The following is a 57,671-nucleotide window of genomic DNA, read 5'->3' as shown; positions in this document are numbered from 1 at the left end:
ATCCGCGCAGCGACAAGCTCAACCTGACGGTGGGAATCTATCAGGACGCGCATGGCGAGACGCCGGTGCTGCAGGCGGTCAAGCGCGCCGAGCGGCAATTGGTCGAGACCCAGAAGACCAAGTCCTACCTCGCGTTGACCGGCGATGCCGAGTATTGCGCCGTGCTGGGCCGCGCGCTGATAGGCGCGGCTCATGACGCCACCTGGGTCTCAGCGCAGACCGCCGGCGGCGCGGTGGCGCTGCGGGTGATGGCGGATCTTCTGGCGCAGATGCCGGCCAGGCCCACGGTCTGGATGCAGCGCCCGACCTACGGCAATTACGTCCCGATCCTCAGCGCCGCGGGCGCACGCTTTGCCGATGTGCCCTATTACGATCCGCTCCGTCGCGAGATCACCTTCGAACAGATGCTCGACGGGCTCTCTGCGGCGCGGCCGGGCGACGTCTTCCTGATGCAAGGGGTCTGTCACAACCCGACCGGGGCCGACATGACGCCCGAGCAGATCGAGGCGCTGCTGGATGCGCTTGAGGCGCGCGGACTCGTGCCGTGGCTAGATCTCGCCTATCTCGGCTTTGCCGGCAGCTTCGAGGAGGATTGCGCCACGGCCCGCCTCATCGCCGAGCGCTTCGAGGAATGCATCCTCTGCATCACCCTGTCGAAGTCCTTCGGCATCTACCGCGACCGCGCCGGGGCGCTCTTCGTGAAGACCCGCAGCGCCGACCGGGCGCGGGTGCACCGCGCGGTGACGGCCATCGTGCGCTCGAGCGCCTCGCACGCGCCGGATCACGGGCCGTCGGTGGTGCGCACCATCCTGCAGGATCCGGAGCTGACGGCGATGTGGCTCGGCGAGCTCGACGCGATGCGCGCCCGCGTGGCGCAGGTGCGCACCGCGCTGGTGCAGGCCGAGCACGACATCTTCGGCACCGGGGAGCTCGCCTATCTTGGGCAACAGGCGGGGATGTTCTCGCTGCTGCCACTGACTGACGCGCAGGAGGCGGCGCTGACCCGCGAGTACGGCATTCACGTGGTCAAGGGCGGCCGGGTCAACGTGGCGCGGCTCGGGCCGGGCGACATCCCGTGGCTGGTGAAGGCAGTGCACGCGGTGATGGCGCCGGTGGCCTGAGCCGTCTCAGGGGCCGCTCGCCGGATCTCCCCTCGCCGGTCTCGCGCTCGGACTTGCACATCCCGCCCGGACCGCCAGGTGCCCTCGGCATCAGCGTCGGACCCCTGCGGCTCCGATGAGGGCGCGGCCTGCGCGGGCTGCGCGCCGGGGAGAGCGCTGGATCAGGCGCGCGACCCGTCAGGCTGCTGCCCCGAGGCGTCTGGCGCGGCGGTGGCGGGGTCCGGGAAGCGCACGGTGAAGGTGGTTCCCGCGCCTTCCGCGGTCTCGAAGGCGATCGCGCCGAGATGTTGGTCGGTGATCGCCTTCACGATGCTCAGCCCGAGCCCGCTGCCTTCATCCACCCGGTAGCTCGGCGCGCGGGAAAACCGCTCGAAGAGCGTCGGCTGAAGCGCGACAGGGATGCCGGCGCCTTCGTCGCGGACCCAGAAGCCCAAACCGTCCTCGGTCAGGCCGACAGAAACCACGCCGTCCTCGGGCGACGCCTTGATCGCGTTCGAGATCAGGTTGGACGCGAGGCGCTGGATGCGCTCGGCGTGCAGAGACAGCGCGGGGGCGGGCCCGGCAGGCGCCAGAGACAGCCGCACCCGGCGCTCTTCCGCATAGGGCTCGATGGCTTCGATCGCGCGTTCGAGGATCGGTCTCAGCGGGATCGCATCGAAATCCGCGCGGCCGGCATCCGAGCGCAGCTTCTCGAGATCGAGAATGTCGCTCGTCATGCGCTCGATGGCGGTGGCGTTGCGTAATGCGATCGCGAGGAGCTTTTGGCTGCCCTCGGGCAGCTCCGTCTCGCGCGCGCCGAGCAGCCGAAGCGCACCCTGCAGCGCCGCGAGCGGGTTCTTCAGCTCGTGGCTGACCGTCGCGATCAGCGTGTCCTTGGCGCGCTCGAAGCGCTTTTCCTCGGTGACGTCGCGGATCACGCCGAGATAGCCGAGATGCTCCCCCGCCTCGGTGCGCACATCCGCCGAGGACACCGCACCCTCGAAGACCGAGCCGTCGGCCCGCCGGCAGGACAGCGCGAATCGGTCGCGTTGATAGTGAGAGCCGGGATTGAAGTTCTTCTTGCCCATGGCCTCGTAGTCGTCGAGCGCCTCGTAGAGCACCGCCGTCTGCCGCCCGAGAAGCTGGCCCGGGGTGTAGCCGAAGAGCTCTTCGACCGCCGGGTTGACGATCGAGACGCGGCGATCCGGATCGGCCACGATCACGGCCTCGGGCACCGCGTCGATCACCGCCGCGAACAGGCTTCGCTGGGCACGCAGCTGCCGCCGCTCCTCGCGCCCGCGCAATTCGTTGCCGAGCCAGCGTGCGAGGAAGCCGACAAATTCCCGCTCCTGATCGGAAAACGGCCGCATGCGCGGCTCGGGGCTGGAGAAGTTGAGCGTGCCGTGGCGCGAAGCGCCCTGAAACACCGGCGCCCCTATATAGCTTTCGAGCCCGAAATTCAGGTAGCAGGGATGGTCCGAGATATGCTCCTGGCCGGCATGGTAGAAGGCGGTGACCTCATTGGCCTGTAGCGTGTGCAGGCAATAGGTGCCGTCGACGTCGAAGCGCGTTCCCGGTGCCGGCGCCCAGTCGGGCCCGTGGACGAAGCTGCAGGTGTAGGTCCGATCTTCGATTGCACTGACGATGCCAAGCTCGAGCCCGAGCGCGGCGCTGCCAAGCTCGAGCAGGCGGCCGACCTTGTCGCAGAAGGGAAGGTCCGGTTCGACCGCAAGGAGGTAAAGCCGGCGCAGGGCCTCGTCGAAGCCCTGGAAGGCAGGTCGGTCAGCGGTCATCTTCTGGCATCTCTTCGTGTCGAGCTCAGGATAGGTTTAGGGCGCGCTAACAAATTCTCTAGTTACCTACCCAAGCAAATGCACGGCTCGGTTGCCAAAGTAAACTCCTGAGTCCAAACGCTTCTTGAAACCGCGCCCTCACGCCCGAGTGCGGCCCCGACATCTTCGCCGCTCGCGCGATGCGGTGTCGGTCGCCGGTTCCGCTGCTTTTCGAAGCCTTTCGGCAGGCGTGATCCGGCCCGGTGCTCCGCGCGCCACAGGCCCGCGCAAGGGGCCTGTGGCGCGGTTGCCGAGCGCGCTCGGCGCTCAGGGGCGCAGCATGATCTTGCCGGCCCGGCCGGGCGTCAGCGCCGCTTTCATCGCGTCGGCGCTGCGCGACAGGGAGTAGCTGCCACCGGTCTCGAGCGGCAGCTCGCCGCGCGCGGCCAGCTCGACCAGTTCGCCGATCAGGCGGCGGCGGGTGTCGAGCGCCATCTCCTGGCTGACCCGCGCTCCCCAGAAGCCCTTCACCGTGATGTGCTTGGTGATGAGATCGCTCGAGGACAGCGCCAGCGGCGCGCCGGTCGCGGTGCCGAAAACCACCAGCTCGCCATCGGTGCCCAGCAGGTCGACGAGGCTCGCCGCCATCTCGCCGCCGACCGAGTCGATGGCCGAGACCGCGCCGGCCTCGCCGATCAGGGCGCGCGCCTTGGACTTCCAGTCGGGATCTGCGGTCGAGAGCACGTTGGTCATGCCGGTCTTGAGCAGCTCGTTGGCGGCCTCGTCGCGGCGCACGAGGTTGAGCAGGTGGATGCCGCGCGCTCTGGCGAGCCCGGACATGATCTTGCCGACCGCACCGTTGGCGGCGGTCTGGATCAGCCATTGGCCTTCACCGACCTTCAGCGTCTCGAGCAGCGACAGCGCGCTGAACGGCATCGCCACGAGCTGGGCGCCGGCGGTGTCGGGAATGGCCTCGGGCAGCGGCAGCAGCGCGGAGGCGGGGGCGGTGAAATACTCCGCCCAGGCGCCGTGCACCCCGGCCGCGGCGACGCGCTTGCCAAGCAGCTCGGGATCGACGCCCTCGCCAAGCGCCTCGACGATGCCAAGCGCCTCGGAGCCGCCGATGGCGCCGGGCAGCGGCGGCTTGTAGCCGTAGCTGCCGCGGATCGTCCACAGATCGTGATTGTGGATCGGCGACAGCACCATGCGGATCAGCGCCTCGCCCGGCCCGGGCTCGGGGCGCTCGATCTCGCGCGCGTCAAGAACATCGGCGGGCTCGCCGAAGGTGTCGTGGATGGCAGCGAACATGCTGGTCTTTCCTTTCAGTCGGTGGGGTCTGCCCCGGTGGGGGCAAGCTGGGCAGAGGTCTCCTCGCGCGCCATGCGCAGGGGCGCATCGCTCCGCGCGAGCTTGGCGAGCACCGCGGCGCCGAGCCAACGGGCATAGAGCATCCGGGCGGTGGCGTCGGGATCGCCGACTCGGGCCACGCTGCCATCCTCCGCGCCGTCGCGCAGCAGGCGGGCGATGCGCGCCACGAGTGCGTCGACGCCGCGGTCGAGGATCTCGCGCATCGGCTCCGAGAGATCGGCGATCTCGGCGCCGAGCTTCACCACGAGGCATTCGCCGGCGATGCCTGCGTGCCCGGCCTCGGCCAGCCAAGCATCCCAGAACCGCGCGAGCTTGTCGCCGGCGCTGCCAGGGCTGTCGATGAGGGCATCGAAGCGCTCGAGATAGCCCGCGACGTAATCCTCAAGCAGGGCCGCGCCGAAGGCCTCCTTGGAGGCGAAGTAGTAGTAGAACGACCCCTTCGGCACGCCGCTCTCGGCGAGGATGCGGGACAGCCCCACCCCCGAGAACCCGTGGCGCAGCAGCAGGCCGCGTCCGGCGTCGAGAATGCGTTTCCGCGTGAGATCCGATTTGCTTTCCTCTGTCATGAACGGCGAGATAGGAGATAATAGACCGGTCGTCTAGTAACCCTCGCAAAGCTGTGACCGGCCTCGAATCCGGGCGGGACCGCGGCCCCGCGACATGGCGGGGCCGCGCCGCGCGTCACTCATAGGCGCCGGCGGAGTAGGTCAGCTCGTAGCTGTGGCTGTAAAGCTCGAAGACGATGCCGAACGGATCTTCGACATAGACCATGCGGTAGGGCTTCTTGCCGGGGAAATACTCGCGCACCGGCATGCGCTGGCGGCCGCCGGCTTCGACGATGCGCCGGGTCAACCCTTCGACATCGGGATCCTGCACCGCGAAGTGGAAGGTGCCGTGACGCTTGTGCTCGAGCTTGTCCTCCGGGGCATAATTCCCCGGAAACTCGAAGATCTCGATGCCGATGCCGTCGGCTGTCGCCAGATGCGCAATCCGCAGCGAGCCCCAGCCGGGGCCGAAGACGTCGGTGCACATGACGCCGATGGCGCTGTCATCCTCGACCGCCTCGGAGGGCGCCATGACGACGTAGAAGCCGAGCACCTCCGAGTAGAATTTGACCGCGGCGTCGAGGTCGGGAACCGAAAGCCCGATATGCGAGAAGGTGCGGGGGGTCTGTTGCATTGGCTGTCTCCTTGCTTGGCTGTGTGCCCCGGAGGTAGACATCCCGCGCCCGCATGTGAAATTATCATATGGGATACCAATGATAATTGTTTGTAATATAAATGCTGAACGCCACCTGGCTCGAGACCTTCACCACGCTGTGCGAGGCCGGCCATTTCACCCGCGCCGCGGAGCGGCTCAACATGACCCAGCCCGGCGTTTCGCAGCATCTCAGGAAGCTCGAGGATCAGGTCGGCCAGCCGCTGATCGCGCGCGAGGGCAAGCGCTTCACCCTGACCGCCGCCGGAGATGCGGTCTTTGCGCTCGGTCTGTCGCGACGCGGCGAGGAGGCGCGGCTGCGCGAGGCGATCGAGACCGATGACCGGGATGCCGGCGCGCTCTCTATCGGCTGTTCCGGCAGCTTTGCCATGCTGCTCTCGCCGCTGCTGCTGGACTGGATGGCGCGGGCCCCGGCGCTGCTGGTGCGGCTGGTCGCGGCGCCGCAGGGCGAGATCCGCGCCGGCCTACTCGAAGGGCGCTTCGATCTTGGCGTGCTGGGCGCCGCTCCCGGCCACGCGCGGCTTGAGGCGCGCTATCTCGGGCGCGAGGAGTTGTGCCTGGTGCTGCCGAAGGAGGCGCCGGACCGGATGCCGGATCTCGCGGACCTGGAGGCGCGCGGCTTCATCGCGCATCCGGACGGCTTTGCCTATGCCGACGAGTTGCTGGGGCTGAACTTTCCAGACGCCTATCCCGGTGCCGACCGGCTGCGCCTGCGGGGGTTTCTCAACCAGATCGGGCAGATTCCGGCGCCGGTCGCAAAGGGGATCGGCTACACGCTGCTGCCGCGCAGCGGGGTCGAGGCCTTTGCCGGCAAGCAGGATCTGCGTGTGGCGCCGATGGCGCAGCGCCGCTGGCATGAGCTCTGGCTGGTCAACCGCAAGGGGCGGGTTGCGACGGCGCGCGCGGCTCATGCCGCAAGCCTGATCCGCGAGGCGGCACAGCGACTCTAGCGTACGAGATGCAACGCTATCTCTGGGACGGCTTGGCGATGGGTCAGCCTGCGGATGACGCCGCCTGCGGTCGGCGCAGCTGGCCCAGTTCGTCGGCGAGATCGGCGCAGAGCAGGCGCATGCGCTCGGGATCGTGCTCGCGCTGCGCCTGGATCTTGAGGCCGAAGATATAGGTCTGCAGCCGCCGCGCGATGCGGTCGGGATCGCTTCCCGGCGGCAGCTCTCCCATCGCTTGCGCCCGCCGCAGGGCCCCGGCCAGCAGGCCCTCCACGGTATCGAGATGCCCCAGCACGACGGCGCGCAGCTCGGCCTCGCCGGGCACTTCGAGCAGCGACTTCACCAGCATGCAGGCGGTCGACGGGCGATCACCGGGGCGCAGCTCGGCGAGGCTGCGCAGGTGGCTTTGCAGCGCCTCGATCGGCGAGTCCGCACGCGCCAACAGGGTCTCGAGATCGTGGGCCATGCGCGCGCCGTAGCGATCGAGCGTGGCGCGAAACAGCGCCTCCTTGCTCCGGAACGCGCCGTAGATTGAGCCGGGGCGCATCTGCAGCGCCTGCTCGAGATCCTTCAGCGAGGTCGCGTGATAGCCCTTGACCCAGAACAGGGTCATCGCCGCGTCGAGCGCGGCCTCGCGGTCATAGGAAGCGGTGCGTGCCATGCCGGGACCATAGGCATTTGCGGGGGCGAAAAGAAGGGGGGGAGGGATTCTTGAGCGATCACTCTAATATTACTTGAGCGATTGCTCAAAAATGGTCAGGTTCGGCGCATCGCACCTCAGACCCACGGAAAGGGCCAGATCTCATGACCAAGTTCGAACGCTTCGACGACAGCAACGCGCCGGCTGACTCGCTACCGCTGATCGAGAAATCCAAGAAGGCTTTCGGCCGCCTGCCGGGGCTGCATTCGGTGATGGCGGGCTCGCCGCCGCTGCTCGACGGTTACCAGACGCTGCACCGGCTCTTCGCCGAGGAGACGGCCTTTGATGCTGAAGAGAAGACCGTCGTCTGGCAGACCATCAACGTCTACCACGAGTGCCATTACTGCGTGCCGGCCCATACCGGCATCGCCAAGATGATGGGCGTGAGCGACGGCATCTCCGACGCGCTGCGCGACGAGACCCCGCTGCCCAGCGACAAGCTCGAGGCGCTACGGAGCTTCACGCTGGCGATGCTGGAGACCCGTGGCAACCCGGGCGAAGACGCATTCGGGGCGTTCTACGCGGCGGGCTACGGCGAGCGGCAGGTGCTCGATATCATCCTCGGGCTCGCCCAGAAGGTGATGAGCAACTACACCAACCACGTGGCCCAGACGCCGGTGGACGCGCCGATGCAGAAATTCGCCTGGACCCCGAAGGCGCAGCGCTGATCGCGGGACGGTCTCAAGGGAGGCACCCGGATCACTGGGTGCCTCTCGCCGCGCCTGGGCGCGAGCCACCTTGCACAGCTGAGCGCGCTACGGCGCCGCACCACGGCCTCAGACTGGATCGCCCCCAGCCTGAGCGCTTGCTTGCAAAACGCGCCAATCCCGCGACTCGGCCGAAAAACGCGGCGCCTTGCGAGAGTACCGGATCGCCGAGGCCGGGCCGTCCGGCGAAAGCGGGCCCGCGCGAGCAATCAAAACCGACGCCCGCCGGCTCGCGGCGATTCAGGCCGAGCCCGGACGTCCGGCCCCCGATGACCTGTCAACGCAGCGGCGCGACCCCGTCTCCAGGCCGATCTCGACGGCTGGCGTCCGAGGCTGAAGCGGGCGCGCATACGCCCCCGGCGCCGCTTATACCGCCGCCGCCAGCCAAGGCATCACACTGCCTTCGACTGGTTGACCCGTGCCGACAGGGCCGCGTGATCCTCGACCCGCTCCGAGTAGCGGTCCACCAGCTGATCGCGGATGTCGCGGGTCAGCAGGGTGAACTTCACCAGCTCCTCCATCACGTCGACGATGCGGTTGTAGTAGGGCGAGGGCTTCATCCGGCCGTCTTCGTCGAACTCGTCCCAGGCCTTGGCGACGGAGGATTGGTTGGGGATGGTCAGCAGCCGCATCCAGCGCCCGAGGATGCGCAGCTGGTTGACCGTGTTGAACGATTGCGAACCGCCGCAGACCTGCATCACCGCCAGTGTCTTGCCCTGCGTCGGCCGCACCGAGCCCAGCGACAGGGGGATCCAGTCGATCTGGCTCTTCATGATCCCGGTCATCGCGCCGTGGCGTTCGGGCGAAGACCAGACCATGCCCTCGCACCAGCTCACAAGGTCGCGCAGCTCGGCCACCTTGGGGTGATCGGTCGGGGCGCTGTCCGGCGCGGGCAGGTCGCGCGGATCGAAGAGCCTTACCTCGGCACCGAAGCGGGTAAGGATGCGCGCAGCCTCCTCGGCGGCAAAGCGCGAGAAGCTGCGCTCGCGCAGCGATCCGTAGAGGATCAGGATGCGCGGGGGATGGCTGCTGCGCCCGGTGGGGAAGAGAGCGTCGGGGTCTATGGGCGCGAAGGCGGCGTCGGTGATCTGCGGCGTGTCGGTCATGTCGGTTCCCTTGGGGCGAGGCTTCTCGGGAGGCTCAGGTGGCGGGAAAGCGGGCGCGGGTGCGGTTGGCGAAGGCCACGAGCGACAGCATCACCGGCACCTCGACCAAAACCCCCACCACGGTGGCCAGCGCCGCGCCCGAGTTCAGTCCGAAGAGGCTGATGGCGACGGCGACCGCCAGCTCGAAGAAGTTCGACGTGCCGATCATGGCGCAGGGCGCGGCGATCCGGTGCGGCACTTTCAGCAGCCATGCTGCGCCATAGGCCAGCGCGAAGATGCCGTAGCTCTGGATCAGGATCGGCACCGCGATCAGGGCGATCACCAGCGGCCTTGCGAGGATGACCTCGCCCTGCAGGCCGAAGAGGATGGCTACGGTGGCAATGAGGCCGATCATCGACAGCGGCTTGATGCGGGCGGTGAAATCCGCGATGGCGGCCTCGGACCCGAGCGCGCGGCGCGTCAGCAGCCCCGCCACCAGCGGCAGCACCACGTAGAGCACCGTGGCCAGCACCAGCGTGTCCCAGGGCACCGCGATTTCGGTCACCCCGAGGAGCAGCGCCACGATGGGCGCGAAGGCCACCACCATGATGAGATCGTTCACCGAGACCTGAACCAGCGTATAGGTGGCATCGCCCCGCGTGAGCTGGCTCCAGACGAAGACCATGGCAGTGCAGGGCGCCGCGCCGAGCAGGATCAGCCCGGCGATGTATTGCGCCGCATCTTCCGGGGCGATCCAGGGCGCAAAGAGATGCTCGAAGAACAGCACCGCGAGCAGGGCCATGGTGAAGGGCTTGATCAGCCAGTTGACGACCAACGTCACCAGGAGACCCTTCGGCTGCCGCGCGACCCCGGCCACGGCACCGAAATCGACGCTGACCATCATCGGGTAGACCATCGCCCAGATCAGCACCGCCACCACGAGGTTGATCGAGGCGAGCTCGGCCGCCGCGATGGCGTTGACCAGCCCGGGCAGCGCCGTGCCGATCGCGATGCCCGCCACCATCGCAAGCGCAACCCAGAGGGTCAGGAGGCGCTCGAAGCGGCCCATCGGGGCGGGGGCGGTCGTGTCGGACATGGGGACTCCGGGTTGGCATGAATTTGTCATTTCGCGTATTCGCGAATTGATTGACGGATAGGTCAGAGGGGCCTCGCTTGTCAACATTCCTCATTTCGCGTAATGACGAATTATGGAACAGACCGCCGCCATCGACGCCTTCAGCGCGCTTGCCCATGACACCCGGCTCAGGATCTTCCGGCTGCTCGTGCAGCGCGGCCCTGCGGGCACACCGGCGATGGAGATCGGGCGGCTTCTGGACATCAAGCCCTCGACCCTCTCAGGGCACCTGGCGGCGCTGAAGCGCGCCGGGCTGGTCAGCAGCGAACGCCAGCATCGGGAGATCCAGTACGCGCCGCGGCTCGACGCGGTGAACGGGCTGGTGCGGTTCCTGCTCGAGGATTGCTGCGGCGGCGACTCCAGCGCCTGCGCCGGGATCGGTCTGCCGGGCTAGGGCCCGCATGGGGCGCAGCGCGCAGCGACCGACTGCGCCGCCGAATTTCCCGCACGACCCGCCGCGCCGATCATCACGATACCACCGGCCCAAACCTCGCCCACGCGAGGCGCTCCCCTAAGGCAAGGCGCCGTTCCCGGCAACGGCCGTGCTCCCGACCACTGCGTTCGAGCGGCGACGAGACGCTGCGACGGCGGGACGTCCGGGTCCTGAAAACGCGGATCGGCACCTGGTCCAATCGCTCAAGATCCCCCTCTAGCGCCATCGCCGTGCAAGGCCCCGACGATCCACCCGGGCGCGGTCAGCCGGCCCTCGCGAAAAGCCGCAGGGATCCCGCGTCCAGACCGATGGGCCGGGCGCCGCAGCCGCACCAAAGCGCAGGGCTCAGCCCGGATCGATCACCGTGAAGCGCAGGACGAACACGCCGCCCGGAACCACCCTCTCCAGCGCGCTTGGCAACTGATCGGTGGTGAAGGTGATCCGCCCCTCGTCACCGTCCCGCACCTCGGGGGACAGCTCGAGGTCGAAGACCAGAAGCGACTCCGTGCCCGCGATGCGGTTGGGGGAATAGACCATCGTCCGGCCGCGATAGGCGACGTTCTCGCTCTCCTCGGCGCGGAAGCTCCATATGGCCGGGTTGCCGGGCAGCTGCACCTGCAGCGGATAGCCCTTGCGGATCAGCTGCACCCGGCCCTCCGCATCGGGCCGGTTCTCGACATTGTGCTGCTGGGTGAAGATGTAGGGCCGCGGTGCGGCGCCGTCCTCGGGCCACGGCAGATACCGCGTCTCTGCAAAGGCGCCGGTGCCGAGGCTGGCGAGAAGGAGTGCGAGACCGAGCCGTGTCATATGGTGCAGGGCCCCGATCCCGACGGCATTGGCGTATCCGGGACCGGCGGCGGATTCGCCATGTCGGTCCCGGGCGGGTAGATGAACAGGTTCGCCATCATGCCGTTGTCCTCGTGCGGCAGGATGTGACAGTGATAGACGGTCTTTCCCGACACGTCGGGGCGAAAATAGATCCGGATCGTCAGCGCGCCCTTCGAGGGCAGCGCGATGACGTCCCACCAGGTGTCATCATTTGTCGGCTGGCCATTGATCGCCACCACCTGAAACGGGTTCACGTGGATGTGGAACGGGTGCTGGAAGACGTCCTCGTTGATCAGCGTCCACTCCTCGACCGTGCCGCCCAGCACCTTCTGGTCGATGCGGTTGAGCGCGAAGACCTTGCCGTCGAGGTAGAACTTGACCGGCACGAGGGCCCCGTCTCCGCTTGCATCCTGATCGCCGGCGGGATCGTTGCCCGAGATCTCGCCCTTGAAGCGGATCTCGCGCCGGTTGGCGATGGGCAGGTCCGGCATCTCGGGCGGCGCGACCAGCCGCGTCGGCATCGGATCCTGCCGCGGCGCGCCGCCGACCTCGACGCTGCCGATGATCCAGCCGGGGCGGGCTCCGCCGGGATGGCCCTGCTCGTAGATGTCCGCATGCAGCGCATAGCTGCCGGGGTCGCCTCCCCTCACGAGAAACTCGGCCCGGTTGCCCGGCGCCATGAGGATGCGCTTGACGGGGCGCGGGGACGCGAAGGGGATGCCGTCCTGCCCGATCTGGTAGAAATCATGGTCATCGAGATTGAGCCAGAAGAACCGGTGCGGCGCCGCGTTGAGCACGCGCCAGCGCTGCAGCTCGCCGGGCCGGATGTCGATCGTCGGGCGCAGCTGGCCGTTCATCGTCAGCAGCATGTCGGTCGGCTGGGAGGGGATCGGCGAGAAGGGCGAGAAGCCCGAATTGGGCACCATCGCCGCGCGCGGCACCTCGCCCGCAGGGTTCACCAGCAGACCGTTGAGAATGATCACCCGCTCACGCAGGTCGCGGATCTCGGGCACCGCGTCGATCTCCCCCTCGACGATGATCGCGCCGGAGAGCCCCTGCCACGCCTGGTGCGAGGTGCTGCCGTGCTTGTGCGGGTGATACCAGAACATGCCCGAGGGCTGGGGGCGGCCGGTATCGGGACCGGGAATGTCGTAGGTGTAGCGCTCCGGGGCGCAGAACGGGCGCAGCACCTGGTAGACATTGTCATGGTTCTCGCCCGGCGAGACCTGAAGCCCGTGGACATGCACGTTGGTGTAGTCGAGCTGGTCGAACATCGCCTGCTGCGCCGGGGTGGCGCCGTCGGGGATGCCGGTCGGGGTGATCAGGTTCGCCAGATCCCAGTCCACCCGGTCGCCGGGCTTCACTCGCAAGGTCGGCCCCGGCAAGGAGCCCTCGGCCATGTGCTCGAACCGGTAGGCGGGCATGTGCAGGGTCCGGTCTCCGACCCGGAAGCGCGCGTTCTGGACGATCAGCTGGGTCCGGACACGGCCATTCTCGGAGCGCAGTTCGGGCAGCGTGCGCAGCGGCTCGCCGGGCATCGCCAGCGCGCGCGAAACCGCCAGTGTCTCAGCCCCGAGCACCACGGCGGAGCCTGCCGCGACTGACCGGAGAAAGTCTCTTCGTCTCACGTCTCCCCCCGGCGCTGCGCCTCAGCCTTCGCGAATACCAACGCCCCCTATGCAGCCCAAGATTGCCGCATCGCGCAATGATTCCCTTTTGGCGGCGCCGGAGGAGTGGGCGCGCCTGCCGAGCCCGAAGCCCGGCAGGCGACGTCATCAGTTCTCCCGGCTGACCGCCGTGCCACCGTCCGGCGCGAAGGTCAGCGACGCGGCCTCCGAGCCGAAGGCAGGCCAGTCCGGGGCGCTCGGTCCGTTGGGCGTGCCGGTCTTGACGAAGGTCGAGAGGCTGCCCTTGGCCGTCTTGCTGGCGCTGCGGTCGAGCGCCGTGGCTTTCGAGCCGAACCGCTCCTCCAGCGTCCCGAAGAAGAACGGGATCTCCGACGCGTGAGCGGCCCCGGCGGTGTTGTCCGTGCGCTGCGATTCAGCCACGTAGTCATAGACATAGTGCCAGGTCGGCATGCCGTTTTCCGTCATCAGGGCGGCCAGGTCCCGCGCCCCTCTCAGCATCATCCCGTCCGGGCCGCCGAGGTCGGCGGATGTCGCGCCGATGATGATCGGGACGTCCGAGAACCGCCCGCTTTCGTAGGCGGCGATCGTGTCGACCACCGTAACGCCATCCGTCACCGGCATGTGAAAGTCCGCGGGGGTCTCATTGCGGCGCGAGAACAGCACCTCGAGGTTGAGGCCGTCGATCACCTCCTCGGCATCCAGGGCGCGGAGGGCCGCGGCGGCCTCGGGCCCGGTGCCGTCGATGCCCTTGCCCTCGGCGAAGGCCAGCGCCGCCCCAGCCGCGCTCTCGGGCGTGGCCGACATGCCGCTGCCGCCATCTCCGCCCGACTGGATCACCGCGCCAGAGGCCATGCCCTCGGTCAGCGGCGAGGTCAGGAGAATATGCACAGATCTGCCGCCGGCGCTCTCGCCGACCAGCGTGATCCGATCCGGATCGCCGCCGAAGGCCGCGATGTTCTGCTTGACCCAGGACAGCCCGGCCGCCTGGTCGAGGATGCCGAAATTGCCGCCGGCCTCCTCGTCGCTGGCGCCTTCGGTCACGGCAGGGTGGGCGAAGAAGCCGAAGCGGCCAAGGCGGTAGTTCATGCTGACCACGACCATGCCGTCCCGCGCCAGCGCTGCGCCATCATAGACCGGCGCCGAGGCGCCGCCATTGATGAAGCCGCCGCCGTGGATCCAGACCATGACGGGAAGGCTGTCGCCTTCGGCGGTGCCTTCGGGCCGCCAGACATTGAGGTAGAGGCAATCCTCGTCAGGCTCCGTGCCCAGCGGCGCGGCATCGGAGGGAAACGGCTTCTGCGCGCAGTCATGTCCGAACGCGGTGGCATCCAGGGGGCCGGACCACGCCTCCACCGGCTGCGGCGCCTTCCAGCGCAGAGGCCCGACGGGGGGCTGCGCATAGGGCAGGCCGAGAAAAACCTCCGCACCGGCGTCGGTCTTGCCCGAGATGTCGCCCGACGCGATGGATGCCGTGGGGTTCGCCATGACAGGGCCTCCCATGCCGATCAGGCCGAGGGCCAGCAGGCTGATGATATTGAAATGTTTCATGTTCTGCTCCTTGGGTATAGCGCGATGCGTCACGGGCGGAAGGCCTGGTTCGGCAGGGGAACCTCGGTGCAGAGGCGCATGGCGGTGGCGTCGGAGCCGATGCAGACCGTGTAAGGCCCCGCTGCGATCTGCCATCCGTCCTGCCAGCGTGCGAAGAGGCGGGGCTCCAGCGGGATGACGACCACGCGTGTCTCGCCCGGGTCGAGGCGGGTCTTGGCGAAGCCCGCGAGGCGGCGGTTCAGGCCCTGTCCGGAGACATAGACCTGCGTGACCTCGGCGCCTGCGACCTTGCCGGTGTTCGTCACCGCGACCTGCGCCTCAAGCGCGCGCCCCCGCCTCTCGACCCGCAGCGCGCTGTACTCGAAACTGGTGTAGGAGAGCCCGAAACCGAAGGGGAAGAGCGGCGCATGGCCCTCGCGGGCGAACCAGCGGTAGCCGGTGTCCGCCCCCTCGACATCGTAGTCGACGTGAAAGATCTCGCCGATGCGCTCCATGCCGGGATTGGAGGTCGTGGTCTCCGGGTCGCGCTGCGCCGGGTGCGGCAGCTGCGCCTCGGATGCGGGGAAGGTCACCGGGAGGCGGCCCGACGGGCAGACACGTCCCCAGAGGATGCCGGCGATGGCCTCGGCGCCACCCTGACCGGGATAGAATGCCGCGAGCACGGCACGGACCTTCGCGAGCCACGGCATCAAGACCGGGCCGCCGGTTTCGAGGATGACGACCGTCTCGGGGTTTGCCTCGGCCAGGGCCGCGATCAACGCATCCTGTTCTTCAGGCAGCGACAGTCCGGATTGATCCAGCCCCTCGGAGCGCCATTCCTCGGCGAAGACGAGCACCAGATCGGCCTCGCGAGCCGCCTTGCAGGCCGCCTGCAGATCGCGCCCGTCCTCAAAGACGACCTTGGCCGCGCCGGACTCGGCGCGCACCGCCGCCACCGGAACCGAGGGGTGGAAGATGCGCTGCACCTGCATGCCCATGATGTCTGTTCCTTGGGTGCTGAAGCTGCCGATCGGGTTGACGTTGGACGAACCGCCGCCGGAAAGCACCCCCTTGTCCGCGTGATGCCCCACCACCAGAACGCGGCTGGCCGCGCCCTTCGACAGGGGCAGAAGGCCGTCGTTCTTCAACAGGGTGATCCCGCCTTCGGCGGCGCGCTGTGCCAGCAGGCGATGGGCGGAATGGTCGATCGAGCCGCCGGGGGCGGGCGGATGATCGATCGCACCCACGGCGAAGAGGCTGCGCAGCTGGCGCGCGACCGCCTCGTCGATGCGAGCCTGCGGGATGCGCCCGTCGGCCACCGCCTCGCGCAGCGGCGCGGCAAAGAAGGGCTCGGGGTCGAGATTGGCCCCCGACTGGACGTCGAGCCCGGCGCGCATCGCCTCGGTCGAATGGGTCGCGCCCCAGTCGGCCATCACCCATCCGGGATAGCCCCAGTCGCCTTTGAGCACCGTTTTCAGGGTGAAGGTGTTCTCCGAGGCGTAATCGCCGTTGACGAGGTTGTAGCCCGGCATGATCGCACCGGGCTGGCCGATCTCGATCCCGATCTGGAAGGCCAGAAGGTCGCTCTCGCGCATCGCGGGCTCGGACAGGTCCGAGCTGACCATCACCCGTCCGGTCTCCTGCGCATTGAGAACGAAATGCTTCATGGTCGAGACGATGCCCTGCGACTGCACGCCCGCCACCGAATGGCCGGCGATCTGCCCGGTCAGCAGCGCGTCCTCGGACACGTATTCGAAGTTCCGCCCGCCGCGCGGCTCTCGCACGAGGTTGGCCCCGCCGGCGAGCTGCACGTTGAAGCCCTTGGCGCGGGCTTCACGGCCCACCATCTCGCCGGTCTGCCGCGCCATATCGATGTCGAAGCTGGCACCGAGCAGCAGCGAGGCGGGCAGGGCGGTGGCGTTGTCGCCGGGGCGCACATTGCCGAGATTGCTGATCCCGAGGCTGGCATCGGCCTGCTGCATGGCGGGGATGCCGAGCCGGTCGATGCCCGGGTAGAAGGCGGCGGAGCCGAGCGCGCCGTCGGGCTTGGGCGTATCGCCGAGCGGGATTGCCATCGGGCCGGACAGCCATGAGAACTTCTCGTCCTCGGTCATTTCGGCCACCACGAGGCGGGCGCGCGTGTCGGGATCGAGCGTGGCGTCCTGCCACGGGTATGTTTCGGGTGCCATCGTATTCTTCTGTCTTGGTCTAGGTCTGCCGCGCCGCTCGGGGCGGGCCCTGGCCCCGAGTGGAGCGGCTCCGCCACGCGGGCGCGATCTCGATGGCAAATGCCTCAGACGCCACGAAGTTTCATGAGCCTGGCTCATGGCAATCAGTCTTCGGAAGAGGCGGTCCCGCCGTGATCGCTCTCGGCTTCGATGATGCCGCGCAGCGGGGCAGGGCGGTGTGCCCTGCGGCGTGTGCCGAGGCGCTTGCGGGCGCCGGTGGGCGTCATCACCAAGACGAAGACCACCGACAGCCCGATCAGGATCGGCGCCTGCCGGCCGCTCCAAACCTCCGGCAGCGGCTTGCCGGCCAACTGGGCGCCGAAGCCCTTTGGCAGATAGGTTGGCGGCGACGCGCTGTCCCCGCAGAAGGGTGTTGGGGGGGAAGGCCGTGCGTCAGCCGCCCGGGTGGAAGCCTTTCGGGCGACGGGCCGGGCGCGCCAGCGCCGCGGTCAGCAGCGACACGGACATCACGATCAGCGGCGGCACGGCGTGGCCGTATTCGCCGTGCAGAAGCACCGTCAGCGCCGCCGCCGCCATCACCGCCGCGCCGAGCAGGCTGCCCAGGATGCGGGTGCGGGGCAGCAGGATCAGTAGCGCGGCAGCCCATTCGACCAGTCCGGTCAGCCGGTTGAAGCCGCTCGGATATCCCCAGCGGTCGTAATCGGCGACGATCTCGGGCGAGGCGAAGGTGTTGAGCGCGCCGCCGAGCAGGAAGAACCCGGCCAGCAGGCAGGCGAGGATGGCGCGCCAGGGGAAGGAAGTCATCGATGTCTCCAGTTGCGCGGCACCGGCCCCCGCGAAAGGGACCGGTGCGCGGTGCTCAGGCCAAGTTGGCTTCGGCGAACTCGTAATTCGCCAGCTTGTCGAGGAAGTTGCTCACGTAATCCGGGCGACGGTTGCGGAAATCGACGTAGTAGCTGTGCTCCCACACGTCGAGACCGAGCAGCGCGGTGCCCTCGCCGGTGGCCAGCGGGTTGACGCCATTGGGGGTCTTGGTCACCGCGAGGCCGCCATCGGCCTTCTGGATAAGCCAGGCCCAGCCCGAGCCGAATTGCGTGGTTGCGGCGGTCTTGAACGCGGCCTTGAAATCCTCGACCGAGCCGAAGGACTCGACCAGCTTCGCCTCGAGCGCGCCGGGGATGCCGCCGCCGTTCGGCGACAGGGCGTTCCAGAAATGGATGTGGTTCCAGTGCTGGCCGGCCTGGTTGAACACGCCCGCGAGCGCGTCGTCGGCATAGCTCAGCGCGATGATCTCCTCGAGCGACTTGCCCTGCAGGTCGGCATTGCCCTCGACGAACCCGTTGAGCGCGGTGACATAGGCCTGGTGGTGCTTATCGTGGTGCAGCTCGAGCGTTTCCTGGCTCATGCCACGCTCGGCAAGGGCGGCGTGGGAATAGCCAAGGGCGGGAAGTTCGAAGGTCATCGGAGGTCTCCTTGATGCGGCGACGCTTGCATGCGTCGGCCGGGGTGGCTAATAAAACAAGTAAGCGCTTTGTTTAATACCGGAGGCATTATGTCAAGCGACGACTTGGAAAAAGAACGCTGGTCGCCGCGTGCTCCCTCCGAGCGGCTTCTGATGACGCTGAAGATGCAGGGTCCGCAGAGCTCAGCCGAGATCGGCAGGCGGCACGGCATCACCGGCGAGGCGGCGCGCCAGCAGCTGGTCAAGCTGCAGGAAGACGGGCTGGTGGCCGAAGAGCGCCGCAGCGCCGGCCGCGGCCGGCCGGCGGTCTACTGGCACCTGACCGAGCAGGCGCAGGCGCGCTTTCCCGACACCCACGCCGCGCTGACCGTCGATATCCTGCGCAGCATCACCGAGGTGCTCGGGCCGGAGGCGCTCGACCGGATCATCGCCGAGCGCGAGACGGTGACGCTCGATCACTATCGCCGGGCCCTGTCGGGCTGCTCCGGCCACCGGGAACGGCTCGAGAAGCTCGCCGAGCTGCGCAGCGCCGAAGGCTACATGGCGCAGGTGGTCGAAGACGACGAGGGCTTGCGGCTCGTCGAGAACCATTGCCCGATCTGCGCGGCGGCGACCTTCTGCCAAGGCTTCTGCCGCGCCGAGAAGGCGGTGTTCCAGACCGTGCTCGGCCCGAGTGTCCGCGTTGAACGGGATGAGCATATCATCGGCGGGGGCCGGCGCTGCACCTACCTTGTCCGCGAGACCTGACCTGTTTCAGCGGAACGCGCGGTTACGGCTTGGCTTTGCCCAAGGTCTGATCCTGTCCTGACCGTCGACGAGATACTTAAGCTGTGAGCCCGTCGCGGCGCGGCGCGAGGTGGCGCAGCAGGGTGCCGTGATCGGGAAGCGCGCTCAGCATCTGCCCGGTCAGCGCCTCGGCAGGGGCCGCGCAGGGCGCCGTGCCCGCCGCAGCATTGGCCGGGCGCCAGCCCATGCCAAGCAGGATGAACTCCCATGCCGCATGGGAGAAGGGGCTGTAGCGATAGGAGAAATCCGCGAAGGAGGGCGGGCGCAGCTGCCAGAGCTCGAGCAGCTCGCGCAGCCGCTGCGAACGCAGCGCGGCCTCGGCGGCGTCGCGCCAGAAGGCGGTGTCGCGGCGCTGCGCCACGGCGTAGTGCAGCGCGAGGAAGTCGGCGAGATCGTCATGCATCTCGGCCAGCAGCGTATTGTAGCGCCGGGCCAGCGGCTGCACCGGCTGGCCGGGGGCGGCGGGAAACATCTCGACCAGCGCGCGGGCGGCGAAATCGGCGAGGAACAGCCCGGTGCTCTCCAGCGGCTCGAGAAACCCCGCCGCGAGGCCGAGCGCCACAACGTTGCCCTGCCAGGGCGCGGCGCGCCGGCCCGGGGTGAAGGGGATGACCCGGACGGGCAGTTCGGCGGCGCGCGGGCCTTCCTCGGCGCGTAGCGCGGCTTCAGCCTCGGCATCGCTCAGATGGGTGGAGGAATAGACGTAGCCGCGCCCGCGCCGCTGGCGCAGGCCGATATCCCAGCACCAGCCCGCCTCGAGCGCGCGGGCGCGGGTGAAGGGATCGGGCGTGTAGGCGGGGGCGTCCTCGGGCACCCGCATGGTCACCGCCCGGTCGCAGAGCAGGCGGTCGGCGTAGGAGACCCAGTCGCGCCCCTCCTCGGGCAGCAGAAGCCCCGCGAAGCCGGTGCAATCGACCCAGAGATCGGCGGTGATCGGCGGGCCGTGCTCGGTCTGGAGCGCGGTGACGGTCTCGCCCTCGCGCAGCACGCCGGTGACATGGGCGCACTGCCGCGTCACGCCCTTCGCGGCCAGCTCACTCGCGAGGTGGTCGGCGAATTTCTCGGCGTCGAGATGGTAGGCATAGGGCACCGGGCCGCTGAACTCGGGCGCGCCTGCCGGACGCGGCGCGCGACGATGTTCGATCAGCGCGGCCTGCGCCGAGGCGACGGTGGCGAAGGCCGGCGCGCCGGAGGACGCCAGCCAGCGCGCGGCGAAGTTACGGGGCAGGGCATGGCGGTGGAACGGGTGCAGGCAGCGGCTGCCGGGCCCGGACCAGTCGTCGAAGCGGATGCCGTGCTTGAAGCTGGCGTCACAGGCCGCGAGAAATCCGCGCTCGGACAGGCCGAAGCGGCGCAGCATGTCGCGCATGGTGGGGATCGTGGCCTCGCCCACCCCGATGCGCGGGGTCTTCGGGCTTTCTACCACGGTGATCGAGACCGGCCCGGGGCCGGTCCCGTTGAGTTGCGCCTGAAGCGTGGCGGCTGCGATCCAGCCGGCCGAGCCGCCCCCGACGACGGTGACCCGCATCAGGCGTCTTCGGAGACCGGTGCCTCGTCGGATTGAGGCGCCGCCGCCTGCGCGGCAGCGATGCGGCGCGCCATCGGCGTCAGGTTGTTGAGCGATTGCAGGTGCACGTAGCACAGCTCGAGCTCGTCGGTCTTGGCCATCTCGGCCAGAATCTCGGGGGGCAGCGCCTTGAGCTTGTCGCGGTCGATGGTGAAGAACCCGCCGAGCTGGGCCGACTGGCCGCCGGGCAGGCTGAACTGCGCCTGCGCGGGCTTCAGAAGATCATGCTCCATCAGCCGCTTGCAGAACAGCTGCGTGCGGTCGAACAGGCCCTGATACTCGCGGGTGAAGGTCAGCATCGACTCGAGGTAGCGGGTGCGCTTGCCCTCCGCATCGAACAGGCGCTCGCCCCGTCCGTCCTTGTTGAAGCCCTCGTGCTCCTCGTCGATGCAGAGCGTGAAGGTCTTGCCATCCTCGGAGCGGGCAAAGACGAAGGGATAACGGCGCAGGAAGGCGGGGATGTAGCCGCCGGTCCAGTTGCCCTCGGAATCGACGGCGTTGTTCTCGCTGGCGCGCATCCCGAGGATGACCGACGGGAAGATGTTCTTGTCGTCGCCGGCGAAGACGATCGCGCAGTCGGTGGCCGCGGGGATGAACTCGGCGGCCAGCAGCGGCACCGAGTTGACCTCCTTTGCGAAGGCATAGTTGCGCCCGGCCTCGAGCGACCAGTCGCGGTGCCGTTCGGACGAAATCGGAACCGCCCGTTCGTAGATCATCAATTGTTTCGTCACGTTGTTCCCTCCCTTTGGGTCAGGTTGCCACCCACACCTGTCTCGGTTCATGAAGGCTATCCGGTAAGCGTGAGCGAGAAAAGAAAATTTCAATCAGAAATTAACGGATGCAGCTGATCGGCCTCGTCTCCGAAGCGAGCGATATAGGCCGGGGTCAGGCCGAGGCATTCGGTCGAGCTGCAGGCGGCGCGGTGCGGGCAGCGGTGAAACTGATTGCGGTCGAACTCCTGCCAGAAGGCCGGATCGATCATCAGCAGCGGCTGCGCGTTGACCAGCGCGTCGGAAAGCTCGCCCATCAGGCATTCGGGCACGTTCTTGACCTCGACGAACCGGCCCGCCTCGCGGGCGGCGAGGATCGCCTCGCGCAGGGGCGGCATCAGCTCGGGAAAGGCGACCGCGAGGCGCTTGTCGTCGCGCTCGGCCATCGGGAAAAAGTTCCAGAATTCCATTTGCACGAGGCGTTCGAGATGGCTCAGCGCGGAGACGATCCCGGGCAGCTCGCGGTAGCACAGGCGGGTGATGACGGTGTTGGTCAGCAGCCGCACGCCCTCCTGCCGGTCGAGATATTCCATCCCCGCCAACATCTTGTCCCACGCGCCGGGCACCTGCGTGATGGCGTCGTGGCTGGCCGCGCCCGCCCCCGCGACCGAGACGAAGAACTCGTTCACCCCGGCCTCGAGCAACCGGTCGGCATAGCCGGGCCGCGCGAGATGCACGCCGTGGGTCTGGATGCGCACCCGCTCGAAGCCCGCCGCGCGGGCGGCGCGGGCAAGATCGGGAAGGTCCGCACGCAGGGTGATCTCGGAGCCGGTGAGGATCAGCCCGCGCCAGCGGCGATGCGCGCGCTGCTCCTCCAGAACCTTGTCGAAGAGCGGCGCGGGCGTCGGCTGAAGCCGGTCCATCGTGCCCTCGATCATGCAGTGCACGCATTTGAGATTGCAGCGGAATTCCATCGTCACGCTGACATAGTCGTCGTGATCGCGCAGCGACAGCCGCTCTCCCGGCGCGATGGCCTTGGGGGTGGTCACCCCGGCGCGCACGCCGGGCAGGTCGAGCGCCTGCCGTGCCGCGAGCGCGGCGTCGGGGCCGAGGCGGTCAGAGGATCCCATAGACGCTCCCCTTGGTGTAGCGCACGCCGCCCTCCGGCGCGGGCTCCCAATCGTAGCCGATATCGAAGAGCAGGTGACCGAAACGGTGCAGGTTGGCGCGGAAGAAGTCGCGGATGGGCTCTGGGTAGCCCAGCCGGTCGAGGCAGAGCAGGGTCTGTGCGGCCGGGATGCGCGAGAAATACACCCCGTCCGCGTGGCGCTTGTTGGCGACCACTACGGTCTGCGCGGTGATCTCGGGCCACAGCCAGTCTTCGAGCGCGACCGGCTGCGCCATCTGCGCGGTCTCGGCGAGTTTGGCGCGGATGGCGTCGGCCTCGCGGAGCGCGTCGAAGAAGAAGTAGAAGTTGCGCATCTCGAAGCCGGATTGCGTCAGGCCGTAGCAGATGCCCGAGGAGACGCTGCTGCCGGGATTGCCGATATAGAGGTCGATCTGGTCGATGGCGCCGCCCTGCAGCTGCTCGGCCGTGAGTTCGACGGAGAACATGAAGTAGGGCCGGTCGTCGCCGCTGAGCGGCGCGGTGATCGGCACGAGCGGACCGATGGCGCGGTGCAGGGCGAGGGTGTCGAAGCGGCGGCCCAGCCGGGCGTAATCGTAGAAATAGAACTCCCAGCTCAGCCGGCCCCCGGCGTGCTTCAGGCCCCAGACGGTGCGGAACGGGCCGTTGGCGGCGATCAGCGCGTCGCAGATCTCCCGCATCTTCGGCGGCAGCCCTGCGACGGCGAAGGAGTGGTAGAGCAGCGCCGCGCCTTGCCAGCTGTCGCGGTTCGGCAGCGCCGGCGGATCGTAGGGCCAGAGGCAGAAATCGAGGCACGGATCGGCGCGGCGCGCGCGGTAGAGGCCCGCGGGGGTCTGTCCGGCCATCACAGCGACCCCCGGACGCGATGCGCGCCGTAATAGAGCGTTGCGAAAGGCCGCCCGTCGCGGGCGGTGCCGGCGGCGACATGGCCGAGCGGGCGCTGCGCCTCCCGCTCGAGCAGCGGGACGGAGGCTCGTCCGAGCAGGCGGGCGAGGGTCTCGGCATGCTCCGCAAGGCTGGCGCGCAACGGCGTGAGGTTGAGGTCGAGCGAGCGGCGCGGGTTGCCGGGCTCGGTCACCTCGAGCAGTGTGAGGGGCTGGGGCGCGGGGATCGCGGCGAGGGTCAGCAGCGCCTCGCGCACCGGCCCCTCGGGCAGCGCGGAGGTGATCGTCGCGGCCAGCGCCGGCGCGTCGAGTGGCCCGGCATCGCGGTATTCGCTCAGGGCGTACGCGCCGTCGCCACGCCATTTCAGAGCGAGGAAAGCGAGACCGGGCTCGGGCCGGTCGCCATCGGCGAACTCGAGATAGCATTTCAGCACCGGCCCATCCGCCTCGGGCTCGTAGCCGAAATGCAGCGACGCGGCGCGGGACTGCAGCGGATCGAGCCGCGCGACGCCCTCCGCCGGAGCACCGAGATCCGCAAGCATGGCCCTCAAGCCGCGCGACGGGCCGGGGCCGAGCGCGCCGCGCGGGAAGCTCACGAGAAAGCGGCCGTCACGCAGCTCGTCGCCGATGGCCTTGACCGAGTATTCCCGGAGCAGCGGACGCTCGACCCGGGCGAGCACCTCGGAAAGCCGCGCCTCGGGGGTCATTCCGCCTCTCCCGAGACCGCCAGCAGGCTGCCGAGTCCGCGATCCGCGGCGAGCAGGTCATGCCGCATCCGTCCGTGCATCCGCTCGACCCGGCGTTGCCGGGCGCGGAAGGCCAGCGCCGCCACGCCGGGCCCGAAGGGCCGCAGCAGCCGCGCGGCGCGGCGGTTCCAGCGCGCGCCCTTGCTGCCGAGCAGCTCGTCCTCGAGCGACAGGAAGCGCTCGATCCGGCCCGGATCGCCCTGCCGGCCACAGCGGCCCTCGAGCTGGCGGTCGACGCGGCGGCTGTCGTGGCGTTCGGTCAGCAGCACGTGCAGACCGCCGAGCTCGGCCATGCCGGGGGCGAGCTTGATGTCGGTGCCGCGGCCGGCCATGTTGGTCGCCACCGTCACCGCGCCGCGCTGCCCGGCGCGCGCCACCACCGCCGCCTCGTCGGCATCCTGCACCGCGTTCAGGAGTTGGTGGGAGATGCCGGCCCGGGCAAGCTCGGCGCTGATCCGCTCCGAGGCGCCGACCGAGCGGGTGCCGATCAGCACAGGCGTTCCGCTGGCGTGCAGCTCGGCGGTGCGCGCGGCGATGGCGCGGCACTTGTCGGCCTCGCCGGCGAAGATCCGGTCGCGGCCGAAGCTGCGCCGATCGCCCTTGTGCGGCGGGATGCGGATCACCCCGAGCCCGTAGACCGAGTAGAGTTCCCAGGCCGCATCGCTGGCGGTGCCGGTCATGCCCGCAAGGCGCTGGTAGCGGCGGAACACCCGCTGGTAGCTGATCCGCGACAGGGTGGCGCGCGGCTCCGTCGGCTCGACCTCCTCCTTCAGCTCGATCATCTGGTGCAACCCCTCGGACCAGCTCCGGTCTTCCTGAATGCGGCCGGTGTTCTCGTCGACGATCTGCACCTTGCCGTCGCGCAGCACGTAATCGTTGTCGCGGTGGAAGAGGTGGATCGCCGACAGCGCCTGCACCACCGCGTGATCGCGGATCACCGCGACCCGGAACGGCCCGCTGCCATACTCGCCCATGATCTCGAGCCGCTCGGCGCCCTTGGGGGTGATCTCGATCCGGCGCTCGTTGGGATGGATGCGGTAATCCTTGCCCTCGTCGAGCTGACGTGCCGCCCGCAGCGCGCGTTGCAGGAACTCCGGGTCCTGGTTGCGCGCGACATCGGTGGTCCCTGAGATCACCAGCGGCGTGCGGGCCTCGTCGATCAGCACCGAATCCGCCTCGTCGATCAGCGCGAAATGCAGCCCGCGCATGCGCAGCACCGCGCCCGGCCCCTCGGCCGAGAGCCGCTCGACCTTGCGGCGCAGGTTGCCGGGGTTGCGGCGCAGCACCATGCGGTCGCGCAGGTAGTCGAAGGCGATCTCCTTGTTGGCGCCGAAGACGATGTCGGCGCGGTAGATCTGCGCGCGCTCGGCCTCCTGCTGGCCCGCCTGCACGACGCCGGTGGAGAGACCGAGGAAATCGTAGAGCGGGCGCATCAGGTCGCGGTCGCGCAGGGCGAGGTAGTCGTTCACGGTGATGACATGCACCGGCACGCCGGCCAGCGCCATGGTGCAACTCGCCAGAGTGGCGCAGAGCGTCTTGCCCTCGCCGGTGCGCATCTCGGCCACCGCGCCGCGCAGCATGGCGAAGGCACCGAGAAGCTGGACATCGAAATGGCGCATCCCGAGGGTGCGCTCCGCCGCCTCGCGCAGCAGCGCGAAGGCGGGGCCGAGCAGCCTCGCGTCTGGCACGCCCTGTGCCAGCGCCAGCCGCAGCGGCGCGCGCAGCGCCTCGGCGGCGGCGCGCAGCTCGGCGTCGGTCAGCGGCGCCAGCGCCGCTTCGTGGCGGGCGGTCTCGGAGATGATGGCGTCGAGCCGATGGCGGCGCAGCCCGGCGGTGCGCGCCATGCCGAGGCCGATGAGCTTGCGCCCGAGCCGGTCGAGCTGCCCCTCCTCGCTCTCGGGGCGCTCGGAATAGCCCGCGATGCGCGGCAGGGTCAGGCGCGGACCGGGGCGGGAGGCGGCGAGATCAGACATTGAAGCGCTTCAGGAACAGCTGGCGCAGCGCCCGGCCCAGACGGAAGCCGACCGGTGCGTCGCCATGATCGAAGCGCACGGTGGCGCGCTCCCCAACGAAGGGCAGGGCGCCGGGCGCGGTGGTGGCGACATCGAAGAGGAACAGGCTCTGGACGGTACGGTTGCCGTCGGGATCCTCCGGATCGAGCGCGAAGGGCCCGCCCGCTTCGGTGGAGAGCGCCGGCGACGGAAGGCGGTTGATCCCCTCGGGCGAGAGGCCGACGATCCTCGCCTCGATCTCGACGCCGGGCTGGCGTTCGAGCCGCAGGCTGACATGATCGGTGGCGCGCACCAGTTCGGCGGTCTGCTGCGGCACCGCCACCCGGTAGCGCGTGGTGCCGTCCGGCAGAAGGTAGCCCAGCACCGCGCCCTTGTGCATCAGCTGCCCGGTCAGGTCGCCGGCCTGCGGGATCAGCGCCATGCCGGCGCGCGGGGCGGTGACGGTGAGGGCCGCGGCGCGCTCGTCGTATAGCTTCAGCCGGCCCTCGAGATGCGCCACCTGCTCGCGCAGGAGCTTGGCCTGCACCTGGTCCGAGGCGGCAACGGCGGCGAGCTTGAGCCGCATCTCGGCGAGCCGCGCGGCGGCCAGCGCGCGCTCGGCATCGAGGATCGGGTCCTCCAAGCGCAGCAGCTCGGCACCGGCGCGGACACTGGCCTGCTCCACCGGGGTCTCGGCGACGAAGCCATCGGTGGCGGCGCGCAGGATCTGGTCGTCCTCGAGCCAGACCACGCCGGAGGCGAGCGTGCGGTGCGGCACCGGCAGGGCAAAGATCGCCGCGACCACGGCAGCGGCGAGCCCGCCAGAGATCGCGATGGCGCGCAGTCGGCGGCCCCGCAGCGAGCCCGCGGTGAACAGGAAGCTGAGCCCCTTCCAGAGCGGGAAGAGGAAGACGTTGGAGAGCGACCAGATCGCCAGAAGCACCCCGATGAAGAAGAATTTCGAGGCCACCAGCAGCGCGATGGTGATCGAAATGCCGACCCGGTAGAGGAAGGCGGCGATCGAGTAGAACAGGAACCAGCCGCGCTCGCCCCTGGCCGTGACCGGGGATTGCGTGTTGCGCAGGCCAAGCAGGTAGCGCTGTACAAGAAACCAGAAATACTTGTTCGACCGCTGCCCGAGATTGGGGATCTCGATGACGTCGATCAGCACGAAATAGCCGTCGAAGCGCAGCAGCGGGTTGCCGTTGAAAAACAGCGTCGAGACCCCGCCGATCAGCATGACGTTGAAGGCGAAGGCGCGCACCAGCCCCGGCTCGACATTGATCCAGACGATCATCGCGATCGCGGCAAGGGCCAGCTCGACCATGATGCCGGCCCCGCCCACCACGGCGCGGCGCCATTTCTCGGGGAAGGCGGCGGAGGCCGAGGCATCGACATAGGGCACCGGGATGAACACTAGGAACATCACCCCGATCTCGTGCACCTCGCCGCCCCAGGCCTTGGTGGCATAGGCGTGGCCAAGCTCGTGGATCGCCTTGACCAGAGGAAAGGCCAGCGCCACCAGCAGCAGGTTCTCGGCCGAGAGCACCCGGTCGATGACGCCGCCAAGCAGCTCCTCCGCGTGCAGCGCGGCCAGCGTCACCCCGGCGAGCACCAGCATCAGCCACGCAATGAAACCCCAGATCGTGAAGACCGGGCGCACCAGCGCCACGGTGCGGTCGAGCAGGGCATCGGGGTCGAAAAGCGGCAGGCGCATGGCGAGCGGGTTGCGCAGCCGCGCGATCAGCGACTTGCGCGCCTGATCGTGGTGCCGGCGTCCCATCTCGGCGATGTCGGGGGGGACGTCGCCGGTGATCAGGTCGGCGCCGTGCAGCTGCGCCAGCAGGCGGATCACCTCGGACTGGCTCGGGGGGTCATCCTCGAACCGGGCGCAGGCGGCCTCCCAGAGCGTTTGTACCGTGCGCCGCCCGTCCATCAGCGAGAGCATCAGGTTGGCCGCCGGACTCAGCCGGTGATAGCGGCCCGAATGGCTGTCCTGCACCACGAACCATGTCTGGCCGCGGAAGCGCTGGCGGTGGATCTCGACATGGCCGCGCAGCCGCGGCCGCAGCGGCGCGACGCGATACCAGTCCTGCGAAAGAAAGCTCTGCACCATCGCCGTCTACCCGATCCGCAGCCACTTCCACGCCCACAGCCGCGCCCAGTCGATCAGCGGGCGGGCCCAGATCTCGACCAGCCGCGTCTCGCCGGTGTCGATCTTGGCGATGCCCTCCATGCCGGGCTGCAATTCGGGATGCGCGCCGGTGAAGGCGGCCTCGACGCGGAAGGTGGTGGCGCCGTCGGCATATTCGGCGACCGGGGTGATCTTGGTGATCTCGAAGCCGAAGCTCTGCTCCGGCAACGCGGTCGGAACCAGCGCGCCGGCCTGGCCGGGGCGCACATCGGCGATGCGACGCTCGTCGACGTCGAGGGTCAGGCGGTAATCTCCGGGCGGCGCGATCGATAGCAGAGCATCGCCGCGCGCCACAGAGGCGCCGATGCTCTGGCTGAGATCGCCCGAGATCACCAACCCGTCGAAGGGCGCGGTGAGCCGGGTGCGTTCGAGCTGCTTGTCGATCAGCGCGATCTCGGCCTCGGCCTGCGCGATCTCGGCCCGGCGCACCTGCGTTTCGGCGCGGTCGCGGGCGGCGAGCGCGCGGTCATACTCGATCAGCTGACGCTGGCGCTCGGTCACCAGGCGCAGGCGCTCGAGCGCGAGATCACGGTCATCGAGTTGCACCAGCACCGCGCCCGCCTCGACCGGATCGCCGGCGCGGGCGAAGGCCGCGGCGATGAAGCCGTCGAAGGGCGCCGCCACGGTGCGCTGCACCCGGCCCGAGACCTGCGCCTCGGCCGAGATCCGGTCGGGCCCGGTGGCGAACCAGCCGAAGAGCCCGAGCCCGACCAGCACCAGCAGCGCCAGCTTGCGCCCGACATGGCCGGGGCCGAAGAGCCGGGTGAACTGCTGACCGAGCGCGACGCCCGCCTTGGTGATCAGCCAGCGGTCGTTGCGGCGCTTCTCGTCGAGCACCGGCGCGATCACCGTGCTGACCGCTTCGAGGATCTCGAGATCGGTCTGGGTGAAGGGCGTTTCGGCGGGGCGTTCATAGGTCACGGCACCGATGAAATGGCCCATCGCGTAAAGCGGGACGGTAAGCACATGGCCTGAATTCTGCGCGCGGGCGAGCTTTTCATGGCGATGCGCGGCGACCGGATCGGCGCTGTCCTCGGCGGGCCAGAGCACCGGGCCGCGCTGGTCGATGGCCTCGTCCATCGCCGCGCCGAGCAGACGGACCAGCGCCATCTGCTTGCCGAACTGGGCCGAGTGCGAGATCGCGGCGACCTTGGTGGAAAACACCCCGCGAAACCCGATCGAGACCCGGTCGCAGCTGAAGCGGGTGGCGAGATCGGTGGCGGCGGCGCGGGTGGCGGTGGCGATGTCCTCGCGCTCGGCCACGGCGATGACCACGTTGAGTGCCTCGATGGCGTGGTCATAGCGCTGCCGGTCGGACTGCATCGCCTCGCGCCGCACGAGATCGCGCATCCAGGCGGCGCCCCATTGCAGGCTGCGCATCGCGGCGCGCAGCTCGGCGGCATCCTCGGGCAGGATCTCGAGCCCGACCGCGCCCTGCGTGCGGCCCTCGACGGTGAGCGGTGTCGCCAGCGCGACCAGCCCGCCAGAGGGGCGGCCATCGTCGCCCACCGCGCCGCGGACCACGCCGCGATCGCTGTCGAGCGCGGCCTCGGCGGCGGCGAGCAGGATCGCCGAGGGCATCCGCGACTCGGGCCAGTTGGCCACCGCGCGCGGCCGGCCACCATCGGGATCGGCGAGGAACACCGCGGTGCCCTCGGCGCCATCGACCTGCGCCATCATCAGCGGCGCCCAGGCGCGGGCGGCCTCGTCGAGCGCCTCGGCGCGGCTGAGCCGGCGCCACGGGCCCGCCTCGCGGACGATCCGCGCCTCGGTCTGGTGCTGCGCCGAGCCGGGAATGCCCAGCCCGTCCTCCATCAGTCCTCGACCTTCAGGATGCCGTGGCGGGCCTCGTATTCACGCAGCACGCCGGTGAGGATCTGGTGCAGGCGCTTTGCGGCAAACGGGGTCATGATCATCCGGTTGGTCAGATCGACCCGTAGCGGCCCGGTATCGGTGGGGTTCCAGCTCCGGTTGGTGCCGAAGAACACCTCGACCTGCTCGCGCGTGCCCTGCACGTTCACCACGTTGGCAAAGCTGGTCTGCATCGCCTCGTCGTTCCAGACCACGGTGGAGCTGCGGCTCTCGCCGCCTTCGCTCACCGGGGGCGTGGTTCCGTTCTCGTCCTTGGCCAAATGGTCCTCCCTCCTTTGGTGCGTAAGGCGGCCCCTTGCGGGGGCCGCCATGCGTGCCGTGTGGATCCGTGCCGTTGTCAGTAGGCGGTTTGGTAATCGGTGACGAAGATCCAGTCGTCCTCGTCATCATCGGCAAGACCGCCCTCATTATCCAGCAGATCATCGATCACCCAGAGACCGCCCTTGCTATCGATGTAAGCAAACAACGCTCCGTCCTCGTCGAGCAGGGTATAGGCCGAGTCTGCCGGGGTGTCGGCGGTGGTCTTGAAGGTGACGTCCTTGACGAACTCGCCAAGCTCCGCGTCGTAGGTGTAGGAGCCCTTGCCGAGATTCTTGCTGGCCTGCGAGGCGTGGAAGGTGATCTGGATCTCCGAACTCGCGATGGCAGACTGAATCTCCGGCAGGGTGGCGCGCTCCGCCGAGACCGGGGCGGTCGGTGCCGTTGCGCTGGCCGCAGCGGGAGCGCTGCCGCCGCCGTAATCCGCGGTCTCCGAGCGGGCATCGTTGCCGTCGCCGCTGGCGGCGGTCACCCGCACGTCGCGCTGCGCCGGGCCGTTGCCGGGCTGCGGGTCGGCGGGGGCGCCGTGGGTGTCGCTCCAGTCGGGATCCGACTGGGTGACGATGCCCAGCTCGCCCTCGGGCTCGCCGAAGCGGGCCGGATCGCTGCCGGTGTCGAGCGCGCGGGTCGGATCGGCGCCGTCGCTCTCGCCCAGCAGATACCAGAACTCGATCGCGGCGGGGGCCATCAGGCGGTTGACCGTGGGCGCGCCGAAGGGACGGAACGGCACGATGAAGCTGTTGTACTCACCGGTCCAGTCATGCAGCCGGTCGCCGCCGGTATTGGCGATCAGCACATCGCGGCCGGCACCCCCGAGGGCGTAGTCCTCGTAGCTCTCGTCGGTATCGGTGTCGTCGTTGCTGCCGCCGGCGGTTTCGAGCACGTCGTCGGCATTGAGCCAATCGTCGCCATAGCCGCCATACATCCGGTCGCGCCCGGTGCCGCCGGTGATGGCGTCATTGCCGAGACCACCGAAGATCACGTCATCGCCATCCGTCGTCACGCCGTTCGAGCTGCGCGCATCGACCGGGCCTTCCGAGGCGTCGTGGTTGAGGAAGAAGGTGCCGCCGTTCGGGGTAATCTTGGCGCGCGGGTTGTTCTCGTCGTAATGCGCGAACTCCTCCACCGTGGGATCGTAGGCCAGAAGCCCGCCCGGGTTCACCGGGGTATCCCAGGAGACGATGGTGCCGTCCATCGCCTGCGGGTTCTCCGAAAGCGGCAGGGCCTCGGCGCCCGAGATGGCATCGTCACCGGCGCCGCCATGCAGGAAATCGTCGCCCCAGCCACCGAAGATGACGTCATCGGCATAGGCGGGGGTGAACTCCTTGTCCTGCGTCGCCGCGGGATCGAGGTTGAAGGGCGTCAGGTTGACCGACTTCTTCAGCTGCTGGTCCACGTTGATGATGTAGCGGAAGTTGAAGCTGTTGGGGCCGGTGATCAGGTCGTCGGTGCTGGCGAGCGCCGCGACGCCGTAGAGATCCTCGCCGTAGCTGGTGGAGTTGCGGCTGGTCATGATCCGGCCGTCGTCGCCGATGACGCCGTCGGTGCCGGTGCCGCCCGAGATCCAGTCGCTGCCCCAGCCGCCGATCAGGTCGTCGTTCTGACCGTCGCCGAACAGGGCGTCGCTGCCCATCTGGCCGTAGATGCTGTCATCTCCGGCCTCGCCGTGGATCTCGTCATCGCCGCCGTTATCCGAAAGCGCCGCAGCATCGTAATCCGGGCCGCCCTCGGTGTAGTCGATCAGCTCGACGGCGCGGACGATGATCCGCTCGCCGCCATAGGTATCGTAGTTGAAGCCGAGATAGGTGCCGCTGTCGCTGCCGTTGGTGCCGACGATGCGGTAGATGTTGCCGTTGTCACCGAGGATCACGTCGGCATCGCGGGCATGGCCGTCGATGCCATCGTCGCCGAGATCGTTGCGCGACGCCGCGGTGCCGGAGCCGCCGAAGAGCAGGTCGGCACCGTCCGGGCGCAAGCTCTCGTCACCGGCGAGCCCGGCGAAGAGGCTCGAGCTGCCGCCGATGATGTCGTCCTGACCGAGGTTGCCGAAGACCACGTCCTCGCCGCCATTGCCCTCGATGTAGTCGTCGCCATCGCGACCTTGGCCTGCGAAATCGTCGACCGAGGGAAGGGTGGTGAGCAGGGTATCGCGCGAGGCGCCCACGGCGCCGGGATCGGCGTTGCCGTCGCTGTCGAGATCGATGGAGCCGTCGCCCTGGATCACGTCATTGCCGAGCTGGCCGAAGATCACGTCGTTCTCTGCGCCGCCGGCGATGTAGTCGTCGCCATATTCGGCCGGGTCTTCGACATCGGAATGATCGAAGAGCTCGATGGCGCGCTGCTGCGTCCCGTCGGGGTTCGCCATGTGGGTCGCGGTGATCATCGCCTGCGCGTCATCGGCGCCACCGATGCCGTAGAGCAGCGTGCCGTCGAGCGCCCGCATCCGCGCGTCGACGCTGTCGCCGGTGCGGTAGATCAGGCCGTTGTCGCCGAGGATGACGTCATCATCCGCGCCGCCGTCGATGGCATCGTCGCCATCATGGGCCAGCGCGCCCTCGTTGTCGGTGTCGACGTTGTGGCCGCCGATCAGGTCGTCATCGCCTGCCTCGCCGAACAGCCAGTCGTCGCCCTGCTGGCCCATCACGAGATCCTGCCCGGCGCCCGCGAAGACGGTGTCGTTGCCGCCGAGCCGGTCGCCGCCGGTGAAGGTGGCCGAAACGTCGAAGGGCATGACCCCGAGGGTCAGGGGCAGGGCGGTCTCGTCGATATCGCCGGCGATGCGGGCGTGATCGCCCATCACCAGATCGTTGCCGACGCCCGCGAGGATGCGGTCGCCGCCGGTGCCGCCGATGATCAGGTCGTTCGAGGCGCCGGTCGAGATCACGTCGTCGCCGCCGTAGCGCCAGTCAGTCGTCTCGATTTCCTGCGCGAGATCGGTGGTGCCGTCGCCGATGTTGACCCAGGTCACCCTCCCCACGTCGCCCAGCACGATATCAGCCCCGTCGATACCGCCTGCATCGTCCGCCATGTCGGTGGTGATGGTGTCGCCGCCGGCGCCGCCGAGGATGATGTCCTCGCCGAGCCCGGTGGTCACGGTGTCGTCGCCGCCATTGGCCTCGGTCAGGGTGATGGCGCTCAGAAGCTCGAGCGGCAGCGCGCCGAGATTTGCCGCGCCGGTGCCGGTAAGCAGCTCGCCATTGTCGCCGAAGATGAGGTTGGCGCCCTGTCCGGCGTCGATGCCGTCGTCGCCGAGCCCGCCCAGCACCACGTCGCCGCCGGCGCCGGTGAGGATGGTGTCGTCGCCGCCGGAAAGTGTGGTCTGGCTGCGGATTGCCGCGATGGTCATCGCGAAGCCCGCGAGCTGCGGCGCATCAAACGCGGCCTCGGCAACGACCTCGCCGAGATCGCCGAAGACGATGTTCTCGCCGTCGCCCGCGTCGATCTCGTCATCGCCGGTGCCGGCGAGGATCACGTCGGTGCCCGCGGCGGTGGTGATGGTGTCGTTGCCGGCCACCGCCGGGGTCTCGGTGAAGATGTGGTCGATGTCGGTCTCGTCGCCGTCGAGCACCACCATGTCGACGGTGCCGTTGTCACCCACCACGATGTTGGCGCCGCCGGTGTCTGTGACGCTGTCATTGCCCGCGCCGCCCAGGACGATGTCGTTGCCGAGGCCCGAGAGGATCTCGTCATTGCCGCCGAAGGCGTCGCGGGTGGTGGTGACGCGGATCACCGCGCCGGTGGTGACGATGCGCTGGGTGCCGGCGACCTGCTCGATCACACCAAGATCGGCGATCACGATGTCGTCGCCAGCGCCCGCGTCGATGCTGTCGCTGCCCGGCAGGCGGGTGTCGGCGCTGTCGAGCGCGGGGGTGGTGACGATGTCGTCGCTGACCACGAGGTCGCGCAGCAGCAGGTCGACGGTGAAGCCGTTGTCGCCGTAGACGTGATCGGCCCCGGAGAGCGCCGAGATGTCGTCATTGCCGCTGCCGCCGGCGATGTGGTCGTCGCCCAGCGAGCCGATGATGGTGTCGTTGCCGATGCCGCCATAGATCACCAGTCCGAGCTGGCCGGCGGTGCCGATGGCCGAGGCGTCGATCAGGTCGCCGTGGTCTTCGGGGTATTCCCAGCCGTCGAACACCAGCCCGCCGCCGGTGGGCGCGCCGCCAAGATAATCGTAGCGCGCGCCGTAGGTGTCGGTGTCGCCATAGATCACCAGCAGGCTCTCGGGTCCGCCGCCGCCCAGCACTGTGATCTCGTCGGAGCCACCGCCGCCGTGGATCGCGGTGATCGGCAGGTCGACGGTATTGTCGGAGAAGGTGTTGGTGGCGAGCACCGTGAAATCGTCATCCGCGTCGCCCAGCAGCACGTCGACGATCTCGACGTTGTTCATGCTGATGCCCTGCGCGTAGCTGACGATCTCCGAGCCGTCCTGCGCGATGCTCTCGTCGAAATCGACGGTGCCGGTGCCCATGCCTAGCCCGTTGACCAGCAGCCGCTCGCTGCCGTCGGGCAGGGTGGTGGTGGTCATGTAGCCCGCCGCGCCGGTGACGTCGGTGTCGTTGAAGATGTTGACGCGGTCGTTCTGCTCGGTCTCGTCGGTGACGATCTCGAGCTCGATCGGGCCCGGATCGCTTTCGGTCGGCAGCATCACCGGCGCCAGCAGGGTGCGGTCCTCGGTCGGCGCACCCTCGATGATCAGCGGGCCGAAGACCTTGGAGGCGGTGTGCTCCTCGGCCGGGAACACCTTGGTGATGTAATCGGTCTCGGAGGGCACGTAGTCGGGATCGGCCTCGAGCGTGACCTCGACCTCTTCGTGCCAGTTGTCGGTGGTGAAGGTGATCTGCGCCGCGGTGACGGTGAAGGTGGCGCTACCGCTTTCGTCGGTGAGGCTCTTGCCCCCCGAGACGTAGAGCCGCGTGCCATCCGCCGAGACCGCGCCGATCAGCACCGCGCCGTCATTGTCGCCGCTGCCCGAGATGTCGAGCGTCTGGCCCGAGCCGAAGCCGCTGTCGGCCCAGCTCTGCCCGTCGCTGCGCTCGATGTAATCTGCGCCGTCCTCGACCTCGACGAAGCTGACCGTAAGCGTCTCGTCCGCCAGCGGGACGAGCGACACCCGCCCGCCGGGCACGATCCGGGTCTGGCCGTCGTCGAAGATCGAGATAGTGACATCCTGCGTGGGCGCCTTGGTCAGGCGCACGGTGTAGCTGTCGGTCTCGTCATAGGCATCGTCGGCGCTGTCGATCACCACCGTGTCGCCCTGCGTCTCCTGGATCAGCACGCCGGCGGTGTCGCCGTCGATGGCGGTGAGGGTGAGATCCTGCGCGCTGGCCGAGGCATAGGTCGGGCCGTCGCTGCTGACGGTGTGGGTGACGATGATGCGCTCGGCATTCTCGGCACCGTCATTGGCCGTGGCCGTGACGGTGACGCTCTGCGCGACGCTCCAGTTCGAGGCGTCGAAGGTGAACACCGTCTGGCTGAAGCTCAGGTCACCGGAGTTCGAGTTGTCGGTGAGGGTGATGGTCACCGTCTCGCCCGCCGCCGGGGCGCGGGAGAGCTTCAGCGCGTAGCTGTCGGTGATGCCCTGCGCCCCCTCGAGCACCAGCGTCTCGGAGCCGGTCTCGGTGATCTGCAGCTCGGCGAGATCGTTGTCGCGGACCTCGACCACGAGGTTCTGCACCTGCGCGGCATCGAAGGCCGGGTCGACCGACTGCACCGAGTGGCTGATGACCACGTTGCGGGTGCCCTCGGCGGCGGCATCGTCGAGCGCCTTGATGGTGACGGTCTGGGCCTGGTCCCAGTTGCTGGCATCGAAGGCCAGCACGATGTTCTCGGCGAAATCGCTGCCGTTGTCGCTCAGCAGGACGGAATCCGCCTCCTGTCCGGTGAGGGAGATGCCGGCGTCGCCGTTGGCGGCGATGGCGAAGGTCTCCTCGACCACGATCTCCGTCGCGGTGACCGAGACGATCTTGTAGACGCCATCGGCATCCCCGTCCGTGGTGCCCGAGAGACGGATCGACTGGTAGGTATCGAAGCCGTCGTCCAGGAAGCTGCCGCTGTCGCGGGTGAGCGTGCTGCCGCCCTGCGCGAAGCTGAGCGCGGTGCCCTCGGCCACGGCGGGGACCGCGAGGTTGCGGTCGGCGCTCGAGGCGCGGGTCGCCGAGACGGTGACATAGACCACGCCGGTCGGAACGTCGGTCAGGCGGATCGAATAGATATCGGTCCGCGCGCCGGCGGTCTCGCTCACCAGTGTCTCGCCCTGCGTCGCGTCGCCCGCCACCTCCTGGCTGATGAAGATGGCGCCCTGGTTGCCGTCGGCAACGGTGGTGCCGAGCCCTTCGATGAAGGTCTGGTCGTAATCGTCATCGACGCTGCTGGCCTGGTGGTTGATCAGGCCCGAGCGCCCGGCAAGATCCGCCGAGACGATCTCTTCGGTGACATCGCCGGTGACGTCGAACGTATCTGAGCCGAGACCGCCGATGACGCGGGTCACGGAGTTCGCGGAGGTCGACAGGATGAAGAAGCTGTCGTCGCCCTCGAGACCGTCGACCTCGAGCAGCTCCTCGGTATTCGACAGCGACACGTTGAGCCCGGCGCCGAACACGCCGTCCTCGGTGATGACGAAGGCGTCGTCAGCCTCGGTGCCCAGCACCACGACCTTGTCGAAGCCCGCCCCGCCGTCGATATCGAGCGGCGCGTTGATGTTGTAGCGGATCAGGTCGTCGCCGCTGCCGGCGTTGAGCTCGGTCTGGTCCTGCAGCGACGAGCTGCCATCGCTGTCGAGCAGGAAGGCCCGCACGGTGAACTCGTCATTGCCGCTCTCGCCCTCGAGCTTGAGCTGGGCGCGGTTGGCATAGACGGTGAAGCTGTCCTGGCCCTCGCCGCCGAAGGCGACGGTGGCGAAGCTGATGCCGTCCGAGAGCCAGCCGCGGGTGGTGAGCACGGCATTGATCTCGTCGCCCGGCGCGATGCCGTTCTCGGCGCTGCCGCTGTTGGGATCGTTGCCGAAGAGCTGGCCGAACTGGAAGCTGTCGTCGCCGATGCCGCCATCGAGGGTCATGATCGCGGCGTTGTCATCGGCGATGAAGCTGTCATTGCCGGCTTCGCCGAGCAGCGTCACCCGGCCGTTGATGGCACGGTCGTAGTTGATCCGCTCGACGGTCTGCGGCCGGGTCGGATCGTCGCCGCGCATCTGGTCGATATCGCCATGCAGCAGCGCGAAGAAATTGGAGCGGCTGAGGAAGACGTCGTCATCCTCGGTGCCCACAACCACCATGGTGTCCGCGTCGAGCGGTCCGCCGGTGTCGACCACGTCGATGATGTAGTCGACAAGCTCGCCGCCGACCGAGCCGTGGGTCTGCAGCAGGATCGCGTCGGAGCCGTCGCCGCCGTCGATCAGGAAGCTGTCGGTGCTGCGGTCCTGGCTGACGAGACGGACGATCTCGACGAAATCATCCTCCGAGCCGCCGAGCAGCGTGACATGGCCGGTCATCGTGGTGGCGTCGAGGAAGCGGACGGAATCCGCCCCCGCGCCGCCCTCGACGAGGATCGTGGACGCGGCGGAGAAGCCGCCGGTGAGCACCATCTGGTCATCGCCGCCGCCGAGCGCGATGGCGATGCTGCCGCCCGAGACGAAATCGCCCGAGATGTCGAGGAAATCGCGGGTTGCGCCGGTGTTGACGGTGAGCACGCTACCGGCGATGAGCAGGCCGGAGATGTCCAGACGATCCTCGCCCTCGTCGGTGCTGACGGTGAGGCCGCTGCCAGCGCTCAGGGTGCCGGAGATGTCGAGAAGGTCGATCCCGGTGCCGGTGTCGATGGTGAGCGCGCTGCCGGCGATGAGCAGGCCCGAGACGTCGAGGCCATCCTCGCCCTCGCCGGTGTTGACGGTGAGCGTGGTGCCCGAGGCCACGGTGCCGGAGACGTCGAGAAGGTCCATCCCGGCGCCGGTGTCGATGAGGGTCGCGAGGGCGGAGCTCATCGCGCCGGTGATGGTGACGCTGTCTTCGCCGCTGCCGGTGTCGATGGTGCTGTTGCCGGTCGCCTCGGTGGTGCCGGTGATGCTCACCGCATCCGTGCCGAAGCCGGTGGAGATCGCGAGGGTGCCGGCGACGACCGAGCCCGTCGCGCTGACGGTGACCGCGTCGTTCCAGGCGCCGGTGTTCAGCGCCACGGTGCCGAGGGCCTCGACGGCGCCGTCGATCAGCAGGTCGGCCCCGATACCCTCCCAGCCGGCGAGGTCAGCGTTGAGGGTGATGCTGCCGGTCTCGGCGATCAGGCTGGCGCCGGTCTGCACGTGCAGGTCATCCCCGGCGGTGAAGACGATGTTGCCGCCGGTCGAGCGGACCTCGACCCCGGCATTGATGGTGAAGGTGTCGTAGTTATCGGCTGCCGATTCCGTCGCCGTCTCGATGATGTCGCCGGCGGCGAGGATGTCGTTGGCGATGGTGATCGGGCTCGACGCGACGGTGTAGATATCGCCGCCCGATTGCTGGCCGTAGCCGGCGCCGCCGTCGATGGTCAGCAGCGTCAGAGCGCCCTGGTTGTCGACATAGGTGGAGCCGGTGGTCGAGAGCGACTGCAACGCCCCGATCTCGGTGTAGATCCAGTTGTCCGAGGTGCCGATATCGCCCTGCGCGATCAGGTAGGCGCGGCCGCCGAGCACGTTGCTGGTGTTGGGCGGCTGCACGCCGTTGTAGATGCTGCCGACCACGGCGGTGAGATAGGCGGTGGCGAGGAGCGGGTCGCTCTGCGTCACCTCGACGGTGTTGAGCCACATGTCACCGGCCTGTTCGATCAGGAAGGTGTTCTCGCGGCTGGTCACGGTGACCACGCCATCGCTGCCAGAGCGGCGGCTGTCGATGTCGAGCTCGTTGCCGAAGGCGCCGATATAGCCGAGATCGGCGGTCAGGGTGATGTTGCCCGCCGCCAGCACGTCGGCGGCGAGGCGCGAGCCGGTGTCGTTGCCGTCGGTGCTCGTCTCGGGATTGGTCGGATCGACGAGATCGACAGCGTCGAAGATCGAGAGCTGGGCGTAGAGCTCCACGTCTCCGCTGCGCGACAGCACGTTGCGGATGTTCATGTCGCCTTCCTGCTCGTAGACGATGACATCGCCCTCGGCGGTCAGGGTCAGCAGGCCGAGATCGTCGCCGAGATCGCCGCGCGCCTCGACCTCGAGCGCATTGCCCACGACACCGATCGAGCCGGTCTGTGCGGTCAGGGTGATGCTGTCGGCCTCGATATTGACGAACTCGGTGTTGTTGTGGTCGAGGATCGAGCCCTCCGCCACCAGCGTAACATCCTCGCCCGCCGAGTAGACGGTGTTGATGTTCATGTCGCCGTCGCGCTCGGTGATGTTGATGTCACCGGTGCCGCGCGCCGTCAGGGTCGCGCCGGCGGTCTGGTCGACATAGACCATGCCACCGCTGCCGATGCCGCCATCGCCGGCCTCGAGAACGAGATTGTCGGAAGTGATGTTGGTCGACGCGCTGTTGCCGCCATTGCTCAGCTCGCCCTGCGCCCTGACGCGCAGGTTGCCGTCAACCTCGAGCGTGCCGAGCTCGATGGCGTATTCCGAGCCGAGATAGCTCTCGCCGCCGGCGCTGACATCGAGCTGGCCGGTCACCACGATGTCGAGATCCTCGCGCAGCTGCACCTGCACCATGGTCAGCTCGACATATTCGTTCACGTCGAGGGTGACGCCGGTCTCGGTGATCAGCGCGGGGCCGTTCAGGGTGATCGTGGTCGCGGTGGCGGCGGTGATCTCGTAGAGCGACAGGTAGTCGTTGGCGTTCTCGGTGTCGCCAGCCAGGATCAGCTTCATCCCGGCGCGGTAGTCGGAGAAATCGCCGTCGCCGCTGACCAGCGTGATGGTGTTGCCGGAGATGTCGACGGTCATGTCGGTGAGATCGACGCCGCGCGGATCGAGCGCGAGGCCCGAGACATGCACCGCGACATTGGTTTCCGACGCCGTCAGCAGCACGCGCGAGCTGTCGAGCTGCAGCGTGGTGCCGCCATTGGTGATCGCCGTGACGGTGTAGAACGGGCCTTCCTCGGTGGCGTTGGCGCTGTTGCCCTCGACCTGGATGACCTGCCCGACGAGCACGTCGTCCCAGGTGCCCGAGCTGCGGGTGATGGTGTTGGCCGCGGCGTCGAAATCGACGGTGGCGGCGAAGCGGTCGGTGGTGAGGAAGAACAGGTCGTCGCGCTCGGCCGCCGAGAGCAGCACGCGCTCCTCAGGCGTGAGCTCGGTGTCGGGGTCGATGGCGATGGTCTCGAAGCCCTCGGTGGCGCCGATCTGGCCCGAGACGTCGAGCTCGACATTGGCGCCGATGATGTTGGCATCCTCGATCACCGTGTCGGTGTCGGTCACCGGCACCAGGAGGCCCGCGCCGATGGCGTTGATCAGCTCGTCCTCGGTCCAGATCTTGATCGAACCTTCGATCAGCTCGTTCTCTTCGTCGGTGAGTTCGTATTCCCACGCCGCGTCATAGACATCCGGATCGAGCGGGTTCGAGAGGCCGCCGGTGTAGCTGCCCCAGACCGCGTCGAGGTTGCGGTATTGCTCGGTGCGGCTGGTGCGCAGCGTGAGGATGGCGTTGGCCACGTAGGCCGGAACGTCGGCAGCGCCCTCCGAGACCGCCTGCGCCGTGTAGAACTCCTCGTAATAGGCTTCTTCGTCGGCGGTCAGCAGCAGAAGCTGATCGGCGTCGTACTCGAGGGCCGAAGGGCGGAAGGTGAGGTAGAAATCCGCCGCCGCGGCGTCGAGCGTGGCGTCGTCCCAGCCGGGATTGGCCTCGGCCAGATCGAGGCGGTATTCCTCGATCTGCGCCAGGCGGGTCTGCCAGTACTGGCGGTATTCCGAGGTCTTGGCGTTGGCCAGCGTGTCCTTGACCTCGTTGACCTTCGCAGTGGCGTTGCCGGTATAGACCTCGTCGCCGTTCTCGTCGGTCTCGTAATCGGTGAGCTTGAGGGCACCCCAGACACCGTCGCGCAGCTCGGAGACGGCGCGTTCGTCGGTCTCCTCGATCTGGTTGCCGTCGAGCAGGTCGCCGGAGAGCACGCCGACATAGACGTCGCCCTGGGCCTCGATCTTGAACAGCCGCAGGTCGCCGTCGGTCTCGACCACGTAGACCGCGCCCTGCAGCGCCGTCGCTGTGAGCAGCGATTGGTCGCGGGTGCCGGTGTCGATCTGGATGGCGCGCGCCGAGGCGCCGATATCGCCGTCCTCGGCGATCAGGTCGATGGCATCGGCGGTAATGCCGTGGCCGGTGGCGGCGGCGAGGATCGAGCCCGCCGAGGTCAGGATCGCGTCGTAGCCGCCATCCGCCGCCGAGATCGTGCCCAGCGTCAGGTCGCCGAAGGTCTCGTAGAGGTTGACGATGCCGTCGCTGGCGGTGGCGTCGATGCGCTGACCGGTGACGCCCTCGACATCCGAGAGGTTGACCCGCACGGCCTCGTACTCGGTTCCGATGGCCGAGGCGGCGAGGCCGATGGTGCGGCCGCCGATCTCGCCCGAGATCGCGCCGCCGGAATTGGTGGTGATGATCCCGGTGGTGTTGAGCTGGGTGTGGCCGTAGGCGTTGCGCAGCGGGCCGTCGACGGTGATGTCGGAGGCACCGGCATTGACGACGATGGAGCCGGCATCGTGGCCGATGAAGGTGATCCCCACCGGGCGGTCGGCCTCGATGGTGTGGGTGACGTATTCGACGCTGTCGGTGATCGTGGTGTACTGGAACCAGCTGTAATTGGTGCCGTACCAGGTCGACCAGTGGTCATAGCCGGTGCGGTTGGGCCCGTTCACATTGCCGATCACCTCGACGCTGTCATAGGTGTAGGCGTCGCCATCCTTGGCGGTGTCGAGGTAGAAGTAATTGGAGTCCGGGACAAGCTCGCCCTCGGTCTTGGTGCTGTCGGTGCGGTCGGGAGCGCGGCTGTCCGGCGCGAAGGCGTCGATGCCGAGCCAGTCGCCCTCGGTCCATTCCTCGACCAGCACCTCGCGGGTGCCCTGCGCCAGCATCCAGCCATAGCGGTAGCCGGCCACCGGATCGTAGGTGAATTCCTTGTCGGAACCCTGACCGACGAAGCCGCCGCCATTGTCGCTGATCTCGACGACGCCCTGGTCGTTGACCTGGTAGATCGTGGTGTAGGGCACGCCTCCCACGGAGGGCTTGGCCAGGTCCTTGATGATCAGCTCGCCGATGCCGCGGGTGGTGGCGTCGAGCTCCTGCACGATGATCTCGGGCGTGTAGCCGTTCGCGAACACCATGCTGTTGGTGATCTCGATATCGGGATAGCCGCCATAGACGATGATCTCGCCGTTGCGGGTGTTCATCACCCGCGCGGTGATGTCGACATAGCCGCCGCCCGGGCGCAGCGGGGTGACCAGCACCGCGCCTTGGCCGGCATTCGCCGTCGGGTCGAAATAGATCTGGAAATCGGGGTTGGTGGTCGGCAGCAGGATGGTCGTCGAGGAGCCGCTCTGGCGGTGCTCGTCGATCTTGGCGCGGGTGGTGTCGTCGAGGACGACGTGGAAATCCTCTTCGCCCGACTGGATGATGCCGTTGATGTTGAGATACTGGCTCTCGATGTAGATCCGGTCGCCGGTGATCGAGGCCTCGGTGGGCTCGACGGCGAGGAATGCGTCGATCGCGGTCTGGTCGATGGCCTCGGCGTTCAGCATGCCGGCGGTGCGGTTGACGTAATCGTCGCCGGTCAGATCCGAGGTCTTCCACTTGGAATAGGGCTCGCCGGCGAGGTGATCCTGGGTGGCGCCGGTGTCGAGGATCGTGGTTCCGTTCGACAGGATGTGCACGTCGAGGCCGTTGACCTCGGCGTTGACGATCACCGAGCCGGTGGAGGAGCCGTAGCCCGAATTGTTGTCGAGCGTGATGTCGCCGCGCAGGTTCAGGATCGGGCCCTCGATGAAGAGGTCGGGCCAGACCGCGGTATTGGTGTTGAGATCGCCATCGTTGAGCACCGCGCCGAGCGCGTCGTAATCGATGACGATGTTGATCTCGGGGACCCCGCCCGAAGGCGTGGTCGAGGCGGCGGTAAAGCTGAAGTTCGGGGCGATGGTGCTCCAGTAGCCGCCATCCTCCTCGACGACCTCTGCATTCTCGGCGGTGATCGCGGTCCCGGGATTGCTCAGCAGCGAGACGTCGACGCTGTTGAAATAGACCCCGCCATTGACCTCGGGGATCTCGGCCCCGTTGACCACCAGGTAGGCGGCGGTCTGGTTGGTGATGTTGATCGAGGCGTCGCGCGGGGTGTCGAAGGTGCCCGAGCCGTAGAGCTGGTCGGTGATGATCTCGACGAGGCCGGCCTGCGCGAAGACCGCATCGACCTCGATGACCTGCACCGTCGGCTGAAGCGGCACCAGCTCGTCCTGATCGATGTCGATGACGCCGTTGTTGTTGTTGTCGAGCCAGTTGGCCTCGCCGAAGGCCAGCATCTCCTCGAGGATGCGCTCGATCTGGCTCTGGTAGAACGCCACCAGGTCGGGGTTGACCAGATCGCCGTTATTGTCGGTGACGTTGTAGAGCGCGAGGTTCTCGCGTGCGATGTCGAGCTGGGCGGAGCGCGTGGTCTCGACCTGCTCGAGCCGCACCGTGAAGGGAATGTCCGACTCCTGGCCATTGGTCGTCAGGTTGAAGGTGCCGGCGCTGTCGGGGCCGGTGATCGAGCCGGCATCGAAGGTCCAGGTCTGCACGCCCGCGCTGGTGGTCGAGGTGCCGATAAAGCTGTTGGTCGCGCTGTCGAAGGTGATCGTCAGATCCTTGTGGCGCTGCGCGCCCGTACGGATCGTGCCGTCATTGACCACGCTGCCACGCGCCACCGCCGCGCCGAAGCCCGGCCCGAGATTGGCGTTGTTGCCGCCGAGCGCCGCGTCGATGGCATCGCCCACCGCCGAGGCCCAGTTCACGCCCTTCGCCATCACGTCGAGATTGGCGACGCCGTTCTCGTCGGCGAACAGGTTGATGTTGGCAAAGCCCTCGAGCAGGGCGCCGCTCTGCACGCTGATGGTGTTGTCGGTGATGACCACCGCGCGGGTCTCGAGATCGTCGATCGGGATCAGCGAGCCTGCGAAGTTGTCGACCCGCGCCTTCAGGCTGTGGTCGTAGATCCGGCGGTCCATGTCGGTGCCGGCGGTCAGGTAGATGTCGCGGCCGGCGGTGACGCTGCCACCGATCGTGATGAGGTTGTCGGGCGCGAGATCGATCTTGGCGTGACCGAGCGCAACGGTGCCGATACCGTAGGTCTCGGATTTCGAGTGCAGGTCGATCTCGTGCAGGCCGTTGGCCTCGAAGATCAGCTGGCCCGCGGCCTCGACCACCGCGTCGTCGCCGACCACGACCTCGGCCAGCAGCGTGTCGGCATGCAGGTCGATATAGGCGCCGGCGCCCGAGAGCGCACCGGCTGTGAACAGCGCCACGTCATCCTCGATGTCGAGCGCGTTGAACGCCTCGGCGGTGAAGCTGCCGTATGCGTCGGTGGTGGTGATCTGGCTGTGATCGTCGATGATCACGCGGGTGTTGAGCACGATGTCGATCTGCGACGAGGACAGCGCGCCGCTTGCGAGCCCGCCGGCATCGCCGTCGAGATGGTTGCCGCTCACGCCCTCCTTGATGACGGTGTTGGTCGCCGCGGCGAAGATGCTCTCGGCGGTGACGGTGGCGCCGGTGGAGTCGCCGTCATCGGTGCCGAAACGCACCACCACGTTGGCGGTCACATCGGTGTTGGCCTCGGCGCCACTGCCGGCGATCAGGCCGTAGCTGTCGGTCTTGACCAGCGCGTTGGGGCGCGAGGTGAAGGCGGCGGTGATGTTGAGCCCGCCGGGCAGCTCGTCGATCTGGCCGCCATAATAGGCGAGGATCGAGGCGTTGTTGGTCGCGACCTCGATCTCGGCGCCGTCGTTGATCTGCGCCAGCACGTCGGCATCGATGGTGGCGGTGGGCGCCGCCCCGGCGCCTGCAACCGCCCCGCCCGAGCCCGCGCGGGTGTCGGCGGTAACCTCGGCCTCGCCATCGGCGCTGATGTTGACCAGCGCGGCGGAGATATCGGCATTGTTGCCGACCAGCGCGTGCGAGCTGACATCGGCGACCGCGTTGGCGATCGAGGCCCCGATGCCCACGAGCCCGAAGGCCGCGGAGTTGGCATCGGCATATTGCGAGCTGTCGGCAACGGCCGCGACGTCGACGGCGATCAACGCGGTGATGTCGGCATTGGCGCCGATCTGCGCGGTGACGCTGTCGCCGATCCGGGTTTCGGCCAGCGTCGAGGTGGCGCCGATCAGGCCGCCGGCAGCGGCATGGGCCTCGGCCTGCGCGTTGGTGGTGTTGTTGAATTCGCCGGTGCGTGCCTCGACGCTCAGCGTATCCACGTTCATCGTGCCGCCGCCGGTGGCGGTCACGTCGCTGGCGACGTCGACATCGACGAAGTTGGCAGAAGCCGCGAAGCCCGAGGCCAGCGAGACGCCCACGGCCAGGCCGTCGGCCACGGTGCGCGAGGTGGCGCCGATCTCCACATCGGTGGCGTTGACCAGCACGCCGCTGACGCTGGCGGTGACCTCCGGCGTCACGTCGAGATCGACATAGCTGCCCGCCGCGCCGAAGGCGGCGAAGCCCAGCGAGAGCGAGGCGGTGACGGTCTCGGCCTCGACCCGCGGGCGTGCCTCGGCGGTCACGGTCAGGTCGCCCGAGAGGGTCAGGACGTCGTCGGTGCCGCTGCCCGAGACCAGCGCCTCGGTGGTCGAGCTGTTGCGCCCGCGCACCTCGGTGCCGGCGCCGGCGACGCTGAAGCCGAGCGAGATCGAGGCCGAGACGGCAGCGGCCGCGGCGGCGGCGTAGGTATCGCTGTCATCCTCGGCGTTGACCACGAGATCGGCGGCGGTGACATCGGAATTGTCGACCTGCGCGCGGATCGTGTTGTCGACGCTGTTCTCCGACAGGCCGACGGCGATCGAGACCGAGCCGCCCACGAGCCCGGCGGAGCCCGCAACGCTGGCGGCACCGACGAAGCTGTCGATGACGGAATTGTCCTGCGCATCGACGGTGACGGTGTTGCCGGTGGCCACCACGGCGCTGTCGTCGATCTCGGCGATGACGGCGTAGTCGATCTCGTTCAGCGCGTCCGAGCCGCTGCCGGCAGCGGCCCCGGCCACGGCGCCGCCCGCGATGGCGACGGAAAGCGCCACGACGGTGGCGTCGATCGTGGCGTCGTCCATGCTGGCCAGCACGTCGACATCGCCGCCGGCGGTGACCGAGCTGCCGTCGATGGCGGCGAACACGCCCGTGCTGTCGCCGTTGCCGATGCGGTTCTCGGCGAGGCTGACGCCGATCGAGGCGCCGAAGCCGCCGGCGCCGACCCCGATGGCCGCAGCGGCGGAGAGCACGATGGCGTCGATGGTGGCGTCGCTCTCGGCGCTGACCAGCACGTCGTCCTGCGCGTCGATGGTGGCATTGGTGATGCGCGCGGTGGTCGCGCCGGTGATCTCGTTCTCGGCATAGGCGCCGGCGCCGGCGAAGCTCACGCCGACCAGACCGCCGGAGACCGCAAGCGCCGCGGCGGCGGTGCCGGCGGTGATCGCGGCGGTGTTCTTCGCCTCGACGGTGACGTCGCCCACGGTGGTCTCGACGCCGTCATCGGTGTTGCGGATCTCGGCCAGTACATCGCTGCCGATGGCGTTGAAGCCGATGCCGATGCCGGCGGAGACCGCGACACCCACCATGCCGAAGCCCGCCGCGACGGCGACCGATCCGCCGAAGGCGTCGATGGTCGAGCTGTCCTCGGCCGCGACGCTCACCGCGTCGGCGCTGATGCCGGTGCCATCACCGTCAATATAGGCCTCGGTAGTCGCGTCGATGACGTTCTCGGCATAGGCGCCCGAACCCGCGACCCCCACGCCAACCTGACCGGCGGCAACCGCGGCGGCTCCGGCAAAGGTGAGGGCGCGGATCGACTGGGCGCTCTCGGCGTTGATCGTCAGATCGCCGGTGAGATCCATCGTGGTGTCGGAGGCATAGGCCGAGACCGCGCCGCTGTCGGCGACGGTGTCGCCGGTGAGGTCTCGGCCGATGAAGTTGCGAGCCACCGAGACGCCGATGCCCACGCCGACGCCCACCTGGCCCGCGGCCACGGCGGCGGAGACCGCCAGAACGGCGGCGTTGATCTCGACATCCGAGCGCGCGTCGATCACCACGTCGCCGCTGCCGGTGGTGGTGAGATCGGCACCCACGGTGGAGGCGGCGACATTGGTCTGGATGGCGTTGAGCGCCACCGCCCCGGCGCCGGCGATGCCGACCCCGACCTGACCGACGGCGACAGAGAGCGCGGCCGCGCCGGAAACCGCGTTGATGCCGGCCTTGCTTGCGAGGATCTGGCCATTCACCAGGCTGAGCGCGACGGAGCTGCCTTCCTCGTCGACGGCGGTCCAGCGCTCGCCTTCCTCGAGGGCTGCGACCTTGACGGTGCCGACCAGATCGAAGCCCTGCGCCCGGAGCGCGTCGGCCAGGCTGACCGCGAGGCTCGCATCGCCCGAGAGATCGGCGGCGTTGGCGGTGTCCTCGTCGTCCATATCCGCGACCGCGAGATCGTCGAGATCGCTGACGCTGACCGGGATCACGATATCGGCGACCGGCGCATCGATCGGCAGCTCGGGGGTCGAGGCGCTGATGATGATGCCCTGCGCCCCGCTGGTGCTAACCGCGCCATCGGCGATGGTGGCGGTGACGTCATTGGCTATGTTGTTGATCGCTATGGAAATTCCGAGCGAAACCGCGACCCCGGTCTGGCCGAAGGCGGCGGAGACGGCCATCGCCGCCGAGACCGCGTCGATGGTCGAGATGTCGTCGGCATTGACCACCACGTGGTCGGCCTGCACGTCGCTCGCGGCGCCGGCGATGCGGGCCGAGACGTCGGAGTTGATGCGGTTCTCGACCGCAGAGCCGCTGCCCGAGACCGCGACGCCGACCTGGCCGCCGGCCACTGCGACCGATCCGGCAAGGCTCGCCGCCTTGATCGCCTGGGTGCTCAGCGCATCGACGATGACGCCGTCATCGGCGGTGACATCGCTGCTGACGATGGCGGCATCGACGATGGCCGCCGCCTCGGAGAGGTTGACCAGCTCCCAGAGGTCGGTGTTGCCGTAATCCTGCGCGTTGAGGGCGAAGGGCGCGGTGTTGCCGTCTTCGTCGATGACATTGTCGGCCTGGGTCACCGTCTCCCCGATGTAGCGGTAGACGTCGCCCTTGCGGGCGCCCTGTTCGATCAGGACGGTGGTCGCATCCTGCGTCAGCTGGGTCACGCTGTCACCGGTCGTGTTGCCATAGGCGACGACGCCCTGCTCGTAGCCGATCAGGTTGCGCGACACCGCGACCCCGATCGAGGCACCGACGCCGGTCTGGCCCACGGCCACCGCGGCGGAGGCGGCGATCACAATGGCGTCGATCTCGCCCGAGGCCCCGGCGCTGACGGAGACACCGCCCAGCGTTGAGGTGACGTCGCTGCCCGAGATCAGCGCGCGGGTCTCACTGCCGATGCGGTTGGTGGCCTCGGCGCCGGCGCCGGAGACCGCGACGGCGGTCGAGCCGAAGCCCGCGGCGATCGAGGCGGCGCCCGCGAAGGCCGAGATGCTGGCGGCGTTGTCCGCCGCGACGCTCAGATCGCCGGTGCGCGCGGTCACGCCGTCGTCGGCGTCCTGGATGCGCGCGATGACGGTGCCGCCGATATCGTTCTGGGCAAGGCCGAGACCGATGGAGACGCCCACCCCGGTGCTGCCCACCGCGACCGCGACCGAGGCCGCACCCGCGAAGGCGTTGATCTCGGAACTGTTGGTTGCCGAGACGGTGATCGCGTCGCCCTGCGTGTCAACCGCGAGGGCGCCGGCATCGCCGTCGATCGCGGCGAGCACATCGACATTGATGGCGTTCTCGTTCCACACGCCCGAGCCCGAGACGGCAACGCCGGTGGAGCCCACCGACACCGCGACCGAGCCAGCGAAGGTCAGCGCGTTGATGCTCTGCGCCGCATCCGCGGTGACGAGGAGATCGCCGCCGGCATTGACGCTGCTGTCGGAGAGATAGGCCTTCACCTCGAGCGCGTCCTCGTTGCCGTAGCGATCCTGCCCGAGGAAGTTGCGCGCGATGGCGACACCGATGGAGGCGCCGACGCCGGTAGAGCCCGACACCGCCACGGCGGCGGAGGCGGCGATGACGGCGGCATTGATGGTGCTGTCGCCCTGCGCGTCGACCACCACGTCGCCGGTGGTGGCGATGGTGGCGCCGTCGATATGGGCCAGCGCGGCCGAGGTCACCACGTTCTCGGCATAGGCGCCGGCGCCGCTGACCGCGATCGAGTTGGAGGAGCTGACCGAGACCGAAACGGCAGCGGCGGCGGCGATGGCATTGATGGTGGTGCGCTCGACCACCAGGTCGCCGCCATCGAAGGCCAGCAGGAAGCTGCGGCCCGCGCCTTCTCCGTCGCCATTGCTGTCCTCGACCACGGCGAGCCACTTGCCGAAGCCCGCGCTGGAGACGCGCAACGTGTCGGTGGCGGAGATCTGGTCCTGCGGGCCGAGTTCGCCGTTCAGGGCGTCGCGCAGATCGTCGAGGATCGCGGTGTCGCCGGCGAGGTCGGAGGCATCGCGCGAAACGGTGTCATCCTCGTCATCGTCGGGCGTGCCGTTGTCGTCGTTGACCATCGCCTCTTCGGCGGCGTCGTCGAGATCATCGCCGTCGAAGCCGGGGCTGCTGACGGTGAAGCTCTCACCCGCCGAGGTCTCGGCCGAGACGATCAGCGAGACGGTGTCGAGCGGATCGACCGCGCCGGTGCCGCTCACCGAGACATCGGCATCCTCGACATAGGCCTCGGCCTGGTTGGAGATCTCGTTCATCGAGATCGCCACGCCGAAGGCGACCGAAGTGGCGTTGGACGAGGTGCCGACCCCCACCGCGACCGAGGCGGCGCCGGTGATGCTGTCGATGGTGGAGCGGTCGAAGGCCTGCACCCGGCCGGTGGCCAACTCCAGCGTGCTGCCGCCGTCGCCGCTGATATAGGCGGCGGCATCCGACGCGATGCGGTTGCGCGAGAAGCTGCCGGTGCCGCCGACCGCGAGGCCGGACTTGCCGACCGCCACCGCCACGGCGCCGGCCAGCACCAGCGAGCTGATGCTCTGCTGGGTCAGCGCCTCGATCTCGAGCGAGGCATCGGTGCCGAGCCCGGTGGTGATGCTGCTGTCATCGAGATGCGCCGAGGTCAGCGCGCCCTCGCGCACGAGGCCGACCTGCTTCCATTTCTGTGGGTCGCCGTAATCCTCGATCGAGAGATCGACGGCGGTGGCCTGATCCTCGCCGACATATTCGTAGAACCGCCCGCGATGGGCGCCCTCGGTGACCTCGACCACGTCGCCCTCGGCGAGCGGGGTGACGTCGTCGCTCTGGTGGTCGGCGGCGACGGCGCTGTCCTGCCAGCCGATCATGTTGTCGGAGACCGAGGCGCCGATCGCCACGGCGGTGCTGTCGCCGGAGAGCGAGACCGAGACCGAAGCCGCCACGGCAGCCACGGTGGCATCGATGCGCGAGACGGATTCCGCCTGGATCGAGACGGAGTCCGCCACCAGGGTGCTGTCCACGATGCTGGCCTCGGCGCCGCCGAACAGGCGGTTGACCGCGACCGCGCCGCCGACCGAGACGCCCACGGCATTGCCGTCCGCCGCGCCCGAGACGCTGGCGGCGACGGCGGCCGCGGTGGATTCGATGACCCCGTCGCGGCTGGCGATGATGGCGATCTCGCCGGTGGTGGCCTCGACGCCGCTCGACGCGATGCCCGCATCGACGGTGTTGCGCAGGGTGTTGCGCGCGATCGAGGTGGCCACAGCCACCGAGAGCGACTTGCCGGTGCCCACCGCGATGGAGGCGGAGGCGGCGATGTTCTCGGCGTGGATGAAGCTGGTGTCGCGCGCCGATACCGTGACATCGCCGGTCGCGGTCTCGACCATCGGGGCGTCGATGATCAAGGCTTCGGCGCCAGAGCTGCCGCGGTTGAGCGCCACGATGGGCGCCACGGTGATCGAGGTGTTGTCCTCGAGCGCGATCGAGGTGGCGAGCGCCGCGTTCAGGATGTCGGCGGTCAGGTCCATGTCGCTGAGAGCGGAGACCGATACGCCGGTCTCGGCGGAGACCTCGCTGCGCAGGATGCTGGCCGAGGCCATCGCCGGGGTCTCGTCGGCGGGCAGCAGGCCGAAGAGCGCGTCGATGGTGTTGAAAAGGACGTTCTGGCTGTTCACCCCGATCGAGTTGAAGGCCAGCGTGACGCCGATGCCATAGCTCTCTCCGCCGCCCTCGGCGACGGTGGTCATGTCGATGTCGCTGTCGATCTGCGCGGTGTTGGTTGCGCTGACGCTGACCGCGCCGAGCACGCTGTCGACATCGCTGTCCACGAGCGAGGCCTCGGCGGTCGAGAGCACCACGTTGGTGGCGATGAGCGCGTTGACCGCAAGCGTGGTGCCGCCCTCGCCGAAGGCGCTGCCGCCATCGGCGGCGATGTCGCCGATATTGTGCGCTTCGATGCCGGCATTCTCGGTGGCGATGATGACGATGTCGCCGGTGGCGGTGTCGACGGTGGCCTCGTCGACGCGGGCGATCACGCCGCCGCGCACGTCGTTCATGGCGACCATGCCGCCGCCCGCGGTGGCGTCGGACTCCGAGAAGTTGAGGTTGATGCCCGGCGGCAGCAGGCTCTCGATGTCGAGCGGATCGACCTTCACCCAGTCGGCATCGGCATCGTAATCGAGCGTCGAGAGATCGACATCGGTGCCGGTCTGGTTGGCTCCGAAATAGATGTAGAGCGCCTCGCGCTCGGCTTTGGTCTCGTCGTAGTCGTCGGCGATATAGACCATGTCGCCGAAGGTCACGCCGCGCTGCACGCCCGAACGGGTGGTGTATTGATACTCGTTCACCACGTTTTCGAGCGAAGTGAAGATGATCCCGAGCCCGGCGTCATTGGTGACCGTGGTGGTCACCTCGAGCGAGTTGGTGACATTTATATGGTTGCTGTCATTGGCCTCGACCCGGACGCCGGTGCCGGCGTCGATGTCATTGGCATAGCCGGTATCGTCGCCGACATTGGTCCAGAGCGTGGCTCCGAAGGTCGCGGCGGAGAGATCGATCACCGCCTCGGGGCCGCTGTACTCGTAGACCGTGCCGTCGAGGGCGATGACCCGGTCGCCGGTCTCGACCCGCTGCTCGCCGTCGCCCTGCCGGAGATTGGCCACGTCGATATAGGCCTTGGCCGCGCCGGAGACTTTGTTGGTCGCAACGATGGCGCCCACGGCGGTGCCGCTGGCATTCTCGAGCGCTGCGGCGGCCGAGGTGGCCTCGTTGCTGGTGATGGCGATGATGTCGGCATCGTTGGTGGCCAGCACCTCGAGCTTGCCGTCGGCGCTGACGCTGGAATTCAGGATGTAGGCCTCGGCATCGACCGGGGCCTCGCCGTTGAAGGCCGAGGAGATCAGCGGATCGCCGACGATGCCGTCGATCGTGTTGAAGAGCACGTTCGAGGGCTCCCAGCCCACCGAGTTGAAGGCCAGGAGAACGCCGACGCCGGTGTCCCCGCTGCCGACCATGGCGATGTTGTTGGCGGTGAGGCTCGCGGTGTTGGTCGCCTCGACGCGGACGTTGCCGAGCCCGCTGCCGTCGTCGGCAGCGCTCAGCGCGCTGTCGATCACCGCGGCGTCGGCGCCGCCCTGCAGGACGTTGGTGGCGATGACGCCGTTGAAGGCGATGGACTGGCCATCGCCGAGATTGCTGCCGCCCGAGGAGGAGGTGGAGGCATCGACATTGGCCTCCATCGTGGCATCCTCGATCGCCTCGACGATCACCTCGCCGTCATCGGCGCCCACGGTGGCGCCGCGGATCTCGGCCAGCACGTCGGAGCGCAGGTCGTTCAGAACCACCAGAGTGCCGACGCCGATGGAATCGCTCTTCGAGACATTGCCGAAGCTCGGGATGCCCTGCGTCACCTGCGTGGGCTTCCAGAGGTTCTTGTCCTCGTAGTTTACATCATTGATATCGATGATGCTTTCGGTCCCCAGATACTCGTAGACCCCGCCCGCGACGCCGCCGCCGCTATAGCCGTCGTCGAGCCGCACCAGCTCGCCGAACTTGACCGTGACCTCCTGCGTGCCGGCGCCGCTCAGCGCCAGCCAGTCGGCCTGCTGGAGATCGTTGACGGTCTCTGCCGCGACCGCCTGACCGCCATCGTTGGTGGTGGTCGAGCTGCTGACCAGCTTGGAGTTCGACCACAGGCCGATCTCGTCGCTGGCGCGCACGGTGACACTGCCGCCGGCGCTGATCTCGGTCTGGGCAGGGGCGTCTTCGTTGTCGATCACCGCGTAGGCGCGGCCGCTCACCTTGTTCGAGGCCAGCACCACGCCGACGCTCTTGCCGGTGGCGTCGGTCTGGGCCGAGGCCTCGGAGACGGTGGAGTTCGACACTGTGGCGTTGAGCTTCTCGGTCGAGAGCGCCTCGACGGTGATGTCGGTGCCGGCGGCGAGGCCGCTGTCGATCACCAGCGCGCGGGCCATCGACGGGTCTTCGCCGTCGAGCGCCTCGGAGATCAGCGGATCGCCGACCAGCGCGTCGACCGCGTTGAACAGCAGGTTCGAGGCCTCCCAGCCCAGCGTGTTGAACGCCAGCGTCACACCGACGCCGGTGTCGCCGGTGTTGGTCTCGGTCTGGGTGGTGGCGTCGAGCACGGCGCGGTTGTCGGCGAGGATGTCGATGGCGCCGCCCGCGTCGAGCACGCTGTCGCGCACCAGCGTGTTGGCCGAGGCGCGCACCATGTTGGTGGAGATGGTGGCGTTGACCGCGAGCGACTCGCCGGTGCCCCAGGCGCTGCCGCCCGAGGAGGTGACGTTGGAGGTGAGGCGCGCCAGCATGGTGGCATCGGCCTCGGAAGAAACGGTGATGTCGCCGGAGGTCGCCGTCAGGTCGATGGCGTCGACGCTGGCGCGGGCCTCGGAGCGCACGTCGTTGGTAACCACGATGCCACCAACCGCGCGCGAATTGCTCTCGGCGAGGTTGCCGACATTGGGGAAGATGTCCTGCGGCTCGACAGTGCCGTTGAGCAGCGTCCAGTTGTCTTCGTCGTCGAGGCCGAGCCCCGGGATGTCGGCGAGATCGTAGCTCTGGATCGGGCCGGAATACTGGTAGTACTTGCCGGCCTCGGCGCCGCCGTTGGAGCCGATATAGATTACGTTGCCTTCGATCAGGGTCTGGCTGCCCGAGAACGAGGTGTAGACATACTCGTTCTGCAGCGCCTGATTGGCCAGCGCGGTGAAGGCGTCCATGTTGTTGGAGACGACCGCCGAGATCTCGATATTGCTGTCGGCGCGGATATGCGCGTTGTCGGAGGCCGAGACGGTGATGCTGCCGCCGGCGGTGACGCTGCCCTCGGGCAGGGTGTCGTCCTTCAGCTGCCAGTCGGCATTGTTGGCATAATCCTGCGCTGCGTCGCTGAGATCGATGCTGAGCGCGGCGTTGCCGAGGGTGAAGTCGCCGGGCTGGGCATCGAGCACGTCGAAGAGCACGATCGGGTCGTAGCCCGGATCGCGCGGGTCGGTCTCGGTCGAGGCGAGGGTGGGGCCGGAATAGATCAGAATGTCGCCCTCGGACCAGATGCCGTAATCCTCGTGCAGGCGGATGCGGTCGCCGGCCTCGAGGAGCTGCACGTCGCTGCGCGAGGAGTAGAGGAAGCTCTGGTCGGCACCCTGATCGGCACCGACATATTCGTAGACCGCGCCGCCGACGCTCACCGTGTCGCCGGTGCTCAGCGTCGCCGGCGTATCGGCGGCGTCATGGGTGGTGGTCGTGGTGTTGCGGATCCATGCGGCGGTGTCGGAGGCGATGCGGTTGGTCGCCAGCAGCCCGCCGCCGGCGGTGCCGTTGGCACCGTATTTCAGATCCTTGATGCCCTTGCCCTTGTTGTCCTCCTTGGAGCCTTCGACATAAGCGTCGAACAGGGCGCGGTTGTTCTTGGCGATGGCCGAGGTCTCGTTGCCGACGCGGGCGTCGAGCAGGTTGGCCTCGAGCAACACGAGGGTGCCCTCGCGGTTCTCGATGATCCAGGTGCGGCCGACCTCGTCGGAGACATACCAGCGGAACTGGGTCTCGACCGTCTCGACCGAGAGACTGCCCTCGAAGGCGATGCTGGCGGCCTCGAACTCGGCCTGCAGATCGGCAAGCGCGGCGGCGTCGCCTTCGGCGTCCTCGTCGTCGAGCAGCTTCTCGTCGGCCATGTCGTCGAGCAGCTGCGCGGTGGTGTCGCTGAAGACGATGTCGGTAAGCTCGGCGCTGGTGTCGGCGGTGACCGAGACGTCGCCCGAGGCGTTGATCACGGAATCCTCGATATAGGCCTGCGCGCCGACCGGCTCGGCCTCGATCAGGTAGTCGGAGCCGAGGATCGCGTCGATGGTCTGGAACAGCACGTTGCTGCCGTCGAAGCCCACCGAGTTGAACGCCACGACCACGTTGATCGCGTCGCTCGCGCCGGTCATCGAGCTGAGCGTGGTGGCGTCGAGCACCGCGAGGTTCAGCGCCTCGACCGCCACGTCGCCGGCGGTGGCGGTGACGTTGCTCTCGGTGATCCGCGCGGAGGCGCGCGAATTCAGCTCGTTGGTCACCATCAGGCCGCCATAGGTCTCGGTGGCGTTGATCGTCGAGCCGTCGACGGCCTTCATGGTGGCGCGCTCGCGGGCCTCGACCGAGACCGAGGCGCCGGTGACATCGTAATCGTCGATATAGGCGCTGGCGCCGCCCTCGGCCTCGTTGCGGCTGACCATGACGTAATAGGCCTTGGCCGAGCCGGTCTTGATGCCCGCGCCCTTGGCCGCCACGCCGATCAGGGCGGGCGGGATGACGTTGGTCTCGTCGAGCTCCTTCCAGAGGTCGATATCGGTGAAATCGGTGGTCGCCAGCGGCACCGAGGCGCCCGAGCCCATGTACTGGAACCGCTTGCCGTGCAAGTCGCTGTTGGCGTGGTTGGTGCCGATGAACACCCGGTCGCCGAAGACCAGCGCCGGGGCGCCGGACTCGGTGGTGTACTGGTAGGTGTCGAGCAGCTCCTGCGCGAGGTTGTTGAGCAGCCCGAGGCCGAGGTCGTTGGTGCGCGAGGCGCCGGTATCGACCAGCGTCTGGCTCTCGAGCACGACCTCGTCGCTGGCGGCGACGCGCACCATGCCGGCGGCGGAGATCACGCTCTCGCCGGAGGGGGTGCTGTCGGTGTCGTCGATCCGCGCGGTGGCGGCGCCGGCCAGCATGTTGGAGGCCAGCACGCCCTGCGCCGCCATCGCCTCGGCACCCTGGAAGGCGGAGGGATCAGAGCTGACATCGGTGCCGATGCGGGCGGTGAGCTCGGCGGCGTTGGTGGCGGTGACCGAAACGCCGGTCTGGCCGGCGACGGTGCTGTCGATGATCCGGGCCTCGGCGTCGGAGAAGCTCTTGTCACCGATATCGGTGCCGATCAGGGCATCGACGGTCTGGAACAGGATGTTCTCGGCCTCGTAGCCGAGCGTGTTGAAGGCGATGAGCACACCGACGCTGTCGCCCGCCGAGCTGACCGCCGCGTCGAGCTGCGCGTCGAGCGAGGCGATATTGTCGGCCTGCACGGAGACCGCGCCGGCGGTGGAAAGCACATCGGCCGATTGCTCGACCGCGGCCAGCGCGCTGGCATTGGCGGTGTTGACCACGATGAGCGCGCCCACGGCGACGGAGTCGCCCTTGTCGCCCTGCACCGAGCCGCCGCCCGAGCTCGACACGCCGACATCGCCGGTCGAGGTCAGCGTCGCCATCTCGACCGCCTTCACGGTCATGTCGCCGACGGATTCGACATCGGCATTCGAGATCCGGGCCACCGCCTGAGCGTCGAAGGTGTTGCGCACGGCCATGCCGCCGACGCCGACGCTGTCGCTGTCGGTGAGGTTGTTGCCGGTGGGGATCAGCTCGGTCTCGGGCACCCGCATCCAGAAATCGGTGTCCTCGAAATCGGTGTCGAGCAGGTCGATCTGGTCGGTGCCGTCGCCCATGTATTGATAGATCGTGCCGGCCTCGCCATTGGCGTCGTTGAAGGCCAGCCAATCGTAATCGAGCCCGACGCGGTCGCCGAAGGAGACCGACCATGTCGGTCCGGCCACCGGCGCTCCAGAGGAATCCACCACCTCGGCACCGTTGGTGCTGTAGGTCGCGGGCAGCAGCGTGCCGAGCGCGGCATCGACGCCGGAGAGCCCGCCATCATTGGTGGTGACCGACGACGAGGTGACCTTGGCGTTCGACGCGAGGGTGGTGCTGTCCTCGGCGGTGACCTCGA

Annotated in this window: 29 protein-coding genes (2 of these 29 running past the window's edge); 5 read left to right on the top strand and 24 right to left on the bottom strand. The window is 68.4% G+C overall.

Annotation, left to right across the window (positions count from 1 at the left end; genetic code table 11):
- A protein-coding gene (locus tag KUV62_RS15575) for an aromatic amino acid transaminase (RefSeq protein ID WP_222604637.1) crosses the window boundary here: on the top strand, positions 1-1,121 show its 3' portion. 67 nt of this gene lie to the left of the window's left edge; 1,121 of the gene's 1,188 nt are visible here — the last part of the coding sequence; its start codon lies off the left edge, out of view; it ends in the stop codon at positions 1,119-1,121.
- 161 nt (positions 1,122-1,282) lie between these two features.
- Here KUV62_RS15575 and KUV62_RS15570 read toward each other — a convergent pair whose 3' ends face one another.
- The 4 genes from KUV62_RS15570 to KUV62_RS15555 form a co-directional block, all read right to left on the bottom strand.
- The gene (locus KUV62_RS15570; RefSeq protein ID WP_222604636.1) at positions 1,283-2,893 is read right to left on the bottom strand and encodes an ATP-binding protein; all 1,611 of its coding nucleotides are present in this window, start codon (positions 2,891-2,893) and stop codon (positions 1,283-1,285) included.
- Between the two features lie 306 nt (positions 2,894-3,199).
- On the bottom strand, positions 3,200-4,180 hold the full coding sequence (locus KUV62_RS15565) for a zinc-binding dehydrogenase (RefSeq protein ID WP_222604635.1): 981 nt from the start codon (positions 4,178-4,180) through the stop codon (positions 3,200-3,202).
- A gap of 14 nt (positions 4,181-4,194) precedes the next feature.
- Positions 4,195-4,806, bottom strand: coding sequence for a TetR/AcrR family transcriptional regulator (locus tag KUV62_RS15560; protein WP_222604634.1), 612 nt, complete (start codon positions 4,804-4,806; stop codon positions 4,195-4,197).
- Between the two features lie 115 nt (positions 4,807-4,921).
- A complete protein-coding gene (locus tag KUV62_RS15555; RefSeq protein WP_222604633.1) occupies positions 4,922-5,419 on the bottom strand; it encodes a lactoylglutathione lyase family protein in 498 nt (165 codons plus the stop codon).
- 101 nt (positions 5,420-5,520) lie between these two features.
- Between KUV62_RS15555 and KUV62_RS15550 the strand changes: the two genes are divergently transcribed.
- On the top strand, positions 5,521-6,408 hold the full coding sequence (locus tag KUV62_RS15550) for a LysR family transcriptional regulator (protein WP_222604632.1): 888 nt from the start codon (positions 5,521-5,523) through the stop codon (positions 6,406-6,408).
- A gap of 43 nt (positions 6,409-6,451) precedes the next feature.
- On the opposite strand, the gene KUV62_RS15545 is transcribed toward KUV62_RS15550, so the two are convergent.
- Entirely contained in the window at positions 6,452-7,066 is a 615-nt protein-coding gene (locus tag KUV62_RS15545; protein WP_222604631.1) for a TetR/AcrR family transcriptional regulator, read from the bottom strand.
- 143 nt (positions 7,067-7,209) lie between these two features.
- Here KUV62_RS15545 and KUV62_RS15540 point away from each other — a divergent pair, with 143 nt between their 5' ends.
- Complete coding sequence (locus KUV62_RS15540) at positions 7,210-7,773, top strand: carboxymuconolactone decarboxylase family protein (RefSeq protein ID WP_222604630.1); 564 nt, start codon at positions 7,210-7,212, stop codon at positions 7,771-7,773.
- Between the two features lie 431 nt (positions 7,774-8,204).
- On the opposite strand, the gene arsH is transcribed toward KUV62_RS15540, so the two are convergent.
- Together arsH and arsB are read right to left on the bottom strand one after the other, a co-directional pair.
- A complete protein-coding gene (arsH, locus tag KUV62_RS15535) occupies positions 8,205-8,918 on the bottom strand; it encodes an arsenical resistance protein ArsH (RefSeq protein ID WP_222604629.1) in 714 nt (237 codons plus the stop codon).
- Positions 8,919-8,952: 34 nt separating this feature from the next.
- Positions 8,953-9,993 carry an ACR3 family arsenite efflux transporter gene (arsB, locus tag KUV62_RS15530; protein WP_222604628.1) on the bottom strand — a complete coding sequence of 347 codons (1,041 nt, stop codon included), beginning with the start codon at positions 9,991-9,993 and terminating at the stop codon, positions 8,953-8,955.
- Positions 9,994-10,105: 112 nt separating this feature from the next.
- On the opposite strand from arsB, the gene KUV62_RS15525 reads away from it, so the two are divergent.
- Positions 10,106-10,426, top strand: a complete 321-nt coding sequence (locus KUV62_RS15525; protein WP_222604627.1) for an ArsR/SmtB family transcription factor — start codon at positions 10,106-10,108, stop codon at positions 10,424-10,426.
- Between the two features lie 384 nt (positions 10,427-10,810).
- Here KUV62_RS15525 and KUV62_RS15520 read toward each other — a convergent pair whose 3' ends face one another.
- The 7 genes from KUV62_RS15520 to KUV62_RS15490 form a co-directional block, all read right to left on the bottom strand.
- Entirely contained in the window at positions 10,811-11,272 is a 462-nt protein-coding gene (locus KUV62_RS15520) for a hypothetical protein (RefSeq protein WP_222604626.1), read from the bottom strand.
- Positions 11,269-12,921: a multicopper oxidase family protein gene (locus KUV62_RS15515; protein ID WP_222604625.1), complete on the bottom strand. Its 1,653-nt coding sequence runs from the start codon at positions 12,919-12,921 to the stop codon at positions 11,269-11,271. Before KUV62_RS15515 ends, KUV62_RS15520 begins: the two co-directional genes overlap by 4 nt.
- 147 nt (positions 12,922-13,068) lie before the next feature.
- On the bottom strand, positions 13,069-14,469 hold the full coding sequence (locus KUV62_RS15510) for a carboxylesterase/lipase family protein (protein WP_222604624.1): 1,401 nt from the start codon (positions 14,467-14,469) through the stop codon (positions 13,069-13,071).
- 29 nt (positions 14,470-14,498) lie between these two features.
- Positions 14,499-16,637 (bottom strand): beta-glucosidase, encoded by a 2,139-nt coding sequence (locus KUV62_RS15505; RefSeq protein WP_222604623.1) that lies wholly within the window; start codon positions 16,635-16,637, stop codon positions 14,499-14,501.
- 143 nt (positions 16,638-16,780) lie between these two features.
- A complete protein-coding gene (locus KUV62_RS15500) occupies positions 16,781-16,987 on the bottom strand; it encodes a hypothetical protein (protein ID WP_222604622.1) in 207 nt (68 codons plus the stop codon).
- An 82-nt stretch (positions 16,988-17,069) separates the two neighbouring features.
- Positions 17,070-17,441: a DoxX family protein gene (locus KUV62_RS15495; RefSeq protein ID WP_222604621.1), complete on the bottom strand. Its 372-nt coding sequence runs from the start codon at positions 17,439-17,441 to the stop codon at positions 17,070-17,072.
- Positions 17,442-17,496: 55 nt separating this feature from the next.
- Complete coding sequence (locus KUV62_RS15490; RefSeq protein ID WP_222604620.1) at positions 17,497-18,099, bottom strand: superoxide dismutase; 603 nt, start codon at positions 18,097-18,099, stop codon at positions 17,497-17,499.
- A 153-nt stretch (positions 18,100-18,252) separates the two neighbouring features.
- Here KUV62_RS15490 and KUV62_RS15485 point away from each other — a divergent pair, with 153 nt between their 5' ends.
- Complete coding sequence (locus KUV62_RS15485) at positions 18,253-18,846, top strand: helix-turn-helix transcriptional regulator (RefSeq protein ID WP_222604619.1); 594 nt, start codon at positions 18,253-18,255, stop codon at positions 18,844-18,846.
- A 76-nt stretch (positions 18,847-18,922) separates the two neighbouring features.
- Here the strand turns inward: KUV62_RS15485 and KUV62_RS15480 are convergent, their stop codons facing one another.
- From KUV62_RS15480 to KUV62_RS15435, 10 genes are all read right to left on the bottom strand, one after another.
- Positions 18,923-20,413, bottom strand: a complete 1,491-nt coding sequence (locus tag KUV62_RS15480) for a tryptophan halogenase family protein (protein WP_222604618.1) — start codon at positions 20,411-20,413, stop codon at positions 18,923-18,925.
- Complete coding sequence (locus tag KUV62_RS15475) at positions 20,413-21,183, bottom strand: SapC family protein (RefSeq protein WP_315901589.1); 771 nt, start codon at positions 21,181-21,183, stop codon at positions 20,413-20,415. The genes KUV62_RS15480 and KUV62_RS15475 overlap by 1 nt, the downstream gene beginning before the upstream one ends.
- Positions 21,184-21,272: 89 nt before the next feature.
- The gene (locus KUV62_RS15470) at positions 21,273-22,292 is read right to left on the bottom strand and encodes a radical SAM protein (protein ID WP_261395691.1); all 1,020 of its coding nucleotides are present in this window, start codon (positions 22,290-22,292) and stop codon (positions 21,273-21,275) included.
- A complete protein-coding gene (locus tag KUV62_RS15465; RefSeq protein ID WP_222604617.1) occupies positions 22,279-23,154 on the bottom strand; it encodes a hypothetical protein in 876 nt (291 codons plus the stop codon). The genes KUV62_RS15470 and KUV62_RS15465 overlap by 14 nt, the downstream gene beginning before the upstream one ends.
- Entirely contained in the window at positions 23,154-23,900 is a 747-nt protein-coding gene (locus tag KUV62_RS15460; RefSeq protein ID WP_222604616.1) for a hypothetical protein, read from the bottom strand. Before KUV62_RS15460 ends, KUV62_RS15465 begins: the two co-directional genes overlap by 1 nt.
- Positions 23,897-25,912 (bottom strand): translocase, encoded by a 2,016-nt coding sequence (locus KUV62_RS15455; RefSeq protein WP_222604615.1) that lies wholly within the window; start codon positions 25,910-25,912, stop codon positions 23,897-23,899. Before KUV62_RS15455 ends, KUV62_RS15460 begins: the two co-directional genes overlap by 4 nt.
- Positions 25,905-28,046 carry a PqqD family peptide modification chaperone gene (locus KUV62_RS15450; RefSeq protein WP_222604614.1) on the bottom strand — a complete coding sequence of 714 codons (2,142 nt, stop codon included), beginning with the start codon at positions 28,044-28,046 and terminating at the stop codon, positions 25,905-25,907. The genes KUV62_RS15455 and KUV62_RS15450 overlap by 8 nt, the downstream gene beginning before the upstream one ends.
- A gap of 6 nt (positions 28,047-28,052) precedes the next feature.
- Positions 28,053-29,939, bottom strand: a complete 1,887-nt coding sequence (locus tag KUV62_RS15445; RefSeq protein WP_222604613.1) for an HlyD family efflux transporter periplasmic adaptor subunit — start codon at positions 29,937-29,939, stop codon at positions 28,053-28,055.
- Positions 29,939-30,256, bottom strand: coding sequence for a DUF3467 domain-containing protein (locus tag KUV62_RS15440; protein WP_261395690.1), 318 nt, complete (start codon positions 30,254-30,256; stop codon positions 29,939-29,941). Before KUV62_RS15440 ends, KUV62_RS15445 begins: the two co-directional genes overlap by 1 nt.
- A gap of 77 nt (positions 30,257-30,333) precedes the next feature.
- Positions 30,334-57,671 carry the 3' portion of a beta strand repeat-containing protein gene (locus KUV62_RS15435; RefSeq protein ID WP_222604611.1) on the bottom strand. It continues 2,839 nt past the right edge of the window, so only the last 27,338 of its 30,177 coding nucleotides appear in the window; the start codon falls outside the window, past its right edge; its stop codon occupies positions 30,334-30,336.

Source organism: Salipiger bermudensis (assembly GCF_019801965.1).
Lineage (GTDB): Bacteria > Pseudomonadota > Alphaproteobacteria > Rhodobacterales > Rhodobacteraceae > Salipiger > Salipiger bermudensis_A.
This window is presented reverse-complemented; position numbering and strand designations above follow the sequence as displayed.

Coding starts and splice junctions, on each gene's coding strand:
- KUV62_RS15465 (WP_222604617.1), bottom strand. CDS start 23,154: ATGGCCGGACAGACCCCCGCGGGCCTCTACCGCGCGCGCCGCGCCGAT.
- KUV62_RS15525 (WP_222604627.1), top strand. CDS start 10,106: ATGGAACAGACCGCCGCCATCGACGCCTTCAGCGCGCTTGCCCATGAC.
- arsB (WP_222604628.1), bottom strand. CDS start 9,993: ATGTCCGACACGACCGCCCCCGCCCCGATGGGCCGCTTCGAGCGCCTC.
- KUV62_RS15555 (WP_222604633.1), bottom strand. CDS start 5,419: ATGCAACAGACCCCCCGCACCTTCTCGCATATCGGGCTTTCGGTTCCC.
- KUV62_RS15460 (WP_222604616.1), bottom strand. CDS start 23,900: ATGACCCCCGAGGCGCGGCTTTCCGAGGTGCTCGCCCGGGTCGAGCGT.
- KUV62_RS15485 (WP_222604619.1), top strand. CDS start 18,253: ATGACGCTGAAGATGCAGGGTCCGCAGAGCTCAGCCGAGATCGGCAGG.
- KUV62_RS15540 (WP_222604630.1), top strand. CDS start 7,210: ATGACCAAGTTCGAACGCTTCGACGACAGCAACGCGCCGGCTGACTCG.
- KUV62_RS15560 (WP_222604634.1), bottom strand. CDS start 4,806: ATGACAGAGGAAAGCAAATCGGATCTCACGCGGAAACGCATTCTCGAC.
- KUV62_RS15495 (WP_222604621.1), bottom strand. CDS start 17,441: ATGACTTCCTTCCCCTGGCGCGCCATCCTCGCCTGCCTGCTGGCCGGG.
- KUV62_RS15455 (WP_222604615.1), bottom strand. CDS start 25,912: ATGTCTGATCTCGCCGCCTCCCGCCCCGGTCCGCGCCTGACCCTGCCG.
- KUV62_RS15450 (WP_222604614.1), bottom strand. CDS start 28,046: ATGGTGCAGAGCTTTCTTTCGCAGGACTGGTATCGCGTCGCGCCGCTG.
- KUV62_RS15470 (WP_261395691.1), bottom strand. CDS start 22,292: ATGGGATCCTCTGACCGCCTCGGCCCCGACGCCGCGCTCGCGGCACGG.
- KUV62_RS15570 (WP_222604636.1), bottom strand. CDS start 2,893: ATGACCGCTGACCGACCTGCCTTCCAGGGCTTCGACGAGGCCCTGCGC.
- KUV62_RS15505 (WP_222604623.1), bottom strand. CDS start 16,637: ATGGCACCCGAAACATACCCGTGGCAGGACGCCACGCTCGATCCCGAC.
- KUV62_RS15550 (WP_222604632.1), top strand. CDS start 5,521: ATGCTGAACGCCACCTGGCTCGAGACCTTCACCACGCTGTGCGAGGCC.
- KUV62_RS15445 (WP_222604613.1), bottom strand. CDS start 29,939: ATGGAGGACGGGCTGGGCATTCCCGGCTCGGCGCAGCACCAGACCGAG.
- KUV62_RS15545 (WP_222604631.1), bottom strand. CDS start 7,066: ATGGCACGCACCGCTTCCTATGACCGCGAGGCCGCGCTCGACGCGGCG.
- KUV62_RS15510 (WP_222604624.1), bottom strand. CDS start 14,469: ATGAAACATTTCAATATCATCAGCCTGCTGGCCCTCGGCCTGATCGGC.
- KUV62_RS15490 (WP_222604620.1), bottom strand. CDS start 18,099: ATGACCTTCGAACTTCCCGCCCTTGGCTATTCCCACGCCGCCCTTGCC.
- KUV62_RS15520 (WP_222604626.1), bottom strand. CDS start 11,272: ATGACACGGCTCGGTCTCGCACTCCTTCTCGCCAGCCTCGGCACCGGC.
- arsH (WP_222604629.1), bottom strand. CDS start 8,918: ATGACCGACACGCCGCAGATCACCGACGCCGCCTTCGCGCCCATAGAC.
- KUV62_RS15565 (WP_222604635.1), bottom strand. CDS start 4,180: ATGTTCGCTGCCATCCACGACACCTTCGGCGAGCCCGCCGATGTTCTT.
- KUV62_RS15480 (WP_222604618.1), bottom strand. CDS start 20,413: ATGCGGGTCACCGTCGTCGGGGGCGGCTCGGCCGGCTGGATCGCAGCC.